A 54,309-nucleotide genomic window follows, 5' to 3' on the forward strand; every position below is an offset into this window, starting at 1 on the left:
GCCGTGGCGCTCGAGCGGATGGCCGCGCGGACCGACGCGCCGGCGGTGGCGCGGTTCGCGGACGGCGTGGCGGTGGCGCTGGAGCGCGGCACCCCGCTCGCCGACGTCCTTCGGGCCCAGGCCCAGGACGCGCGGGAGACCGCCCGGCGGGACCTGATGGAGCTGGGCGGGAAGAAGGAGCTCGGAATGATGATCCCCGTCGTCTTCCTCGTCCTCCCCGTCACGGTGCTCTTCGCGATCTTCCCCGGCCTGGCCGTGCTGCGGGTGGGCCTATGACCGAGCCGGCGTCGCCCCGGGGGCGCCCGGCCCCGCCGCGGCACCGCGCCGGGGCACCCACCCCCGCGACCGACATCCCAGGAGGAACGACCTATGTGGACCACCCTCATCACGCTCATCTCCGCCCACCTCGCCCGGCCGATGCGCGACGACGATCGCGAGCGCGGGGACGTGCCCGGCTGGGTGCTCGTCACCCTCATGACCGCCGGCCTCGTGCTCGCGATCTGGGCGCTCGCCGGGCCCGCGCTCTCGAACGTCTTCGAGACGGCCATGACCCGGGTGCTCACCTTCTGACCATGCCCGACGCGCTCACCCCGGGCGGTCCGGGACGCCGGGACCTCGCGGCACGCCCGCGCGCCGCGAGGTCATGGTCACGCCGTCCACGTCGCCTGCCGGCGCGCGACGGGACCGAGCGCTCCTGGAGCGGGCGCATGGGGGAGCGGTCCCGCGGGTCCGCGCTCGTCGACTTCGTGCTGGTCTCCGCGCTCGTCGTCGTGATCGTCGTCGGCCTGATCCAGGTGACGCTCGCGCTGCACGTGCGCAACACGCTGATCGACTCGGCGTCCGAGGGCGCCCGCCGTGCCGCCCTGGTGGGGTCGAGCACGGAGGCCGGCGTCGCGCGCACCCGCGAGCTCATCGGGCTGACCCTCTCGCCGCGCTACGCGGAGGACGTCAGCGCGCGCACGATCCCCGACGGCGCCGGCGGGACCGTCGAGATCCGGGTCAGCGCGCCGCTGCCCGTGCTCGGCCTCCTCGGCCCCGGAGGGGTGGTCACCGTCCACGGGCATGCCGTGCTCGAGCAGGAGCCCGGGGGCGCGGCCCCGTGAGCCGGGCGACCTTGGCGGCGGCCCGGTGGCGCGCCCGCACGCTGGCCCGGTGGCTGGGCGGGCCGGACCGGGGCAGCGCGATCGTGGAGTTCCTCGGCGTGAGCCTGCTCCTCCTCGTCCCGGTCCTCTACCTCGTGCTCACGCTCTCCCGGGTGCAGGCCGCGGCGTTCGCCGCCGAGGGGGCGGCCCGCGAGGCCGGGCGGATCGTCGCGCAGGCGGCCTCCCTCGCGGAGGCGACGGCGAGGGCGGAGCGGGCGGTCGAGCTCGCGTTCGCCGACCAGGGCTTCGACGTCGACGGCGCCGGCGCGCTCGTGGCGACGTGCGCCGCCGACCCTTGCCTGACCCCCGGCGCGGTGGTGCAGGTGGAGGTGGGCATCGCCGTCGCCCTTCCGCTCCTGCCCAGCTTCCTCGATGCCGCGGTCCCGGCCGAGGTGCCGGTGACCGCCACCCACCTGGCGGTCGTCGGCGAGTTCCGGGAGGCGCCGTGAGGCGTCGGGCACCGGGGACGGGCCCCGCCCGCCGAGGTGCCGGCCCGCGCGGCGGCGGCGAGCGCGGCCAGATCATGCTGCTGACCCTCGCGTTCAGCGCGCTGGCGCTGGTCCTCGTCCTCGTCGTCGCGAGCGCCTCGGCCGTCCACATCGAGCGCAAGCGCCTGCTCGCGCTCGCGGACCTCGCCGCGGCCGGTGCCGCGGAGGCCATCGACGAGGCCGCCTACTACGAGGCCGCCACGACACCGGCCCCGGACGGGGCGTCGTCGGCGACGACGGTCCCGCTCAGCGAGGCGACGGTGGACGCCGCCGTCCGCGCCTACCTCGCCCAGCCCGCGGTGGCGGGGGAGTTCGACGGCGTGCGGGTGGCGGAGCCGACGGGCACGCCGGACGGCCTGACGGCACAGGTCACCCTGACGGCCGTGGCGCGACCGCCCCTGGTGCCCTGGGCGCTGCTCCCGTGGAGCGAGGGCATCACGCTGCGCGTGACGTCGACCGCGCGCGCCGGTTGAGGGACGCGGAGCGTCCCGCGGGCCGCGACGAGCCCGGCTGCAGGGCGCGGGTGCGCAGCTGCCCGGCGCCGTTGCGGGCGAGGTGGCCGCGGTCCGGGGCGAGCGGCGAGCGGCGGGCGACCAGGCGCGTGTGGTGCGCGAGGAGGGTGCGGCACGCGGCGAGGCGGGCGCGCCGCGTGGCGGCCAGGGCCCGCTGCCGGCGCACGTGGGTGGCGAGGCGGGAGAGGATCGCGTGCCGCTTCATCGACACGACGGCGAACACGCCGATCACGATCCAGATGATGTTGACCACCGCCGAGGGCAGGGCCCCGTTGACCAGGGCGCTGAGACCCAGCGTCGCCGCCCCGGTGATGTTGAGCACCTGGTAGCGGACCGTGCTGGGGGAGATGCGCCCGCCGGTGACCATGATGTAGGTGACCAGCGAGACGAGTGCGCCGGCCCATCCCACGATGGTCACTACGGCGGTGGCGAGGTCGTTCATGACGCTCATCGTGGAGCGTTTTCGGATGAAGAGCAATCGAATCATCGCGGATGAGGCATACAGTTCTGCTTCATGGAGATAGACCCACGCAGACTTGGATTTCTCTTGGCCGTGAGCAGGTCAGGAGGAGTCCTCGCGGCCGCCGACTCGCTGCGGGTGAGCCCCTCGGCCGTGTCTCAGCAAATAGCGCGTCTGGAGGCCGAGACCGGCGTCCGGGTGCTCGACCGGCAGCCCACCGGCGCGACGCTCACGCCCGCGGGCCGGGTCCTCGCCGAGGCGGGCGAGCGCATCGAGTCCGAGGTGGGGGAGACCCGCCGGGCGCTGGCCGCGCTGGAGGGGGACGTCTCGGGCGTCGTCGTCGTCGGCGCCTTCCAGACCGCGATCCGCGCGGTGCTCGTCCCCCTGCTCGCGGAGCTCGAGCACACGCTGCCCGGCGTCGAGCTGGTCGTGCACGAGATCGCCGAGGAGCAGGGACGCCGAGCCCTGCGCCGGGGCGAGCTGGACCTCCTCGTCATCGAGCACGACATCTCGACGCCCGCCCCCGCCCCGCAGGGCACCCGGGACGTGCCGTTCCTGGACGAGCCGTGGATCGTCGTCCTCTCCGCCCAGGCCCCCGTGCCGACGACGCTGCTCGACCTCGCCGACAGCAGCTGGCTCGCGCCCGAGCGCGGAGGCGCCGCCGACCGTGCGCTCAGCAGGCTGGGCACCGAGCTCGGCTACACCCCGCGCACCGTGCACCGCTATCTCGACTTCGACGTCGCCCTCTCCATGGTGGCCGCGGGCCTGGGGGTGGCGCTGCTGCCCGAGCTGGCGCTCCGTCGCCACCTGCCGGACAACGTCCAGTGGGCGGCGCTGCCGGGCCTGGGGACGCGCAGGCTGTTCGTCCGCCACCGCGCCACCCGGACCGAACCGCGGGCCGCGACCCTGGCGGTCCTGGAGCAGATGCTCCAGGTCGCCGCGAACCTGGAGCCGGTCTGACCGGCGGGTGAGCGGCGGTCTCGCTACGTCAAGCGGCTCAGCGGCCCGCCCGCGGACGCGGCGCAGCGGCCCGCCCGCGGTGTGCGGACGGGCCGGGCCTCCGCGTGTGCCTCAGCCTCGCTGGATCTGGATCCGGCGGGTGGTCGGTTCCTCGGTGGGCGCGGGCAGCCGGACCTCGAGCACGCCGTCCCGGTAGGTCGCCCGGATGACGTCGGAGCTGGTCCCGCGTGGCAGCCGGACCTGGCGCTCGAAGTGGCCGTAGCGGAACTCGCTGCGAAAGCCGCCACCTCTCTTGGACTCCGTCTTCTCCTTGCGCTGAGCGCTGATGGTCAGCACGCCCTCGTCCACGGTGACGTCGATGTCCTTCTCCGGGTCGACGCCCGGGATTTCCGCGCGCACGACCAGCTCGTCGCCGTCCGTGTACTCCTCGACCCGGATCGGCGCGCCGCCCGCCCGACCCGCCTCGCGGAAGGGCCACGGGATGTCGCCGAAGGGCCACGCGTCCCACAGGTGCTCCGCCATCTCCCGCGGGGAGCGCCGTGCGGGTGCGCCCGTCGTGCCGCTCTCGGACAGGGACCGGCCCGTCTCCCCGCCCGACGTGCCGCTCTCCCCGCCGATGCCGCCGGCGCCGCCGGTGCTCGACGTGCCACTCGTGCCACTGCCGGCGGCTCCGGGCACGCCCGCAGTGCTCGCCTCGCCCGACCCGCCCGTGGCACCGGGGTAGCGCGGCATCGCGGGGACGTCCGAGGAACGCTCGTTGGGCTCCGTGCTCATCGTGATCCTCCTCGATCAGGCCGGACCGGACGGACCGGCGCACGTCCTTTCACGGTACGTGCGCACGTCGGGTTGCGCGAGGCCCGGCGACCGTGGAGATCGGCAGGTTCGTACCCGTTGCACTACCCCCGGTCCGCGGTTCGGGCGCATGCTGGAGCATGGACCGGACGAGGGAACCGGCCGTGACTGGAAGGTTCCGTGACCGCGTCGACGCGGGGCGGCTGCTGGGGCGCCGGCTCGCCGTGGCGGGGCTGGGAGACGTGGTGGTCGCCGGGCTCCCGCGCGGGGGAGTGCCCGTGGCGGCCGAGGTGGCGCGGGCGCTGGGCGCCCCGCTCGACGTCGTCGTCGTGCGCAAGATCGGTGTGCCGTGGCAGCCGGAGGTCGCCATGGGCGCCGTCGGAGAGGCTGGTGTGCTGGTGGTGAACCCGCACATCGCCGCCCGGGTGCCCGGGGACCGGCTCGACGAGCTCGCCGCGATCGAGTCCGCCGAGGTCGAGCGCCGCGTCGAGGCGTGGCGCGGCGGCGGCGAGGGCGAGGGCGTCGCCGGCCGGACCGTGGTCCTCGTCGACGACGGCATCGCCACCGGCGCGACCGTGCGGGCCGCCATCGCGGTCCTGCGCGCGCGGGCGGTCGCCAGGATCGTCCTCGCCGTGCCGGTCGCGCCGCGCGAGGCCGTCGAGGACCTGCGCCCGCTCGTGGACGACCTCGTCTGCCTCCTTGCCCCTGACCGCCTGTACGCCGTCGGCGCCTGGTACGAGGACTTCAGGCAGGTCGCCGACGGCGAGGTCCGGGCGCTGCTGGAAGCCGCCCACGGTGGCGAGCGGGCGGGGTCGGGCGCGGGCGGCGAGCAGGCGGGGCCGGGCGCGGGCGGCGAGCAGGCGGGGCCGGGCGCGGCCGCCGAGGAGTACCCGGCCGTTCGTCGCGACGTGCGGACCGCGGAGATGGCCGTGCCCACCTCGGCCGGTGACCTACCCGCGGTGGTCTCCGTCCCCGACGACGCGGCCGGGCTGGTCCTCTTCGCGCACGGCTCGGGCAGCAGCAGGCTCAGCCCGCGCAACGCCCGCGTCGCCCGCATGCTCAACGCCGTGGGGCTGGCGACGGTGCTCCTGGACCTCTTGTCCGAGGCGGAGGCCAACGACCGCTCCCGCGTCTTCGACATCGAGCTGCTCGCCCACCGCCTCGGGGACGCGACGCGCTTGGTGGCGACGGTCCCGGACCTGGCCATCCTGCCGCTCGGGTACTTCGGGGCCAGCACCGGCGCGGCCGCGGCGCTGTGGGCGGCGGCGGACCACCCGGACAGGCTCGGCGCCGTCGTCTCCCGCGGCGGCCGACCGGACCTGGCCGCCCCCCGGCTCGCCGACGTCACGGCGCCGACGCTCCTCGTCGTGGGCGCGCTGGACACGGACGTCCTCGCCCTGAACCGGTGGGCCCGGGAGCAGCTGACGTGCGCGAGCGAGCTGCGCGTGGTGCCTGGGGCCACGCACCTGTTCGAGGAGCCGGGCACCCTGGAGGTGGCCGGTGACCTCGCCGCGACCTGGTTCCGCACCCACCTGTTCCACGGGGCGGCCGCCGCCCACTGAGCAGGGGTCTCTCCCACCGGCGGCCGCGGGCGACGCCGGGGGACGCCGCGGTGGCGGCAGATCGCGTAACCTTGCCGTCTGTGGCCACCGACTTCTCCCAAGAGATCCAGCACCTGCGCACCACCTTCGAGTCCATCCGCGCGGTGACGGACCCGGACGCCCTGCGCGCCAAGATCGCCGAGCTGTCGGAGAAGGCCGCCGCCCCCGACCTGTGGGACAACTCGGAGGCCGGCCAGGTGGTCACCTCCCAGCTCTCCCACGCGCAGTCCGAGCTCGACCGCGTGGAGAAGATGGGGGAGCGGATCGAAGACCTCGAGGCGCTCGTCGAGCTGGGCCAGGAGGAGGACGGCGCCGACGCCGACGCCTTCATGGTCGACGCCCAGACCGAGCTGGAGGCGATCCAGAAGTCCCTCGGCGAGCTCGAGGTCCGCACCCTCCTCGCCGGCGAGTACGACGAGCGGGAGGCGGTCGTCACGATCCGCGCGGGCGCCGGCGGCGTCGACGCCGCCGACTTCGCGGAGATGCTGCTGCGGATGTACCTGCGGTGGGCCGAGCGCCACGGCTACCCCACCCAGGTCCTGGACACCTCCTACGCGGAGGAGGCCGGCCTGAAGTCGGTGACGTTCGAGGTCAAGGCCCCGTACGCGTTCGGCACCCTCTCGGTCGAGGCGGGCACCCACCGCCTGGTCCGGATCTCCCCGTTCGACAACCAGGGCCGCCGCCAGACGTCCTTCGCCGCCGTCGAGGTCATCCCCCTGATCGAGCAGACCGACAGCGTCGAGATCCCCGAGAACGAGATCAAGGTGGACGTCTTCCGTTCCTCCGGCCCGGGCGGGCAGTCGGTCAACACCACCGACTCCGCGGTGCGCATGACGCACATCCCCACCGGGATCGTGGTGTCCATGCAGAACGAGAAGTCGCAGATCCAGAACCGTGCCGCGGCGCTGCGCGTGCTCCAGTCCCGGCTGCTCCTCGTGCGCCAGCAGGAGGAGAACGCCACCAAGAAGGCCATGGCCGGCGACGTCAAGGCCTCGTGGGGCGACCAGATGCGCTCCTACGTGCTCCAGCCGTACCAGATGGTCAAGGACCTGCGCACCGAGCACGAGTCCGGGAACCCGTCCGGCGTCTTCGACGGCGAGATCGACGAGTTCATCGACGCCGGCATCCGCTGGCGCATGCGGCAGAACGTCGCGGTCTGACCGGTCGGGGCGCCGCCGGGCGGCGACGTCCCTCACAGCCCCCGACCAGGGCGTCGCGGCGTGTCCGTGACGGAGGGGAGCCGTCCGGTGCTTAGTCTCGGAGTGGTCAGAGCACAGTTTCCCCCACCGTCGAGAATGGCCCACACCCACACGTGATCAGATTCGAGAACGTCTCCAAGGTCTATGCGCGGGGCGCCCGCCCCGCGCTGGACCAGATCAGCATGGAGGTCGAGCGCGGCGAGTTCGTCTTCCTCGTCGGCTCGTCCGGCTCGGGGAAGTCGACCTTCCTGCGCCTCGTGCTGCGCGAGGAGCGCCCCACCTCGGGGCAGATCTTCGCCCTCGGCCGCGATCTCGCGCAGGTCTCCCGGTGGAAGGTGCCGCACCTGCGCCGCCAGATCGGCACCGTGTTCCAGGACTTCCGGCTGCTGCCGAACAAGAACGTGTTCGACAACGTGGCCATCGCCCTGCAGGTGATCGGCAAGCCGCGCCACCACATCCTCACCACCGTGCCGGAGACCCTCGATCTCGTGGGCCTCGACGGCAAGGAACGGCGCCTGCCCCACGAGCTCTCGGGCGGGGAGCAGCAGCGCGTGGCCATCGCCCGCGCCATGGTCAACCGCCCGCAGCTGCTCCTGGCCGACGAGCCCACCGGCAACCTCGACCCCACTACCTCGATCGGCATCATGCGCCTCCTCGACCGCATCAACCGCACCGGCACCACGATCGTCATGGCCACGCACGACGACGAGATCGTCGACCAGATGCGCAAGCGCGTCGTCGAGCTCGCCGACGGCGTGATGGTGCGCGACCAGTCGCGCGGCGTCTACGGCGCGGGCCGGTAGGGGGCGGGTCGTGCGTCTTCGTTTCGTCCTGTCCCAGGTCGGCCAGGGGCTCAGCCGCAACCTGGCCATGTCGGTCTCGGTCGCCCTGGTCACCTTCGTCTCGCTCATGTTCGTGGGGGCCGCCGCGCTCCTGCAGATGCAGATCGACAACCTCAAGAACGACTGGTACGACAAGGTCGAGGTCTCCGCGTTCATGTGCCCGGCCGGCTCCGCGGAGCCCGGCTGCGCGGCGGGCGAGGCGTCCCAGCAGCAGATCGACGACATCGGCGCGCTGCTGAAGTCCGACGCCCTCGCGCCCTACGTCGAGGACGTGTACTTCGAGACCAAGGACCAGGCCTTCGCGGCCTTCCAGGAGCAGATGGCCGACACGGTCTGGGCGCAGTCGCTCACGGTCGACCAGATGCAGGTCTCCTACCGCGTCAAGCTGGTCGACCCCGAGCAGTACCGCATCGTGGCCGACGAGCTGGAGGGGCGCCCCGGCGTCGAGATCGTGGTGGACCAGCGCGAGCAGCTCGAGCCGCTGTTCCGCATCCTCAACAGCGCGACGCTCTTCGCGGTAGGGCTAGCCGGCGTCATGATCGTCACGGCCGTCCTGCTCATCACCACCACGATCCGGCTCTCCGCGATGTCGAGACGCCGCGAGACCGGGATCATGCGCCTCGTGGGTGCGTCCAACCTGTTCATCCAGCTGCCCTTCATGCTGGAGGGCGCCATCGCGGCGCTCGCCGGTGCGCTGCTGGCCGTGGGCGGGCTGTGGGTGGGGGTCAAGTACCTCCTCGAGGACTGGCTCGCGCAGTCCACGCCCTGGATACAGTTCGTAGGGACCGCCGACGTCTGGGCGGTCGCGCCGTTCCTCGTGCTCGCGGCGATGGTGCTCGCGGGCCTCAGCTCCGTCGTGACCCTCGGCCGTTACACCAAGGTGTGAGGAGACCGTGACCACCGTGCGTCCCGCCCGCCCCACCCGGCGCCGACGGCTGCGCGCGCTCGCCCGCACCGCCTGCGCGGCGGCCCTCGTGCTCGCCGTGGCCGGGCCGGCGGGCGTCGCGCAGGCGGACAAGCGCGACGACCTGGTGCGCCAGCAGCAGGAGAACGCGGAGCAGCGGGAGCAGCTGGAGGCCTCCCTCGAGGGCGTGGACACGAACCTCGCCGGGACCTACCTCGCGCTGGAGGACGCCCGCGCCCGGCTCCCCCTCGCGCAGGCCGAGCTCGTGCTCGCCGAGGAGGCGCTCGCCGCGTCGGAGCGCAAGCAGGAGCAGGTCACCGCCCGCCTGGGCATCGCCGAGGCCGAGGCGGCCTCGCTCGCCACGCAGATCGAGGACGGCGCCGCCAAGATCGACACGACCCGGTCCGCCATGGGCGAGCTCGCCCGCAGCACCTACCGCGGCGACAACGCCGTCAGCACCATCTCCGTCGTCCTCGACGCCTCCTCCACGGAGGAGTTCCTCAAGAGCTACTCCGTCATGGAGACCGCCGTCCGCGCGCAGACCCAGGTGCTCGGCACCCTCGAGACGGACGCGGCCGTCGCCCGGAACCAGCGAGAGCGCCAGGAGGCGGTGACCGAGCGGATCGGCGAGCTCAAGGACGAGGCCGACGCCGCCGTCGCCGAGGCGGACGCCGCGCGGGCCGCCGCCGCGGAGCGCGCCGCCGAGATCCAGAAGATCGAGGCGGACATGACCACCCTGGCCGCCCAGCTCGAGACGCAGAAGCAGACCTACAGCGGGGAGCTCGCCGAGGTCGAGTCCTCCGGCGCCGCGCTCGCCGGCGAGATCGCCGCGATCGACGAGGCCAACCGCAAGGCCGAGGAGGAGCGCCAGCGCAAGGCCGCCGAGCAGCGCGCCCGGGACGAGGCGGCCGCGCGGGCGGGCAAGGCCCCGGCGGTCCCCGCCCCGCCCGCGACCGGCGGCGGCGGGGCGCTCATCCCGCCCGTGCCCAACCCGATGTACGTCACCTCCGCCTACGGGTTCCGGATCTACCCGATCTCCGGCGGGTGGTGGATGCACAACGGCACCGACGTCCGCTCCGCCTGCGGCAACCCGCAGGTCGCCTCGGCCGGCGGGACCGTCGCCGCGGTCAAGCCCGCCGCCGGCAACGGCACCCACGGCAACCAGGTGCTCATCAACCACGGCATCATCGGCGGCAGCTCCTACGTCACCGTCTACAACCACCTGTCGAGCTTCGCGGTCAGCGCGGGTGAGCGCGTCTCCCAGGGCCAGACGGTCGGCCGGACCGGCGCCACCGGGAACGTCACCGGCTGCCACGTCCACTTCGAGGTCTGGAAGAACGGCTCGACCATCGACCCCATGGACCTGCCCGGCTTCGTCCAGGTCAACTGAGTCCGGGGCGGCCGGCGGCCCAGCGGTTGCCCGAGCTGCGGGATCCGGGAACGACGAAGCCCCCGCCTGGGCGGGGGCTTCGTCGTCGCCGCGGGCCCGTCAGGTCACCGGCGCCTCCTCAGACGTGCTGCTCGTGCGTGGCGCGCTGGTCGAGCTTCTCCTTGGTGGACCACAGGCCGGCCGAGGGCGTGGAGATGTAGAAGACCTCCTCGCCGTCGGGCATGGTGTTCCACCCGTCCTTCATGACGGCGGGGTCGTAGCGCTTCTGCGCCTCGGCCAGGTCCATGTACTGGTAACCCACCGACTCGATCTCCTCCTTCGTGAGGTGACCCGGGGCGTAGGTGATGGTGAAGCGGCCCTCGGAGGAGCCGTGCACGAGGTGCGCGGTGCCGTGCGGGATGTCCTGCATGTCCGCCTGCGTCTTGTACAGCTCCAGGACCTCGGCCTTGGGGATGTAGCCGTACTTGCGGATCAGCTCGTCGACCTCGGGCTGCTCACCGAAGCGCTCCACGCCCGGGGCGATGACGAGGAGCTCGCCGCCGTCGGCGATGGCCATGCGGGTGCGGTAGACCGCCTTGTTGGCGACCCAGGTGGCGCGGAACTCGTCCTCCTGCATGACGGCGACGATCTTGCGGACCGGCTCGTCGAAGACGGTGAAGTTCTGCTCGCGGCTGGCGCGCGCGGCGGCGTAGTACGTCTCGAGGTCGTCCCCGACGTAGACGCCGGTGTGGACGAGCTTGCCCTCGTCGTCGTAGTCCATGACGACCTGGAAGTACACGTCCCTCAGGTCCCCGAGGAAGTTCTCCTCGGCGTAGTTGAAGCAGGCGCGCACCGGCGTCAGGAGGTTGCCGAGGTTGTTCTCGATGCCGTACACCGCGGAGGCCATGTGCGAGGAGCCGAGCAGGCGCTTGCCGCCGAGACCGATGAAGTAGTTCTTGTTGTGGTTGGCGAAGCCGAGGACCTCGTGGGGAACCACGTGGCCGACGTTGATGACGAGGTCCCACTGCTCCTCGATGAGCATGGTGTTGAGGTCGACCGGCATCTCCCAGTCGACGGCGCCGCCCGTCTTCTCCCTCACGAGCTCGGCCGGGACGGTGCCGACGTTGACGACACCGTTCTTCCAGTCGTGCTTGTGAATGCGCTCCTCCGGCACGGACCCGAACATCCACGTGTTGTCCTCGGGGGTGTGGGGCACGTGCTGCCCGAGCGTGGGGATGAGGTGGACGTCCGCCCCCGCCTCGGTGAGGTTGTTGTACAGGAACTCGGTGATCCAGCCCGAACCAGAGTGGGCTCGGGTGATGTCCGGCGGCAGCAGGAGCACGCGCTTCAGCTCGGTGATGCCGAGGCGCTCCTTCGCCTCCTCCACCATGCGCAGGGCCAGGGCTTCGATCTCCGGGCGGGAGATGAACGGGGCTTCATGCTGGAACCAGGTCATTGCGCCAAGATAGTCGGGGCACCCGCTCCCGCGATACCGCGGCGGGCCGGTTGCCAGGGGTTGTCGCCGGGCGGCCCCGCGGCCACCCGGACGGCTTGTCCCGGCGGGGAAACAAGTCGTGGGCGCGCACTCCGGTGACCTACGCTGGAGGATCGGCGCGCCGCACGGCGTGTCGCGCCGGGCGGCGAGCGCGACGGCGACAGGTCTGACGGAGGTAGCAGAAGTGGCTGGCACGAACGCACCCGGCAAGGCGAAGCCGACCCAGGGGCAGCGGGCCAAGGCCGAGTCGGACGCCCGCAAGGTGGTCGCCCGCAACAAGAAGGCGCGCCACGACTACCACATCGACACCACCTACGAGGCGGGCATCTCCCTGACCGGCACCGAGGTGAAGGCGCTGCGCATGGGGCGCGCCTCCCTCGTCGACGGCTGGGTCGAGATCGACGACCGCGGCGAGGCGTGGCTCCAGGGCATCCACATCCCCGAGTACGCGCAGGGTTCGTGGACCAACCACGGCCCGCGCCGCAAGCGCAAGCTCCTCCTGCACAAGGAGGAGATCGCGAAGCTCGGCGTGAAGTCCCGGGAGAAGGGGTACACGATCGTGCCGCTCGAGCTGTACTTCCTCCGCGGGCGCGCGAAGGTCGAGATCGCGCTCGCCCGCGGCAAGCAGGAGTGGGACAAGCGCCAGACGCTGCGCGAGAAGCAGGACGAGCGCGAGGCCCAGCGGGCGATGAGCCTGCGCAAGCACCTCTGACCCCGCGCGGCAGGTCGACCGGGTGCCATGGCGCTACGGGGCGCCGGTCCGGCGACCGGTGCGTCGTCGGGCGCCCGTCCGGGCACCGGCGCCGACCGGTGCGCCCGCGAGGGGGCCGGCGCTAGCCTGGAACCGTCGGCGCGTGCCGACGCCCAGGCCCGTGGTCCAGGAGGCACTCCGATGGCCCTGCCGATCAAGCTCCGTCACGTCCCCGCCCGCGCCGCCGCGGGCGCGTTCATCCTCAACTCCGGGCTGGGCAAGCGGCACCTGCCCGAGGAGGCCGCGGCGGGCCTGCAGTCCATGGCCGTCTACGCCTTCCCGCAGTTCGCGCACATGTCCCCGAAGGACTTCGGCAAGCTGGTCTCCACCGCGGAGATGGCGCTCGGCGCCGCGTTGCTGGTCCCGGTCGTGCCGACGTGGCTCGCCGCGCTCGGCCTGGCCGGGTTCTCCGGGTCGCTGCTGCGGATGTACACGAAGGTCCCCGGCCTGACCCAGAGCGATGGCATCCGGCCGACGGCGGAGGGCACCGCCGTCGCGAAGGACGTCTTCCTCGCCGGCATCGCGGGCAGCCTCCTCGTCGACGAGCTGACGTCGCGCCGGGCCTGAGGCGTCTCCGGTTGCCCGAGGTCCGGAATAGACGGCCGTCCCCGGGGTTCGCATAGGCATGGAACTGGGCATCTACACCTTCGGCGACCTCGACTCACGCACCGGGGCCGGCGCCGCCTCGCCGGGGCAACGCATCCGGGACATCCTCGAGCGCGTGCGCCTCGCTGAGGACGTGGGCCTGGCCTACGCGGGCATCGGCGAGCACCACCGGACCGACTACGCGATCTCCTCACCCGCCACCGTGATCGCCGCGGCACTGGCGCAGACGGACCGCATCCATGTCGGCTCCGCGGTGACGGTGCTCTCTACCGAGGACCCGGTCCGGGTCTTCCAGCAGTTCGCCACCATGGACCAGTTCTCCGGCGGGCGCGTCGAGCTCCTCGCGGGCCGCGGATCCTTCATCGAGTCCTTCCCCCTGTTCGGCGCGAACCTCGAGGACTACGACGAGCTGTACGAGGAGAAGCTCGACCTGCTCCTCGCCCTGGACAGGGAGAACCCCATCACCTGGTCGGGACGGTTCCGCCCGCCCCTCATCGATGCCAACATCCTGCCCCGCCCCACCGACAAGCCGGCCCTCGGCCCCCACCTGCGCATCGGCGTCGCCACCGGCGGCTCGCCGGCGTCCTCGGTGCGGGCGGGCAAGCTTGGTCTGCCGATCAACTACGCCGTCATCGGCGGCGAGCCGCGACGGTTCGCGCCGCTGGTGGACCTCTACCGCCAGGCCCACGCGCGGGCCGGGCACCCCGCCTCCAGCCGTACCGTCTCCGTCTCGGTCCACGGCTTCGTGGCCGACGACGACGCCACGGCCATGGAGTTCTTCTACCCCTACCAGCTCGACGCCGGAACGAAGATCGCCCGCGAGCGCGGCTTCGCCCTGCCCAACCGGATCTCGTACGAGATGCAGTCGTCCCGGCACGGCGCGTACTTCATCGGCTCCCCGGAGACGGTGGCCGAGAAGATCGTCCTGCTGCACCGCGACCTCGGGCACGACCGGCAGAACTTCCAGATGGACGTCTCCGGCGTGCCGCAGCGCGAGTCCCTGCGGGCCATCGAGCTGCTCGGCGCGAAGGTGCTGCCGATGGTCACCGCGGAGCTCGGCCGCTGAGGCGGCGCCACGGCACGTCGACGGGGGCGCGGGTGACGGCGCTCCGCGCAGCGGGTGGCGGCGTGCACGATGGAATAGGCGTGCGCCGTCCCCCGTTGAGGACGTAGCATGGACATGCCGGCAGGTGCTCGGCCCGTGAGGGCAGGGAACGCCGGTGATAACTGCACAGGGGGATGATCGGTTTCGACGATGGTCGTCGTTCCAGGGGAAGCGGGTCGAGGATGCAGAGTCATCTCGTCAACGATCTCTGCAAACCAATAGGTGCCAATACAACGCGCACCGACTCGTACGCCCTCGCCGCCTGAGCGAGCGCTAGAGTCCGTCAGCCCGAGATAGCTCTCGTCTCGGTTCCTGGCGTCAACTAGAGAGCCACTGCTTGTAGCCTTCGTCACCGGGGTTACAGGGACTTCTAGGTGACTGGGCCCGTCCGCGACTTGTCTGCGTGATCGCGGGGGCCGAGAAAATCATCAGCAGAATGCACCCGGAGAAGCCCTGGCTCCACGCCGTCGGACGCGGGTTCGATTCCCGCCATCTCCACAAATCCAGACAGGGAGAGCGCCTTTCGGCGCCCTCCCTGTCTGTCTGCCGATCATGTGTCCGCCACTGTCCTTCACGACAGGTCGCCGCCCCGCCCGGGGAGACTTCTGGCGTGGAGGACAGTGGCGTCTCGTCACCATCGGCCGCCGCGGCGCCGACCCTCGCGCTGCAGCCCGGCCCGGCGCGCACCGAAGCCCTCCTCGTGCGCCTCGGCCAGCCCGACGGTTTGGTCCCGGGCGACGACAGACGTCCCCACAGCGGCCACCACCTCGCCCGGAACCTGCCCCATGGCCGTCTGAGGGGGCTGGTCCCCCTTGCCCCGGGCCGACGCCCTGCGGTTCATTGGGACGGCCGGTGCGGTGACCGCTCGAGGAGGGATCATGCGCGACGTCCCCGACAAGAAGATGGCGCCGATGAGCCGGCGCACCGTCCTGCGTGCCGGGGGCGCCGGGTTCGGCCTGTACCTGCTGACCGTGACGGCCGGCCGCCCGGTCGCCGTCGGGGTCCCGCGGTCCGCGAGCCTGCCCGGAGGGACCCTCGACCCTGAGGGCATCCCGAAGTTCCGCGCCCCCCTGGTCGTCCCGCCGGCCATGCCGCGCGCCGGCACCGTCCGCACACGGGGTGGGAGGGAGATCGACCACTACGTCGTCGCCGCGCGTCCGCTCGTGCAGCAGGTCCTGCCCGACGGTCTGCCGCCGACGCCCGTGTGGGGCTACGGCCCGGTCGGTCCGCAGATCCGCGGCCTGGCGTCGCACCGCACCCCCGGTCCTACGATCGAGATGGAGGCGGGCCGGCCGGTCCAGGTCACCTGGGTTAACGGCCTCGTCGACGACGAGGGCCGGTACCTGCCGCACCTGCTGCCCGTCGACCCCACTCTGCACTGGGCCAATCCGCCCGGCGGGGTAGACGGCCGCGACGCCCGCCCGCATCTGACACAGACACCGCCCGCCTACGACGGGCCCGTCCCGATGGTCACCCACCTCCACGGCGGCCAGTCCGTCGGCGACGAGTCGGACGGCTATCCGGAGGCCTGGTACCTGCCCGCCGCCACCGACATCCCGGGCGGCTTCGCCACCGAGGGGACCTGGTACGAGCACTTCGCGGCCAAGGCCGCGGCGGCGTACGCCGCGTCGTGGGAGCCCGGGTCTGCCACCTTCCGCTACCCCAACGACCAGCGCGCCGGGACGCTGTGGTACCACGACCACTCCCTCGGCATGACCCGCGTCAACGCGTACGCCGGGCTCGCCGGGCTCGCCGTCGTCCGCGGCGGGGCCGAGGGAGACGATGCCGTCCGGGACCGGCGCACGGGCAGGCCGGCCGTCCTCCCGGGGCCGGCTCCGCGCCCGAATGATCCGGGCTGGGAGCACCGGCGCTACCTGGAGATTCCCCTGGCGATTCAGGACCGCTCCTTCAACGCCGACGGGTCCTTGTTCTACCCGGACACCCGGGCGTTCTTCGACGGCGTCGGCGCCCCGTACGTGCCGGAGAGCGACGTCTCCCCGATCTGGAACCCGGAGTTCTTCGGCAACACGATCGTGGTCAACGGCCGCACCTGGCCGTACCTCGACGTCGAGCAGCGCCGTTACCGCTTCCGTGTCCTCAACGGCTGCAACTCCCGGTTCCTCATCCTCGATTTCGCCGCGATCCCCGGGGCGCGCGCGTGGCAGATCGGCGCCGACGGCGGCTTCCTCACCGCCCCCGTCGACCTCACCGGTCGGCACCGCGGTCGGCTGCTCCTGGGGCCGGCCGAACGCGCCGACCTCGTCGTCGACCTCACCGAGGTCCCGGCCGGCCGTCACGTGCTGACCAACCTGGCCCCGGACGAGCCCTTCGGCGGTGGGGAGCCCGGCGAGGCGTTCGAGGTGGCCGACCCGGGAACCACCGGGCAGGTGCTTGAGCTGCGGGTCGTGCCGGCGCGTGGCCCGGACAGGACCACACCGGCGGAGTTCCTCACGCTGCCCGCGCCCGGCCCGCTGCCCGCCGGGACCGTCCGCAGGCTCGCGCTGGCGGAGGTCATGTCCGCCGTCGCCCCGGACGCCCCGGTCGAGGCCGTGCTCGGTACCGTCGCGGAGGACGGGCGCGTGGTGCCGCTGGGCTGGGACGAGCCGGTGACGGAGGACCCGGCGGTCGGGGTGGTGGAGACCTGGGAGCTGTACAACACCACCGAGGACGCACACCCGGTCCACATCCACGAGGTCGGGTTCGAGATCCTCGACCGTCAGGCCGTCGTCGTCGACGAGGCGGCCGGCACCGTCGCGCCCGCCCCCGGGTCGGCACCGCGGCCGCCGGAGCCGGGGGAGACGGCACGCAAGGACACCGTCGTCGCCTTCCCGGGCGAGGTGACCCGGCTGCGGATGCGCTTCGAACGCCCCGGCAGGTTCGTCTGGCACTGCCACATCCTCGAGCACGAGGACAACGAGATGATGCGCGCCTACCAGATCGGGCCCCGGCAGCCCGGGCAACCGGACTGACCCGGCCTCCCGCGCCCGGGCGGGGGCCCGAAGCGTCGTGCGATGACCGGCACGGCCCTTGACCGCCAGGGGACCGGGGGCACCCCCATCTCGTGCTCGGACGCGCTCACGGACGCTGCAGGAACCTGAGGTAGAACGCCCCGAACACCAGCACGATGCCGACGTTTGCCATCAGCCGCGGCCAGAGATGGTTCCTGAAGAACAGGACGTCCACGCCGACCACGACGACGACCACCGCCAGCGCGTAAAGCACGATGGTTGCTGACCGGCCCATGATCCCTCCCTCGGGGAGACGGGGTGGAGCAATTGTCCGCAACTGCTGGTGACGGTGCGATGCCTGGAACTCCTTTCCAGCGTGCCACCCAGGGCAGCACGCGACGTCGCGCCATGACGTCCGACGTCGCGGGCCCTTTCCGCGTCCGGACAGCGCCCGGGCTCGTGCGCGGGAGGCCGGCGGGCGCGAGTGCGGCGGAGCCGGGATGATCGTGCCGGAAGCCCCCGGTCCCCGGTGACCGGGAGGAGCCCGCGGAGGAGACCGCCATGACCGAGACGCACCCGCCCGTGCCGTTCACCGCCACGGACTACGCGGCCCGCATGACCCGCGCGACTGACGAGGCGCGCCAGGCCGGGCTGGCCGGCGTCGTCGTCGCCCCGGGGCCCGACCTGGTGTGGCTGACCGGGTACCAGCCCCCGGCGAGCACCGAGCGGCTCACCCTGCTGGTCCTCGCCCCGGACCAGGAGCCGACGCTCATCGTGCCCACCCTCGAGCTGCCCGACGCCGAGGCCGCCACCGGCGCGCCGCGCCTGCGTCTGGTCGGCTGGGTCGACGGGACGGACCCGTACGAGGCCGCCGGCGCACTCCTCCGGGCGGACGGGACGTTCGGGGTCTCCGACTCCACCTGGGCCCTGCACCTGCTCGAGCTCCAGCGGGCCCTGCCGGGCACGCGGTACCGGTCCCTGTCCCGGAGCCTGCCCATGCTGCGTGCGGTCAAGGACCGGGCCGAGCTCGACCGCCTCGACCTGGCCGGCGCGGCCGCCGACGCGACGTACGCCGAGATCCTCCGCCGGCCCTTCGCCGGCCGGCGCGAGCGGGACGTCGCGGCGGACCTCGACGCCCTGCTCCGCGAGCACGGGCACGAGCAGGTCGACTTCACCATCGTGGGCGCCGGCCCGAACGGGGCGAACCCCCACCACGAGGCGGGGGACCGGGGCATCGAGCCGGGTGACGCCGTCGTGCTGGACTTCGGCGGCCTCATGCACGGTTACGGCTCCGACACCACGCGCACCGTCTCCGTCGGCGAGCCACGCCAGGAGGTCCGGGCCGTGCACGACGTCGTCCGGCGGGCGCAGCAGGCGGCCTTCGAGGCCGTGCGTCCTGGGGTGTCCTGCCAGGAGATCGACCGGGTCGCCAGGGCTGTGATCACGGAGGCCGGGTTCGGCGAGCAGTTCGTCCACCGCACCGGCCACGGCATCGGCGTGACCACGCACGAGCCGCCCTACCTCGTCGAGGGGGAGGAACAGCCGCTGCGGCCGGGCATGTGCTTCTCCATCGAGCCCGGCATCTACCTGGCCGGCCGCTTTGGGGTGCGGATCGAGGACATCGTGACCGTCACGGCGGGCGGCGGCCGGCGCCTGAACAACTCCGACCACGGCCTGGGCGTGGTGGGTTAGCCCGGACGTCGCCGCGCACCCGCGAGAATGGCGCCATGACGACGCGCGGCTTCACCAGTGACAACGCCTCCGGAGTGCACCCCGCGGTGCTCGCCGCCCTCACGGCCGCCAACGAGGGCCACGCGCCGTCCTACGGGGCCGACCCGCTCACCGCCGCGCTCGAGGAGAGGGTCCGCGACCTCTTCGGCGCCGACGCCCAGGTCTTCCCGGTCTTCAACGGCACGGGCGCGAACGTCGTCGCCGTCCAGGCCCTGCTGCAGCGGTGGGACGCCGCGGTCGCCACCGCCGACTCCCACATGGTCAACGACGAGTCCACCGCCCCGCAGCTCGTCGGCGGCGCCCGCATCGTCACCGTGCCCTCCGTCGCGGGCAGGGCCACCCCGGAGCTCCTCGCCCCCGCGTTCGACGCCTACGACGGCACCGTCCACCACGCCCGCCCCGCCGCGATCACCCTCGCCCAGAGCACCGAGCTCGGCACCACCTACACCGCCGCCGAGCTCGCGGCCCTCACCACCTTCGCCCGCTCGCGCGGCGCGCGCGTGCACATCGACGGCGCCCGCCTCGCCAACGCCGCGGCCCGGCTCGGCGCCACGTTGCGCGAGCTGACCACCGACGTCGGCGTGGACGTCCTCTCCTTCGGCGGCACCAAGAACGGCCTGCTCCTCGGCGACGCCATCGTCGTGCTCGACCCGGCGCTCGCCGAGCCCGTCGCCCGGCTGCGCAAGGCCTCGACCCAGCTCGCCTCGAAGATGCGGTTCGTCTCCGCGCAGCTCCTCGCGCTGCTCGAGGACGGCCTGTGGCGGCGCAACGCCGCGCACGCCAACGACGCGGCCGACCTGCTCGCCGCCCGCCTGCGCCCGCTCGGCGTCGAGCCGGTGTACCCGGTCCAGGCCAACGCCGTGTTCATCCCGGTCCCGCCCGCGGCGCTGCCCGCGGTCGTCGCGGACGCGCCCGTCCTGGCCTGGGACCGCGCCGCCGGGGTGGTCCGCGCCGTCGCCTCCTTCGACACGACCGAGGAGGACGTCGACGCGCTCGTCGCGGCCCTGGGCCGCCACTTCTGAGCCGCGCCGAGCCGTACCCCCCGCCGGGTGCCGCGACACCCCCGGACCGCCGCGACACCGCCGGACCGCCCGCGATATGCGGTCAGCGTCCGACCGGTTCCGATAGCGTCGGCGCAGGTCACCGTCCCGGGCGACCGTCCCGACCACCCACGGAGCTTCGCGGATGAGCGCACCAGCGGCGGACCTGGCCATCGAGACGACCGGGCTGCGCAAGACGTACCGCACCCGCCGCGGACGCCAGGTGGCCGTGCAGGGCCTGGACCTGCGGGTGCCCGCCGGCGGCGTCCACGGGTTCCTCGGGCCGAACGGCTCGGGCAAGACCACCTCGATCAGGATGCTCCTCGGCCTGATCCGCGCCGACTCCGGCACCATGCGGATCTTCGGCCACGAGGTGCCCCATGCCCTGCCCGAGGTCATCGGGCGGGTGGGTGCGATCGTCGAGTCGCCCAAGTTCTTCCCCACCTTCACCGGCGCGAAGAACCTTGCCCTGCTCGCCGAGGCGATCGACGCCCCCCGCACCCGGGTGGACGAGGTGCTCGAGGCCACGGGTCTGCGGGAGCGCGCACGCGACCGGTACCGCACCTACTCCCTCGGCATGAAGCAACGCCTCGCGATCGCCGCGACGCTCCTGAAGAGCCCGGACCTGCTCATCTTCGACGAGCCGACCAACGGCCTGGACCCGGCCGGGATCCGCGACATCCGCGAGACCATGCGCCGCCTCGGCGCCGAGGGGCGCACCGTCCTGGTCAGCAGCCACCTCCTGGCCGAGGTCGAGCACATCGCCGACACCGTCTCCATCATCGGCCGCGGCCGCCTGCTGGCCACCGGGCCCGTCGCCGAGGTCATCGGCAACCGGGCGACGTCGGCCGTCCGCGTCGGGGTGGCCGACCCCGCGGCGGCGTGGCAGGTCCTCGCCCGGGCGGGCCTGGCCGCGACGCCGGAGGGCCCGTACCTCCGCGTCCAGGGCGAGGCCGACCCCGCCCGCATCACCTACCTCCTGGCGCAGAGCGGGCTCTACGTCAACGAGCTCGTTGCGGTCCGCGCCGACCTGGAGTCGGCCTTCCTGGACCTGACCCAGGGGGAGGCGCTGGGTGAGGAGATCCGGCGGGGCCGCGGCCGACGGGCCGTCCGTGGCGGCCCACCCGCGGCGCCGCCCGGCGGGCCGGACCGGGCGGCGGGCCTCTCCTTCCCGGCGCCCACCGGTGCGTCCGCCGACGGAGGTGCGGCGTGACCCGCCTGACGAAGGTCGAGGTGCGGCGGCTCTTCTCGCGCCGCCTCGTCGTGCTGGCGATGGTCGCGGGCCTGCTCGTCTCCGCGCTCGCCCTGGTGGGCGTGTGGCAGCAGTCCCGGCCGATGTCCGCCGCGGAGCAGCGTCAGGCGGCGGCCTACTACGAGCAGGCCGTCGCCGACTGGGAGGAGAACGGCGAGACGTGGTTCGCGGACTGCCTCGACGCCCAGGCAGCCGAGCGGGAGGCCACCGGCACGGACGTGGACTACGGGTGCCAGAACGCGCCCCCTCAGGAGGCGGACTTCTACCGCGCGCCGCCGCCGCTGGAGCAGACGATGCCCTCCCTGCTCTCCATGCACGCCAACCTGCTGATCTTCCTCGCCCTCCTGGTCGGGGCCACGGCCACGGCCGCGGAGCTGAGCACGGGCGCCCTGGGCACCTGGCTGACCTTCGAGCCGCGCCGCCTGCGCGTCTACGGCAGCAAGGTGCTGGCATCCGGCGCGGGGGTGCTCCCGTTCGCGGTCCTCGCCATCGTTGTCGTCGTGGTGGGCGCGTGGGCCATCGCGGCCGCCGTCGGCCAGGCCGGCGGCATGACCGGCGCGGCGTGGTCGGACACCCGATGGACCGCGGGCCGGGTCGCGGCGATCACCGCGGTCAGCGCCATGGTCGGCGCCGCCCTCGGGATCCTGCTGCGCCACACCGCGGCCGTGCTCGGGGCGGTCGTGGGCTACGTCGTCGTGGTCGAGGGCATCCTCGGCGGACTGTTCCGCGGCACGCAGCCGTGGCTGCTCACCACGAACATCCGGAGCTGGACCGACAACGGGACCACCTACCCCGTGGAGGACTGCACCACCGACGGCACCGGGACCATGTGCAGCTACGTCGAGCACACCCTGAGCTTCGGGCACAGCGTCGCGTACCTCCTGGCGCTCGCGGCGGTGCTCATCGCGGTGGTGGCGCTCGTCTTCCGCCGCCGGGACGTCTCGTGACAGTCTGAGCCGCGTGGGCGCGCCCCCGCGGACTCCGTGGCCCGAGCTCGACCTGGCCGGCACGGCCCTTCGCGCCGGCCAGGTCGCGGCCGGTGACGGGGACGTCCCCGTCACCGGTCCGCGCCGCCTCTGGGACGGCCCGCTGGACGTGGAGGGCTTGGCCGTGGCCACCGTCCGCGAGGCCGCCCGGGCGGCCTCGGCGCTCGCCACCCGGCGCGGCCGGCCGGTGGCACCGAGCGTGGACAGCCGCGACGTCGCCGCCGCGTTCCACTCCTTCGCCCACCTGCGCGTCGCGGGCCGGGAGGTGACCGCCTGGGCCCCGCTGTCGGGCTTCTTCCGCGCATCGGACGGCTGGGTGCGCGCGCACGCCAACTACCCGCACCACCGCCGCGGCCTGCTCGAGGCGCTGGCGCTCCCGGTCACGGCGGACGACGACGCGGCGCGGCCCCTCGTGGCCGCCGCGGTCGCGGCGCTGCCCGCCCACGCCGTCGAGACGCTCGTGCGTGCCCGCGGCGGCGTGGCGGCCGCGCTCCGCACGCCGGAGGAGTGGCGCGCCCACGAGCACGGCCGCGTCGTCGCCGCCGGGCCGCTGGTCGAGGCGGCCGGGCGCACCGCCGCCTCCCGCCCGCTGCCCGGCACCGGCGACGGCCCGATGGCGGGCCTGCGCGTCCTCGACCTCACCCGCGTGATCGCGGGCCCGACCGCCACCCGTGTGCTGGGTGCCCTGGGCGCCGACGTGCTCCGGGTGGACCCACCGGGTAGCCCCGAGCTGCTGGACCAGCACCTCGACACCGGCTTCGCCAAGCGCTCCGCGGTGGCCGACCTGGCCGACCCCGCGACCCGGCGGGACGTCGAGGACCTCCTGCGCGGCGCCGACGTCGTCGTCACCGGGTACCGCCCGGGCGCGCTGGCCCGCTTCGGGCTCGACGGCGCGGCCCTCCTCGAGCGCCACCCCACCCTCGTCGTCGCGGAGCTCTCGGCCTGGGGCCCCGCCGGGGCGTGGGCCCACGAACGCGGCTTCGACTCGATCGTCCAGGTGGCCACCGGCATCGGGCACCGCTACGGCGGCGCGCGGCCGGGGAGCGCGGCGCCGGCGGGGGAGTGGGCGCCCGGGGCGCTGCCCGTCCAGGCGCTCGACCACGCGAGCGGGTACCTGCTCGCGGCCGCCGTGATGCGGCTCCTCGCCGGCCGCGACTCCGGTGGCGCGCACGCGCGGATCAGCCTCGCCCGGGTGGCCACCCAGCTCCTCGACATGCCGGCGGTGACCGACGGGCGCGCCGAGCCCCGGCCGCCCCGCCTCCGCACGCGGCGGTCGTCCTACGGCCCCCTCGAGTACGTGCCGCCCCCGCTCACGTGCGACGGGGTGCCGCTGGACTTCCCGAGCGCCCCGGCGCCCTACGGGCAGGCACCGCTGACGTGGCGGTGAGGCTGAGCCGCCTGGGCCGGCCTCACCAGCGCGCGTGCACCTGGGGCCGGATGCGGTCGTCGTAGAGCCGCTCGACGGCGGCCAGGAGCTCGTCGGAGAGCGGCGGCAGGTCCGCGGCCGCCGCGTTGGCCCGGGCCTGCTCCGCGTTCCGCGCCCCCGGGATGACCGTCGTCGCGCCCATCTGGACCACCCACCGGAGCGCCACCTGGGCCGGGGTCGCGCCCTCGGGGCCGTACGCGGCGACCAGGTCGGTGAAGGCGGCCGCGGCGTCGACCCCGGCGGCGAAGTCCACGCCCGAGAACGTCTCGCCCACGTCGAAGCTCTCGCCGGCACGGTTGAAGGTGCGGTGGTCGGTCGCGGCGAAGACCGTCTCGCCGGAGTATCGGCCGGCGAGCAGCCCGGAGGCGAGCGGGACCCGGGCGATGACGCCGACGCCCTTCTCCGCGGCGGTCGGCAGCACCTCCTCGAGCGGCTTGCGGCGGAACGCGTTGAGGATGATCTGCACGCTGGCCAGGTTCGGGTGCGTCATCGCGTCCAGCGCCTGTGCGCACGTCTCCACGCTCACGCCGTACGCGGCGATCCGCTCCTCGTCCACGAGCGTCTCCAGGGCCTCGAACACCTGCCCGCTGGCGTGCACCGACGACGGCGGGCAGTGGAGCTGGACCAGGTCGAGGCAGTCCGTGCCGAGGTTGAGCCGTGACCGGTCCGTCCACGCCCGGAAGGCGTCGAGGTGGTACGCCTCCGGGACCTGCGGCACGCGCCGTCCCATCTTGGTGGCCACGGTCAGCCGGATGCCGGGGTTGTTCCGCAGGAACCTGCCGATGAGCTGCTCGCTGCGCCCGTCGCCGTAGACGTCGGCCGTGTCGAAGAAGGTGACGCCGGCGTCCACGGCCGCCGCGAGGACACCGGTGGCCGCGGCCTCGTCCACCTCGCCCCAGTCGGCGCCCAGCTGCCACGTGCCCAGGCCCACCACCGAGACCTTCCGGCTGGTGCGACCCAAGGTGCGTTCTTCCATGGTGCCCGTCTCTCTGCTCGGTGACGTCCTGTCGGGCACATCCTGCCGTGCCCGCCCCCCGGGCGCCGACGGGCGTCCGGTCCCGGCCCGTCGCGGCGCCGGCTCCCGGGACGCCCGCGACGAGGGACCGAGATGTGACGGAGGCGACTCCCCCCCGGGCCTCCCAGGACCGTCCGGAGGGCCCTCAGGCGCGCAGACACGCGGAAAATCGGCGCGTAGATGCGACATTCGCGCCGACGTGTGCGTAGTGTCGGCGCAGCGGCACCGCGATCTAGGTGCCCAAACCGAACGATGAGAGGGTTTTCATGTCCGTCAACCGCACCGAGCTCGTCGCCGCAGTCGCCGAGCGCTCCTCGCTCACCAAGACGCAGGCAGACGCTGCTCTCTCGGCGCTCCAGGATGTCCTGGTGGACTCCCTCGGCAAGGGCGAGGCCGTCAAGGTCACCGGCCTGCTGAGCGTTGAGCGCGTCGAGCGCGCGGCCCGCACCGGCCGCAACCCCCGCACCGGCGAGGAGATCCAGATCCCCGCCGGCTTCGGCGTCAAGATCTCCGCCGGCTCGGCCCTGAAGAAGGCCGTCGCGGCCAAGTGACGTCGCGCTGAGGCGCGAACGACGGGCAGGGCCTCGCGGCTCTGCCCGTCTTTGCATGTCGGCCGCGCGTCGCGGCGCGCGGGCCGCCCGCCAGGTCGGCCCGGTGTCACTACGCTGCCCCTGACAGGCACCACCGCCGCGACCGAGGAGGGTCATGTGGAGGTCGTCATCGAGTCCGGGGCGCAGGCGATCGCCGTGCTGGTCGCCGACGCCGTCGAGCGGCTGCTGGCCGCCAAGCCGGAGGCCGTGCTGGGCCTGGCGACCGGCTCGAGCCCGCTGGCGATCTACGACGAGGTGACCCGCCGGTACGCGGACGGACGCGTGTCCTTCGCCCGCGCGCGGGCCTTCATGCTGGACGAGTACGTCGGGCTCCCCGGCGACCACCCGGAGCGCTACCGCAACGTCATCGAGCGGGACGTCGCCTCCCGCGTCGACTTCGCGCCCGGGGCCGTGCAGGGCCCCGACGGCAACGCCGAGGACATCCCCGCGGCGTGCGAGGCCTACGAGGCCGCCATCGCCCGCGCGGGAGGGGTGGACCTGCAGCTGCTCGGGATCGGCACCGACGGGCACATCGGCTTCAACGAGCCCGGTTCCTCCCTCGCCTCGCGCACCCGCATCAAGACCCTGACCGCGCAGACCCGGGCGGACAACGCCCGGTTCTTCGACGGCGACATCGACGCCGTCCCGCGGCACTGCCTCACGCAGGGCCTGGCGACGATCATGTCCGCCCGCCACCTCGTCCTCGTGGCCACCGGCACGGGAAAGGCCGAGGCCGTTCACCAGCTGGTCGAGGGCGCCGTGAGCGCCATGTGGCCCGCCACGGTCATGCAGCACCACCCCCACGTCACGGTGCTCGTGGACGAGGCCGCCGCCTCGCGCCTGACGCTGCGCGCCTACTACCGCGAGATCTACGCGAACAAGCCCCCCTGGCAGCGCATCTGAGCGGTCCGCGGCGCGCGGCGGCGCCGCGGACCGGTGTGCGGCCGGGCCCGCCCGCGGCGCCGCGGGCCACGGGCGGTGTGCGCGACGCCCCACGACGGCGCGGGCGGCGCGTGGGCGGCGGTGCTTAGACTGGCCGCATGAGCTCCACGACCCCCGACCAGCCGACCGGCCCGCAGCCGGCACCCTCGCCGTCCACGGCCGGGGGCACGAGCGTGCTCGAGCGCGAGGAGCTGCGCGAGCAGACCTCGCCGGGTGACGACGAGCGCTACGCGCACTACGTCCGCAAGGACAAGATCACCGCCTCGGCGATCACGGGCCAGCCCGTGATCGCGCTGTGCGGGAAGGTGTGGACGCCGGGGCGCGACCCGAAGAAGTACCCGGTGTGCCCTACGTGCAAGGCCATCTACGAGGGGATGAATCCCGGCGGCGACGAGGGCGGCACGGGCCGCGGCGGCTGGCCGTTCGGGCGCGGCAAGGGCAAGGGCGGCGCCTCGGGAAGCGGGGAGTGACCGCCCCGCTCCAGCGCAGGTCCTCGCCGATCCATCCCGCCGGGCCCGTCGCCGTCTCCACGACGGCCGCCGAGCAGCTCTCGCCCGCCTATCCGGCGCGCGCGGCCTGGGGGACGGCGTCGCGCCTGCGCGCCTGGCAGGCGGAGGCGCTGCAGCAGTACCTCGAGACCCAGCCGCGGGACTTCCTCGCGGTCGCCACGCCCGGCGCCGGCAAGACGACGTTCGCGCTGCGCATCGCCACCGAGCTCCTCGCCCGCGGGGTGGTCCGCCGCATCACCGTGGTGTGCCCCACCGAGCACCTCAAGTCGCAGTGGGCCGACGCCGCCGCGCGGGTCGGCGTCCGGCTGGACCCGAGCTTCAAGAACGCCCAGGGCCGCCACGGCGCCGGCTTCGACGGCGTCGCCGTGACGTACGCGCAGGTCGCCGCGAACGCCGCGCTGCACCACAACCGCACGACGGCGGAGCCCACGCTCGTCATCCTCGACGAGGTCCACCACGGCGGGGACGCGCTCAGCTGGGGCGACGCCGTCCGTGAGGCGTTCGAGCCGGCCCGGCGGCGCCTGTCGCTGACCGGGACGCCGTTCCGTTCCGACACCGCGGCCATCCCGTTCGTGGAGTACGAACGTGACGGCGCCGGCATCCGGCGCTCGCGCGCCGACTACTCCTACAACTACGGCGACGCCCTGCGCGACGGCGTCGTGCGCCCGGTGATCTTCCTGAGCTACTCCGGGCAGATGCGCTGGCGCACCAAGGCCGGCGACGAGGTCGCCGCGACGCTCGGCGACCCGCTGACCAAGGACATGACCGCCCAGGCCTGGCGCACCGCGCTCGACCCGAAGGGCGAGTGGATCCCGGCCGTGCTGGCCGCGGCGGACCAGCGCCTGACCGAGGTGCGCCGGGCCGTGCCCGACGCCGGCGGGCTGGTCATCGCCACCGACCAGACCGTGGCGCGGGCCTACGCCAAGATCCTCGGCGAGATCACGGGGGAGAAGGCCGTGACCGTCCTCTCCGACGACGACGGCGCGTCCGGGCGCATCGAGGAGTTCGCCGCGGGGGAGCAGCGGTGGATGGTCGCGGTGCGCATGGTCTCCGAGGGCGTCGACGTGCCCCGGCTCGCGGTCGGCGTCTACGCCACCGCGACCGCGACGCCGCTGTTCTTCGCCCAGGCCGTGGGCCGCTTCGTCCGTGCCCGGCGCCGCGGGGAGACCGCCTCGGTCTTCCTGCCCTCGGTGCCTCACCTGCTCGGCCTGGCCGGCGAGCTCGAGGTGGAGCGCAACCACGCCCTCGACCGGGTGCTCACCTCCGAGGAGAAGGGCGACTTCTTCAACCCGGAGGACGCCCTCGTCGCGCAGGCCAACCGCGCCGAGAAGGCCAGCGACGACCTCATGCTGCCCGGGTTCGAGGCCCTCGAGGCGCAGGCCACCTTCGACAAGGTCCTCTTCGACGGTGGCGAGTTCGGCACCGGTGCGGCGGTGGGCTCCGTCGAGGAGCAGGAGTACCTGGGCATCCCCGGCCTGCTCGAGCCCGAGCAGGTGACCACGCTGCTGCGTGCCCGCCAGGCGGAGCAGGTCAAGGCCCAGAAGCGCAGCTCCGAGGCCACGGCCGTGCGGGAGCAGAACGCCGGCGTCGAGGACCACCGCCGCCGCGCCGCCGCCCGGAAGGAGCTCTCCTCCCTCGTCTCCGCCTGGTCGCGGCGCTCGGGCAAGCCCCACGGCGTCGTCCACACGGAGTTGCGCAGCAGGTGCGGCGGCCCCGAGGTGGCCCTCGCGCGCACCGAGGAGATCGAGGCGCGCATCGCCCAGCTGCGGAAGTGGTTCGTGGGCCGCAGCTGACCTGCCGCGGCGCTCTCCGGATGCGGGAAGGGGCAAGCGGTGCCAGGCTCAGCACGCGCGATTCTCGGGACGGCACGAACAGAGCCGTCCGGCGCTCGAACAGGAGGATCACATGTCTCTCTGGCTCACCCTTATCGTCGTCGGCGTCATCCTCCTCATCCTGGGAGTGGCGACGAACATCGGCTCATTCCTGGTGTGGTTGGGAGTCATCGTCCTCGTGGTCTCCCTCATCATGACGTTCGTCTCGCGCGGCCGGACACGCGTCTAGGCCGAGCCTGGGCGGGGCTGCACCGCCCCGCCGGACGTCATCACGCATCGAGCGCCGCAGGCCAGCCTGCGGCGCTCGACGCGTGTGTGGGCCCGCGCCTGCTGGCGGCGCTCAGATGACGAAGGTCGCGTCGTCCGTCATGTCGATGTCCATGTGCCGCGTGGGGATGCCCGGCTCGCCCTCGCTCAGCCGCCACGCGGCGTAGGGCAGCTCCGCGCGCGAGGCGAAGTGGCGCCGGGTCGCCGCGGCGAGCGCACCCGGGCCGCGGTGCTCCTCGACGATCTCGCCGTCGCGGACCAGCGGGACCTGCAGCGGCCGGGCCCCCGCCCGCTCCAGCTCGGCCAAGCCGGCCTGTGCGCTGCCGGCCGCGACGACGAGCTCCTCGGCGGCGCGCCCCTCCGCGTCGAGCACGCGGCCCGCGACCTTCAGGCCACCCAGCGACGCCTTCGACGCCGACGCCTTCGCGACCTCCTCCATCCGCCCGGTCGGGTCCTCGCGGGAGACCAGCTTGTAGACCAGCTCGGCGGTGGGGTGGCCCGAGCCGGTGACCAGGCGGGTGCCCACCCCGTAGGAGTCGACCGGGGCGGCGTTCAGCGCGGCGATGGCGTACTCGTCCAGGTCCGAGGTGACGGTGATCCTGGTGCTCGTCGCCCCGAGGGCGTCGAGCTGCTCGCGGACCGTGAACGCCTGCGCCACGAGGTCGCCGGAGTCGAGGCGCACGGCGCCGAGCTCGCCGCCGGCCGCGCGGGCGGCGGCCACGGCCCGCGCGACCCCGCGGGTGACGTCGTACGTGTCCACCAGCAACGTCGTGGCCGGCCCGAGGGTGGCCACCTGCGCCTCGAACGCGGACTCCTCGTCGTCGTGCAGGAGCGTGAAGGAGTGCGCGGCGGTGCCGATGGTGCGGATGCCGTAGGAGCGTCCCGCCTCCAGGACCGACGTGCCGGCGAAGCCACCGACGACGGCGGCGCGTGCGGCGGCGACGGCCGCCTCCTCCTGCGTGCGCCGCGCCCCCATCTCCAGGCACGGGCGCCCGTGGGCGGCCATGGTCATGCGGGACGCGGCGGCGGCGACCGCGCTGTCGTGGTTGAGGATCGAGAGGATCACCGTCTCCAGGAGGACGGCGTCCGCGAACGTGCCCTCGACGGTGAGGATCGGGGAGCCGGGGAAGAAGCACTCGCCCTCCCCGTAGCCGGTGATGGAGCCGCGGAACCGGTACTCGCGCAGGAAGTCGAGGGTGTCGCCGTGCACGACGCCGGCGGAGGCGAGGAAGTCGATCTCCTCCGGCCCGAAGCGGAACGCCTCGAGGGCGTCGAGCACCCGGGCGGTGCCGGCGACCACGCCGTAGCGCCGGCCCAGGGGCAGGCGCCTGCCGAAGACCTCGAAGACGCTGCGGCGCTGCGCCGTGCCCGAGCGCATCGCGCTCTCGACCATCGTCAGCTCGTACATGTCCGTCAGCAGCGCCGTGCTACCCGTTCTTCCCATGGCCCAACCGTAACGGGACGGTCACACCATCGACCGATATCGCCCCTACAGTGGTGCGCGTGAGTCCCGCACCTTCCACGACCCTGCCGCGCCCGCGCGTCGGCAGCGCGCCCGCCGAGCGGGAGGCGACCCGCGACGCCGAGCAGGCGGTACCCGATCATGCGTGGCGCACGATCGTGTGGGACGACCCGGTCAACCTCATGACCTACGTGACCTACGTGTTCCAGAGCTACTTCGGCTACGACGAGGCCGTGGCCACCCGGCTGATGATGCAGGTCCACACCGAGGGACGGGCGGTGGTCTCCTCCGGGCCCCGCGAGCAGATGGAGGTCGATGTGCAGGCCATGCACTCCTACGGCCTCTGGGCCACCCTCGAGCAGGAGGGCCGGTAGATGCACGCCTTCGTCCCGGTCCCGGGGGGCCACGCCTCGCGCCTGGAGGCCGCCGAGCGCGCCGTCATCGCCCGGCTCGTCGCCGACACCGCGGAGCTCCTCGGCGCGGACCTCACGGCGACGGCCGGCCAGCCGGGGGCCACGGAGATGCCGGGCCGCCCGAGCCACGCCCGCCGCCTGACCGGGGACGACGCCGTGCTCGCCGCCCTGGACTTCGACCCGTCCGAGGACGACGCCCCCGACGCCCCGGCCGATCCCGCGCTCGCCCGGCTGCTGCCCCCGATGAGCCACGACGACCCGCGCCTGTCCGCGGAGCTGCGGGCCCTGACCGAGCACTCGCTGCGCGGCGGCAAGGTCTCGCGCCTGACGCTCGTCTGGCGCGAGCTCCAGCACCCCGCCGGTCCCAAGGACGCCGTCGTCGTGCGCGCCGGGGACGAGGGGGCCTGGCTCGCGGCGCTCACGGACGTGCGGCTCGTCCTGGCCTCCCGGCTCGGCATCGAGGGCGAGGCCGACGCCGAGGCCGTCTACGCCCGCGCCGAGCGGCCGGACCGGCTGCGCTCCGGGGACGCCGACGCCGACCTCGAGGAGGAGGTCACGGACGCCCTCGCGACGATGTACGCGGCGCTGACATGGTGGCAGGAGTCACTCCTGGAGGCGATGCGGCGGCGTCGGCGCTCGCACTAGGCTCCGAAGTCGTGAACGATTCACCGATCGGCATATTCGACTCCGGCGTGGGCGGCCTCACCGTGGCCCGTGCCGTGATCGACCAGCTCCCCGGCGAGTCCGTCCTCTACATCGGCGACACGCTCAACTCGCCCTATGGACCCAAGCCGATCGCCCAGGTCCGGGCCCTGGCGCTCGACGTCATGGACCGGCTCGTGACCTCCGGCGTCAAGATCCTCGTCATTGCCTGCAACTCCGCCTCGGCCGCGGTGCTCCGCGACGCCCGCGAGCGGTACACGATCGACGCGGGGGTGCCCGTGGTCGAGGTCATCCAGCCGGCCGTGCGCCGCGCCGTCGCCGCCACCCGCACGGGCAAGGTCGGCGTCATCGGCACCCGCGCGACGATCGAGTCCGGCGCCTACCGGGACGCCTTCGCCGCCGCGCCGCAGCTCCAGCTCACCATGGCGGCCGCGCCCCGGTTCGTCGAGCTCGTCGAGCGCGGCGTGACGTCGGGCCCGGAGGTGCTGCGGGTCGCCGAGGAGTACCTCGAGCCCGTGCGCTCGGCGGGCGTGGACACCCTCGTGCTCGGCTGCACGCACTACCCGCTGCTGACCGGCGTCATCTCCTACGTCATGGGCGACGAGGTCACGCTCGTGTCCTCCGCCGAGGAGACGGCCAAGGACGTCTACCGCACGCTCGTGGCCCACGACCTCTCCCGCGCACCGGCCGCCGGCCCACCCGAGCACCGCTTCCTCGCCACGGGCGAGACCGAGTCCTTCGGGCGCCTGGCCCGGCGCTTCATGGGCCCGGAGGTCGCGGACGTGTACCCGGCCGACGAGCTGGTGGCCACGCGGTGAGGCTCACCGTGGTGGGCTGCTCGGGATCCATGTCCGGGCCCGCGTCGGTCGCCTCGTGCTATCTCGTCCAGGCGGAGGGGCCGGGCGTCGACGGCCGCCCGCGCACCTGGTCCGTCGTCCTCGACCTGGGCCCCGGCGCCATGGGCGCGCTGATGAACCACGTGGACCCGGCCGCCCTCGACCTGCTGGCGCTGTCCCACCTGCACGCCGACCACATGGTCGACCTCATCGGGATGCAGGTGTACCGGCGCTGGCGGCCGGGCGCCGCGCTCGGCCCGCTGCCCGTCCTCGCCCCCGCCGGGGCGCTCGCGCGCGTGCGCGGCGTGGGCGGGGACGACGAGGACGAGGACTACGCCGGCGAGTTCGCCTTCGCGGAGCACGACCCGGCCGCCGCCGTCGCCGTGGGACCGCTGCGGATCGACGTCTTCCCGATGCGTCACCCGGTGCCGGCGTACGGCATCCGGGTCACCGGCCCGAGCGAGCACGGCGACCGTGAGGTTTCCCTCGCCTACACCGGCGACACCGACTCCTGCGACGGCGTCGTCGACCTGGCCCGCGACGTCGACCTGCTGCTCAGCGAGGCCGCCTTCCAGGAGGGCCGGGACACCGTGCGCGGCATCCACCTCACCGGCCGCCGCGCCGGTGAAGTGGCCGCCGCGGGCCGCGCGCGGCGGCTCGTGCTCACGCATTTGCAGCCGTGGACCGACCCCGAGGTCGTGCGTGCCGAGGCCCTGGGCGCCTTCGCCGGCCCCGTCGACGTGGCGGCCCCGGGCGCCACCTGGGCGCTGTAGCCGCGCGGCTTCCCGTCCGTTCAGCACGTGGTCGCGCGGGGCTCGCCCCGGCCCGCGTGGGTAACCTTCAGGTCATGAGCGAGGCAGCACGGCCCACGGCCGCGACCACGGGCCAGAACAGCCGCGGCGCGGCCCGCCACGAGATCCCGGACGCCATGCGCCACGACGTGCGGTACCTGGGCGGGCTGCTGGGGGAGGTGCTCACCGAGTACGGCCGCCCCGGCCTGTTCGAGGACGTCGAGCAGCTGCGGGAGCTGGCGATCGCCGCCGTCGAGGACGGCGGCGGCGACCACCTCGCCCGCGCCGCCGCGCTGGTGGAGTCCTTCTCCAGCGAGCGGGCCGAGGAGGTGGCGCGCGCCTTCACGTGCTACTTCCACCTGACGAACCTGGCTGAGGAGCAGCACCGCGTGCGCACGCTGCGCGCCCGTGAGGGGGAGGTGCCCCTGGCCGAGCAGCGCCCGTCGGACTCCATCGCGGCCGCCCTCGCCCACCTCGCCGGCGAGGTGGGCCAGGATGAGGCCGAGCGCAGGCTCGCCGGGCTCCGGTTCCACCCGGTGCTGACGGCGCACCCGACCGAGGCGCGGCGGAACGCGATCGCCAACAGCATCCGGCGTATCAGCGAGCTCCTCGACGACCGCGACGACCCGCGGATGGGACCGGGCGCGCTGGAGGAGAACCGCCGCCGCATGCTGGCCGAGATCGACAACCTGTGGCGCACCGCGCAGCTGCGCCCCGCGAACCCGTCCCCGCTGGACGAGGTGCGCACCTCCCTAGCGGTGTTCGACTCCTCGCTCTTCAACGTCTTCCCCGCCGTCTACCGCCGCCTCGACGACTGGATCCAGGGCGAGGACCGCGGGCTGCGGGCGCCGAAGGCTCCCGCGTTCGTGCGCCTGGGCTCCTGGATCGGTGGGGACCGGGACGGCAACCCGAACGTCACCGCCCCGATCACCCGCCAGGCCGCCGCGCAGTCCTCCGAGCGCGTGCTGACCGCCCTGGAGCGGGTGGCCCGCCAGGTGGGCCTGGGCCTGACCCTGGACGACCGCTTCACCCCGCCGAGCCCCGAGCTGTCCGCCCTGTGGCTGCGTCAGCGTCAGTACTCGCCCGAGGCGGCGGAGCAGGCGGCCGAGCACTCGCCCGGCGAGACGCACCGCCGCGTGCTGCTCGTCATCGCCGCGCGAATCGCGGCGACCCGGCGCCGCGACGCCGACCTCGCCTACGGCGGCGCCGACGAGCTCCGGGCCGACCTCGCCGTCATCCAGGACTCGCTGGTGGCCGCCGGCGCCGGGCGCGCCGCGTACGGGCCGCTGCAGGACTTCATCTGGCAGGTGGAGACGTTCGGTTTCCACCTCTCGGAGATGGAGGTGCGCCAGCACTCCAAGGTCCACGCGCAGACCCTCGCGTGGCTCGACGACCCGGGCTCCGTCACGTCGCCGGCCGTGCCGCCGGAGGAGGTGCTCGAGACGTTCCGCTCCATCGCCTCCGTCCAGCGCCGCCACGGCGTGGACGCCTGCCGGCGCTACATCATCTCGTTCACCAAGTCGGCGCAGAACATCGCCGACGTCTACGCCCTCGCCGAGCGGGCCCTCGGCTCCGCCGAGGCGGCGCCCGTCCTCGACGTCATCCCGCTGTTCGAGACCTTCGACGACCTGAGGGCCGCCCCGGAGATCCTCGACGGGATGCTGCGGCTGCCCGCCGTCCAGCGCCGCCTCGCGCAGTCCGACCGCCGCATGGAGGTCATGCTCGGCTACTCCGACTCCGCCAAGGACGTCGGCCCGGTCTCCGCGACGCTGGCGCTGTACGAGGCGCAGCAGCGCATCGCGGAGTGGGCCCGGGAGAACGCCATCGTCCTCACGCAGTTCCACGGCCGCGGCGGCGCGCTCGGCCGCGGGGGCGGCCCGGCGAACCGGGCCATCCTCGCCCAGCCGCCGCACTCGGTGGAGCTGCGGTTCAAGGTGACCGAGCAGGGCGAGGTCATCAACGCCCGCTACGGCAACCCGGACATCGCCGTGCGCCACATCGAGCAGGTCGCCGCCGCCACCCTCATGGCGTCCGCGCCGTCGGTCCAGTCCCGTAACGCCGGGGCGGCCGAGCGCTACGCCGAGCTCGCCGCCCGCCTGGACGCCGTCTCGCGGGAACGCTTCTTCGAGCTCATCCACGCGGAGGGCTTCGCGCCCTGGTTCGCCGAGGTCACCCCGCAGGAGGAGATCGGCCTGCTCGCCATCGGCTCGCGGCCCTCCCGGCGGGGGCTGAGCGTGGAGTCGCTCGACGACCTGCGCGCGATTCCCTGGAACTTCGCCTGGACCCAGGCCCGGATCAACCTCACCGGGTGGTTCGGGCTCGGCTCGGCGCTCGACGCCGTCGGCGACCTCGACGTGCTGCGCCGGGCGTACGCGGAGTGGCCGCTGCTGGCCACGATGATCGACAACGTCGAGATGTCGCTGGCCAAGACCGACCCGCGGATCGCGCGGCGCTATCTCGAGCTCGGCGACCGGGACGACCTCGCCCAGATGGTCATGGCCGAGCTGGACCTGACGACCACGTGGGTCCTGGCGATCACCGGCCACGCGCACCTCCTCGAGGGGCACCGTGTCCTCGGGCGCGCGGTCCAGCTCCGCAACCCCTACGTCGACGCGCTCTCCCTGCTCCAGCTGCGCGCCCTGCGGGTGCTGCGCGACTCCTCCCGCGAGCTGAGCGAGCAGGAGGTCGCCGACCAGCATCGCCTGCTCCTCCTGACGCTCAAGGGCGTGGCCGCGGGCCTGCAGAACACCGGCTGACCCCTCGCGGCGAGCGGTCATCTCCTCGCCGACCCCTCCCGGCGAGCGGTCATCTCCTCGCCGACCCGACGGCGCCCCTTTCCCGGGGGCCCCGTTCGGGCGTCCGCGGCGCCGTCGGCTCAGCGGCGCGGGCGCGCGGGCGCCGAGGCGGCGGCCGCCCCGGCTCCGGCCCCAGCCGGGTCGTGGCCACGCCGTGCCTCGTGCTCATTCGTCGGCGTTCCCGGTCACGGGCGCGCCGGTGGTTCTGGTGCCGGTGGCCCCGGCGCTGCGGGCCGTGAGGTTCTCGGCGAGCGAGGCGCTGAACCGGTCCAGGGTCTCGATCGCGACGGCGACCGCGCGGCGGTCCTGGTCGGGCAGCCGCCGCAGCTCGGCGGCGACGACCTCGCTCCGACGGCGGTTCTCCCGCCGCCGGTGCTCCTCACCCGCCGGGGTCAGGCGGACGAGCACGGCGCGCGCGTCGGTCGGGTCGGGGGAGCGCCGGACCAGCCCGGCGCGCTCGAGCCGGATGATCTGTTCCGTGGCGCTGGGCACCCTGATGCCCAGGCGGCGGGCGATCACGTTCACCCGCAGCGGCCCGGCTGCGACCATGTTGAGCGTGCTGAGCTGGGCGGACGTCACGCCGCTCTCGACGTCGAGGGTGCGCATGACGAACACCGCGTCCCGGACGACGGTGCGGAACTGGTCGGCGAGGGCGAACAGCTCCTCGTCGTAGGGGGCTTCCGGCATATCGAGAAACCCTAATAGGCAGGGCGCCTAACTGGGGCTCGCCGGCGGCCGGGACCGGCGTGCCGGCGGCCGGGACCGGCGTGCCGGCGGGCGCCGCAGGCCGGGCGACCTCGGTGTCACCCGGTCCGGGTAGCCTCGACGGCATGAGCTCATCGACCCCTTCAACCACCGACCTCACGCTGCGCGCCGACGGCCGCCGCCCCGACGAGCTCCGCGAGGTGCGCATCACCCGCGGCTGGCTCGACGAGGCCGAGGGCAGCGTGCTGGTGGAGTTCGGCCGCACCCGCGTGCTGTGTGCCGCCTCCTTCACCGATGGCGTGCCCCGCTGGCGGCAGGGCTCCGGGCAGGGCTGGGTCACCGCCGAGTACGCGATGCTGCCGCGGGCCACCTCCACCCGCAGCCAGCGCGAGTCCATCAAGGGCCGCGTCGGCGGCCGCACGCACGAGATCTCCCGGCTCATCGGCCGCTCGCTGCGCGCCATCATCGACGTCTCCGCGCTGGGGGAGAACACCATCGTCCTGGACTGCGACGTCCTCCAGGCCGACGGCGGCACCCGCACCGCCGCCATCACCGGCGCCTACGTGGCCCTCGCCGACGCCGTCGCCTGGGGCACGGCCAAGGGCCACATCCGGTCCTCGAGCGCCAAGCCGGTGCTCACGGACTCCGTCTCGGCGATCTCGGTGGGGATCATCGACGGTCGGCCCGTGCTCGACCTGCCCTACGTCGAGGACGTGCGGGCGGAGACGGACATGAACGTCGTAGTCACCGGCTCGGGCGAGTTCGTCGAGGTGCAGGGCACCGCCGAGGGCGCGCCGTTCAACCGCAAGGAGCTCGACGCGCTGCTGGACCTGGCGGTCGCCGGGAACGCCGAGCTGCGCGAGCTCCAGGCCCAGGCCCTCGCCGAACCCCTCGGGCGTCGCCCGTGAGGCCCGCGCCCGAGGGGGCCCGGCTGCTGCTCGCCACCCACAACGCCCACAAGGTCGGCGAGCTCCGCGCCATCCTCGCCCCGCTGCTGCCCGGGCTGGACGCCGGCGCCGTCCTGGGGGCGAAGGACGTCGGCGCGCCGGAGCCCGTCGAGGACGGCGTGACCTTCGCCGAGAACGCCCTGATCAAGGCCCGGGCGCTGGTGGCCGCCACCGGGCTGCCCGCCGTCGCGGACGACTCCGGGCTGTGCGTCGACGTCCTCGGCGGGGCGCCGGGGGTGTTCTCCGCGCGGTGGTGCGGCCGCCACGGGGACGACCGCGCCAACCTGGAGCTGCTGCTCGCCCAGGTGGCGGACGTGCCGGCGCGGCACCGCGGGGCGCACTTCGCGTGCGCGGCCGCGCTCGTCACGCCGTCGGGGCTCGAGGTCGTGGAGGAGGGCACCATGCCCGGGACGCTGCTGACCGCGCCGCGCGGGGACGGCGGCTTCGGCTACGACCCGATCCTGCGGCCGGTCGGTGAGACCCGGTCGGCCGCCGAGCTGAGCCCGGCCGAGAAGAACGCGATCAGCCACCGCGGCAAGGCCTTCGCCGCGCTTGCGCCGCACGTCGTCGCCGCGCTCACCGCGTGAGGACCGGTCCCGGCGCGGCATCCGGGACGGGGGCGCGCGCCTGAGAGGACGATGGTCCCTGCGTCCCGGGCCCCCTTCTTGGTGGACTGGATGAGTACCGACCGTGCTCATCCAGTGGCGGCCCCGGCAGGAGGGCCGCCGTCAGAGAGGTGGATCCCATGACCAGCACCAGCAAGGAGCAGCGCCCGGGTGCCCCGGCCGGCGGCAGCATGCGTGCCGCCGTCGTGCACGAGCTGGGTGCGCCCCTCGCCGTCGACACCGTCGCCGTCCCCGAGCCAGGTCCCTTCCAGGCCCTGGTCCGGGTCGAGTACACCGGGGTGTGCCACACGGACCTGCACGCCGTCCACGGTGACTGGCCCGTCAGGCCCACGCCGGCCTTCATCCCCGGCCACGAGGGCGCCGGCACCGTCGTGGCCGTCGGCGAGTCCGTCACCCGCGTGCGGGTGGGGGACAGGGTCGGGAACGCGTGGCTCGCCAGCGCCTGCGGGGAGTGCGAGTACTGCGAGACCGGCTGGGAGACGCTCTGCGCGAGCCAGCAGAACAGCGGCTACTCGGTGGACGGCTCCTTCGGCCAGTACATGCTCGTCGACTCGCGCTACTGCCCGCGCATCCCGGACGGCGTGGACCTCGCCGCCGCCGCGCCGATCCTGTGCGCCGGCGTGACCGTCTACAAGGGTCTGAAGGTGACCGATGCCAGGCCGGGCGAGTGGGTGCTGATCTCCGGGATCGGCGGCCTCGGGCACATCGCCGTGCAGTACGCCGTCGCGATGGGGCTGCGGGTGGCCGCCGTCGACGTCGAGGACGCCAAGCTGGACCTCGCGCGCACGCACGGCGCCGAGGTGACCGTCAACGCGGCGACCACCGACGACCCCGCCGCCGAGATCACGGCCCGCACGGGCGGCGTGCACGGCGCGCTCGTCACGGCGGTCAACGCGCATGCGTTCCCCCAGGCCGTGGGGGCGCTGCGCCGCGGGGGCACGGTAGTCCTCGTCGGCCTGCCGCCGGAGAGCTTCCCGCTGGACATCTTCACCACGGTGCTCTTCGGCCTGACCGTCCGCGGCTCCATCGTGGGCACCCGCAAGGACATGGAGGAGGCGCTCGACTTCTTCGCCCGCGGCAAGGTCGCCCCGACGTTCACCACCCGGCCGCTGGCCGACGTCAACGAGATCTTCGCGGAGATGGCGGCCGGGCGGATCGACGGGCGCGTCGTCATGGCGATGGACCTCTAGAGCCGGGCTCGCGCTGCGCCGCGGTCCGGAAGGTGCGCGCGGGTGCCGGCGGACCTGGTTCGCCGGCACCGCACGCGCGGGCGCAGCGGGCCGCTGCGTCGCGCGCGCCTGGCGTCAGGCCGTGCCGGCCCGCTCGCGTCGCCGCTCGATGACCTCCGGGACCACGCGCCAGCCGATGAGCAGCACGGCGAGCACGAGCGCCGTCACCAGCGGGAACGCGCCGGAGACCCCGCCGCCGGTGAGGGCGCGCAGCGCCAGGCCGACGATCACCGTGCCCGCCCAGATCACGACCCCGGAGGGCCAGAGGATCAGGGGCACGGACCGCACCGGCGTCATCCAGGCCACGGCCAGTCCGACGAGGAACGGCCACGCCGTGTCGAGGAGCTCGCTGAGCGGCGAGCCGTGCATCGTCAAGCCGACGATCGCGAAGACGAGCACGCACACCAGGTCGATGCCGAACCACCAGAACGGGTGGATGGGGCCGGAGGCGATGGGTTCGGGGTCAGTCTCCATCAGCGCAGCCTCCCCAGGTTGGCCAGCGCCTGGCGGAGCAGGCTGGCGTGGCCCTCGCTCATGTCACCGAGGACCTCGGGGGTGAGCGCCTCGGCGGGGGTGAGCCACGTCATCTCCAGGGTGTCGTGGCTGGGCCGGCAGTCGCCGACGACGGGGACGATGTAGGCGAGGGAGACGGCGTGCTGGCGGGCGTCGTAGAACGCGCTGCCCGGGGTAGGGAAGTACTCGCCGACGGCGTAGGGCTGCGGCGCCAGGGGCAGGCGCGGCAGCGCCATCGGCCCGAGGTCCTTCTCGAGGTGGCGCTCCAGCGCCTGCCGGATGGTCTCGTGGAAGAGCACCCGCCCGGAGACCAGCGCGCGGGAGATCGTGCCGGCGTCGGTGGCGCGCAGCAGCAGGCCCACCGCCTCCAGCTCCCCGTGCGCGTCCACGCGGACGGGCAGGGCGTCGATGTACAGGATGGGGACCTTGCGGCGGACCAGGTCGAGGTCCTCGGGGGAGAGCCAGGGACCGAGGTCGCCGCTCGCGATGTCATTCACCCCTTGTTTCTATCGTGCCGGGGCGCTCGATGCGAGGTCGGCCCGCGGGCACGCGCGCGCCTGGCCCGGTCTCGGCCGGGAAAGGGCGTGAAACGATGGTGCGCGAGAGGGGACTCGAACCCCTACGCCCGAAGGCACCAGGACCTAAACCTGGCGCGGCTGCCAATTACGCCACTCGCGCTCGCGATCGAGCCTACGCGGCCTGGAGTGTCGTGCCCGACGTCGGCGCGCGGGCGGGCGGCAGCCGGCCGGGACCACGACAGCAGGTGACCGGTCACGAGACTGTCAGTAGATGACCGGTCACGCCCCTGTGCGCGTAGATGACCGGTCATGCCTGGTGTTCGGCGGCTCACACCGTGCGCTAGTACTTGACCTGTCGGCGCCTCTAGTCCACGGCCAGCAGCTTGCGCAGCCGCGCGACGTGGCCGGTGGCCTTGACGTTGTACTGCGCCAGCGTCACGGCGCCGTCCGGGGCCACCACGACCGTCGAGCGCACGACGCCGACGTAGGTGCGCCCGTAGTTCTTCTTCTCGCCCCAGGCGCCGTACTCCTCGAGGACCTCGTGGTCGGCGTCGGACGCGAGCGGGAAGGTCAGCGACTCCTTCTCGGCGAAGCGCGCGAGCTTGTCGGGGCCGTCGGGCGACACGCCCACCACGGCGTAGCCGGCGGCCTGCAGCGAGGCCAGGTTGTCGCGGAAGTCGCACGCCTCCTTCGTGCACCCGGGCGTGGCCGCGGCGGGGTAGAAGTACACGATCACGCCCTTGTCCGTCGCCTGCCGGAGCTCGGCGAGACGGATCCGGCCGCCGTCGGCCGTGGGAAGGGTGAAGTCGGGGGCGGGGTCGCCGGGGGCGAGACGAGGCACGTACTTCTCCAGGAACGAAGGGGCGGGGTTCAGTCGATGCCGAGCTCGGCGCGCAGCGCGCGGACGTGCCCGGTGGGGTCGACGTCGTAACGGGCGACGACGAGCGAGCCGTCGGGGTCGACGACGAAGGTGGAGCGGTGCACGGTGTCGAAGGTGCGCCCGCCGAAGGTGACGGGTCCCCAGGTGCCGTAGGCGTCGGCGACGGCGTGGTCGGCGTCGGACGCGAGGGGGAAGGTGAGGTGCTCCTCGCTCGCGAAGGTCCGGAGTGCCTCGACGGGATCGGCGGAGACGCCGACGACGGCGTACCCGGCGCCCTGGAGGGACGCGAGGTTGTCGCGGAAGTCGCAGGCCTGGGTGGTGCATCCGGCAGTGCCGGCCTTCGGGTAGAAGTACACGATGACGCCCTTGTCGCTGCGGGCACGCAGGTCGGCGAGGGAGACCTCGCCGCCGTCCGCGGTGGGCAGCGTGAAGTCGGGGGCGGTCTGGGTGGTCCGGAGTGCGGTCACGGGAGCTCCTGGAGACGGGGAACGCGGTCGGGCGTGCTGTCACCCATCCTCGCACCTCGGGCCCGGATCGCTCATGAGGTGGTCCGGAAAACCGCCCCACCGAGGCCGCGCGCCGGGCCCGGGCCGGGGCGTTGACAGGCGCGTGCGCGGGCTGGAACGGTTCTCAGGGTTCCGTCTGCCTGGCTCGCGTGAAGAAGGTCCGCTCATGGCTGCGCACGATGACGTCACCGGGATCCCCCAGCCGACGAAGGGCATCTTCCGGCGCAAGCCGATCCATGACGAGAGCGGCGGCCACCCGTTCGAGCGGACGATCGGGCTGTGGCAGCTGACCGCCATCGGGCTCGGTGCCATCATCGGCGCCGGGATCTTCGCCCTCGCCGGGCCCGTGGCCAAGCACGACGCCGGGCCCGCCGTCTCGCTCTCCTTCATCATCGCCGGGATCGCCAGCGCGTGCGCGGCGCTGTCCTACGCCGAGTTCGGCGGGCTCATCCCCAGGGCCGGCTCCGCGTACACCTACGGCTACGCCGTGCTGGGCGAGTCGGTCGGCTGGTTCATCGGCTGGGACCTGCTCCTGGAGTACACCGCCATCGTCGCGGTCGTGGCGATCGGCGTCTCCCAGTACGTCGACTTCTTCGTGGAGAGCTTCGGGGTGAACCTGCCCACCTGGATGCTCGGCGCCCCCGGCACCGGCGGCGGCCACCGGGTCGACCTGTTCGCGGTGATCCTCTGCCTGGGGGTGGCCTGGCTGCTCAACCGTGGGATCAAGACGAGCGCCCGGGTCGAGACGTACCTCGTGTTCGTCAAGATCGCGATCGTCGTCGCCGTGATCGTCGTGGGGGCGTTCTTCATCAAGGGCGAGAACCTCAACCCGTACATGCCCTACGGCTTCGGCGGGGTCGCCACCGGCGCCGCGACGGTGTTCTTCGCGGTCTTCGGGTACGACGCGATGAGCACGGCGGCGGAGGAGACCAAGGACGCCGAACGCAACCTGCCCAAGGCGATCCTGCTCTCCCTGAGCATCGCGATGGTGCTCTACGTGCTCACCGCAACCGTCCTGACCGGCATGCAGCACTACACGCAGCTGTCCGACACGGCCGCGTTCGCGTACGTCTTCCAGGCGGTGAACCTGCCGGTCTTCGCCCAGATCGTCGCGGTCGGCGCCATCGTCGGCATCATCACGGTACTGTTCTCGTTCTCGCTCGGAGCCTCGCGCGTGTGGTTCGCGATCAGCCGCGACGGCCTGCTCCCCGGGTGGTTCGCCAAGACCAACGCGCGGCACTCGCCCCACCGGCCTGTGTGGATCGTCGGCATCGTCTCCGCCGCCATCGCCGGCTTCGTCCCCATCGGGGACGCCGCCAAGCTGACCAACATCGGGATTCTGCTCGCGTTCATCGTGGTCTCGGCGGCCGTGATCATCCTGCGCTACCGGTCCCCGCACCTGCCGCGGACCTTCCGGACCCCGTGGATGCCCGTCACCCCGCTGCTCGGCATCGCCTTCTCGATCTGGCTGGTCACCGAGCTCGACATCCTCACCTGGCTGCGGTTCCTCAGCTGGTTCGTCCTCGGCGTGCTCGTGTACGCGCTCTACGGCTACCGCCACGCCAAGCTCGGGCACGGCGAGGTGGTGCACACCGACGACGCCTGAGCGCACCGGCGGCGGGCCCCGTCACGGGGGTGGTCTATCGTGGCGGCGTCCGGCGGCGCCGCCCGCCGGCCCCAGCCGCGGCTCGTCCCGCCGACGGTCCCGCGACAGGAGGCCGACATGCCCGAGCGAGCCGGCCGCGGCGTCCGGGTGGTCCGTGCGCAGCGCCGCGGGCGCCGGGAGCGCGTCCGGGACATCCCCCTGGTCATCGCCGCGGGCGGCGCCCTCGGCGCCGTCGCCCGCTACGGGCTCTCCGTGGCGCTGCCGCGCGGACCCGGGTCCTTCCCCTGGTCGACCTTCCTGACCAACGTCCTCGGCTGCCTGCTCATCGGTGCGCTCATGGTCGTCCTGACGGAGGTGGCGGGGCGCCCGCACCGCCTCGTGCGTCCCTTCGTCGGCGTGGGGGTCCTGGGCGGCTTCACCACGTTCTCGACCTACGCCGTCGACACCTTGCGGATGGTCGACGCCGGGGCGCCGGCGACGGCGTTCGCCTACCTGCTCGGCACGCTGCTCGGGGCCCTCCTGGCCGTGGAGGCCGGGATGGTCATGACCAGGGCCCTGACCCGGGCCCACCGGCAGAGGGGGATCTGACGTGATGACACCCGGCGCGCGGGCGCTCCGCCTGACGGTCTTCGTCGGCGAGTCCGACGTCTGGCACCACCGGCCCGTCTACTCCGAGATCGTGCACCGCGCGCACGCGGCCGGCCTGGCCGGGGCCTCGGTGTTCCGCGGGCTCGAGGGGTACGGGACGGTCAACCGCATCCACACGAGCCGCATCCTCAGCCTGAGCGAGGACCTGCCGTTGAGCGTGGTCATCGTCGACGAGGCCGAGCGCATCCGCGCGTTCCTGCCCCAGCTGGACGGGCTCGTGACGGCGGGCCTGGCGATCGTCGACGAGGTCGAGGTCGTGCGGTACTTCGGGCGCCCCACCGGCGGGCGCCCGTCGTGACCGTGCTGCTCGTGGTGCTCGGCGCGGCAGTCGGCGCCCCGCTGCGGTACTACACCGACCGTGCCGTCCAGGCCCGCCACGACTCCGTCTTCCCCTGGGGCACGCTCGTGGTCAACGTGGTCGGCTCGTTCGTGCTGGGCGTCCTCGTCGGCGGCGCGAGCGCGGGCGGGGTCTCGCCCGCCGTGCTGACCGCCGCGGGCGTGGGGTTCTGCGGGGCGCTGACCACGTACAGCACCTTCGGGTACGAGACGGTGCGGCTCACCGAGGACGGTGCCAACCTCTACGCCCTGCTCAACGCCGCCCTGTCCGTCGCGGCCGGGCTGGGCGCCGCCGCGGGCGGCCTCACGCTCGCGCGGGCGATCTGGGGCTGACGCAGGCGCAGAGTGAGCCGGTACAACAAGAATCCCCGCCCTGCGGTGCAGGACGGGGATCTCGGTGGTGCGTCGCCCGGGACTTGAACCCGGAACCCACTGATTAAGAGTCAGTTGCTCTGCCAATTGAGCTAGCGACGCTCGCAACAGAGAGAAACATTAGCAGCCGGGGAAGGGCGGTCTCCAATCGAGACGCTGTGGGACGCGTCACCCCGCCGGGCGGGGGAGGGCGCAGGCGTCCGCCGCCGTGGCCACGACCTGCGGTCTCGTCGGCACGGCGGGGCGTGCCCCGCCCTCCCAGTCCGCGCCGGTGAGGAACCCGTGCGCGGCCAGCGACGCGGCCTCGGGTGCGGCGAACACCCGGGACCGGGTCAGGAACCGCACGCCCTCCGGTCCCTCCAGGCTGAAGCCGGCCCCGCGCCCCGGCACGACGTCGAGGATGAGCTGGGTGTGCTTCCAGAGCTCGAACTGGGGGCCGGAGATCCACACCGGCACCCCGTCCGCGTCGCCCGGCGCCTCGGTGCCGACCTGCCCCACGGCGAGCCGGACGTCGAGCAGGCCCAGGAGCACGTCCCGGTCGCCCACGATGAAGTCGCCCTGCGGGTAGCACATGGGCGAGGAGCCGTCGCAGCACCCGCCGGACTGGTGCATCATCAGCGGCCCGTGCTGCGCGCGCAGCCGGTGCAGCAGCGCGACCGCCGCGGGCAGCGCCACCACGCGCGGCTCGATCTGCGTCGTCGTCCCGGACATCGTCGTCCTCCGTCGGTCGTCCCGGGGAGCATCCAGCAGGCCATGCCTGCCGGATGCTCCCCGGATCATGGGGATGGCAGCGGCGCGGGGCGACCCGGCCGCCGCGGGGTGCGGCCGGACTAGAAGTAGCCCTGCGCACCCTCGGCGTACGAGACCAGCAGGTTCTTGGTCTGCTGGTAGTGGTCGAGCATCATCCGGTGGTTCTCGCGCCCGATGCCCGAGGCCTTGTACCCGCCGAACGCGGCGTGCGCGGGGTACTGGTGGTAGGTGTTCGTCCACACACGCCCGGCCTGGATGTCCCGCCCCGCCCGGTAGGCGGTGGCCCCGTCCCGGGACCACACACCGGCCCCCAGCCCGTAGAGGGTGTCGTTGGCGATGCGGATGGCGTCGTCGTAGTCCTTGAACGTCGTCACCGCCAGCACCGGCCCGAAGATCTCCTCCTGGAAGATGCGCATGGAGTTCTCGCCCCGGAACACGGTGGGCTCGATGTAGAACCCGCCGTCCAGGCCGTCGACCGAAGCGACGTCGCCGCCGGTGAGGACCTCGGCGCCCTCCTCCTTGCCGATCGCGAGATAGCTGCGGATCTTCTCGTACTGGTCCGAGGAGGCCTGCGCGCCGACCATCGTGGCCGTGTCCAGCGGGTTGCCGCGCCGGACGGCCCGGGTGCGCGCGATGGCGAGGTCGATGAAGTCGTCGTAGATCGACTCCTGGATCAGGGCCCGGGAGGGGCATGTGCATACCTCGCCCTGGTTGAAGGCGAACATGGTGAAGCCCTCGAGGGCCTTGTCGCGGTAGCTGTCGTCGGCGCGCATGACGTCCTCGAAGAACACGTTGGGGGACTTCCCGCCGAGCTCCAGCGTGACCGGGATGAGGTTCTGGGAGGCGTACTGCATGATGAGCCGGCCGGTGGTGGTCTCCCCGGTGAACGCGATCTTGCGGATGCGGGGGCTGGAGGCGAGCGGCTTGCCTGCCTCGGTGCCGAAGCCGTTGACCACGTTGAGCACGCCGTCGGGCAGGAGGTCCCCGATGAGGCTCATCAGGTACAGGATCGATGCCGGCGTCTGCTCGGCGGGCTTGAGGACGACGGCGTTGCCGGCCGCCAGCGCGGGCGCGAGCTTCCAGGTGGCCATGAGGATGGGGAAGTTCCACGGGATGATCTGCCCGACCACGCCCAGTGGCTCGTGGAAGTGGTAGGCGACGGTGTTGTCGTCGAGCTGGGACAGGCCGCCCTCCTGGGCGCGGATGGCCCCGGCGAAGTACCGGAAGTGGTCGATGGCCAGCGGGATGTCCGCGGCGAGGGTCTCGCGCACGGGTTTGCCGTTGTCCCAGGTCTCGGCCACCGCGATCTTCTCGAGGTTCTCCTCGATGCGGTCGGCGATGAGGTTCAGGATGCGCGCCCGCTCGGCGACCGACGTCTTGCCCCAGGCGGGGGCCGCGGCATGGGCGGCGTCCAGCGCGAGCTCGATGTCCTCGGCCGTGCCGCGGGCCACCTCGCAGAAGTCCTCGCCGGTCACGGGGGAGGGGTTGGCGAAGTACTGCCCCTTGACGGGCGGGACCCACTTCCCGCCGATGTAGTTGTCGTAGCGCTTCTCGTACTTCATCACGGCACCGTCGGTGCCGGGTGCGGCGTAGGTCGTGCCGGATGTCTCGGCGGCGTCCGTCGCGGTCGTGCTGGGCTCGGCGTACATGGTCATGCCGGATACTCCCTCTCGACTCCGGCTCCTCGTTGAGCCGGTTCGTCGACCCTAGGTGAGAATCCGGCGTCCGGATAGGGCAACCTTTGGGGTCAGGGGGTCAGCGGGTCAGCACCTTGCGGGCCAGGGAGTTGCCGACGAACTGCACGGCCTGGACCAGCACCACGATGACCAGCACGGTGATCCACGTGACCGCCCAGTCGAACCGCTGGTACCCCTGGGTCAGGGCGAAGTCACCCAGCCCGCCGCCGCCGACGAGGCCGGCCAGGGCGGACATGTCCACGACCGCCACGAAGATGAACGTGTACCCGAGGATCAGGGGCGCGAGCGCCTCGGGGATGACGACCGTGCGGATGATGCGCATCGGCGAGGCGCCCATCGACCGGGCCGCCTCGATCATCCCGGGGTCGAGCGCCACGAGGTTCTGCTCCACGATCCGGGAGGTCGCGAAGGACGCCATGATCGCGGCGGGCACGATGAAGGCGTCGGTGCCGATGCGCGAGCCGGTGAGGAGGATGGTCACCGGCCCGACGGCGGTGAGGAAGATGACGAAGGGGATCGGGCGGATGAAGTTCACCAGCAGGTTGAGCACGGTGAACACGGCGTTGTTCGCGAACAGGCCGCCCCGCCGCGTGGTGTACAGCGCCAGGCCCAGCACGAGGCCGATGACGCCGCCCACACCCATCGCGATGGCGACGATGTAGACGGTCGTCCCGAACGCCTCGAGGAACTGCGGCCAGCCCTCCGCCCAGTCGAACTTCATCGCAGCTCCTCCAGCTCGGGGTACTCCTGCACGTCGGTGAACGACCGAAGCTCGGCCAGCGCCTGGTGGATCGCGGCGCGCTCCCCGGTCAGGGCCAGGGTGAGGGAACCGAACGGGCGCTCGCCGATCTCGGTGATCCCGCCGTAGACGATGGCGCCGTCGACGCGGTGCTCGCCGAGCGTGCGCATGAGGCGGGCGCTCGAGCCGGTGTCCTCCTGGATGCCGACCGTCACGAGGTGGCCGGCGTGGCTCGCCGCCAGCCGGCTCAGTACCTCAGGGCTGGGCCGGTCCCGCAGGGACGTACCGACGAACCGGCGGGTGGCCTCCTGCTGCGGGCGGGAGAAGACGTCGTAGACGGCGCCGAGCTCGACGACCCGCCCCCGCTCCATGACCGCGACGCGCTCGCACAGGTACTTCACGACGTCCATCTCGTGGGTGATGACGACGATGGTGAGCCCCAGCTCGGCGTTGACGCGGCGGAGCAGGCCGAGGACGTCGCGCGTGGTCTCGGGGTCGAGCGCCGAGGTGGACTCGTCGGCCAGCAGGATCTTGGGCTCCCGGGCGAGCGCGCGGGCGATGCCGACGCGCTGCTTCTGGCCGCCGGAGAGCTTGTTGGGCCGCACCTGCGCCTTGTCGCGCAGGCCCACGAAGTCGAGGAGCTCCGCGACCCGCGCGTCGCGGCGGGCCTTGTCCCAGCCCGCCACCCGCAGGGGGTAGGCCACGTTCTCCGCGACCGTCTTGGAGGGGAAGAGGTTGAACTGCTGGAAGATCATCCCGATGTCCGCGCGCACGGAGCGCAGCCGCTTCTCGCCCAGCGCGGAGACCTCGGCGCCGTCGACGACGAGGGTGCCGGAGGTGACCGGCTCGAGCCCGTTGATGAGCCGGACGAGGGTGGACTTCCCGGCGCCGGAGTAGCCGATCACGCCGAAGATCTCGCCCTCGCCGATCGTGAGCGTCACGTCGTCGACGGCGTGGACCGCCCTCGGCCCGTCGCCGAAGGTCTTGTGCACGCCGTCGAATCGGATGATCTCGCTCATGAAGTCATTGTCCCTGGGTCGGGGCGACGCACGAAGGCCGGCGGCGGGCACCCCGCCGCCGGCCCGCGCGGTGGTCACTCGGGCAGGCTGGCCTGGACCTCCTTGAGGATGTCCTGCAGCTCGCTGGCCGGCTGGTCCGCGATGGACGCGGTGCCGCCGGAGGCCTCCTGGACGGCGTCGAGCACGCTCTTGTCGTGGAAGATCTCGACGAGCTTGGTGTACGTCGGGTTGTCGGCGTCCTCGGCGCGCGCCACCCAGACGTTGATGTACGGGCGGGCGCCCTCGCTCTCGGCGCTGTCGGCGAACAGGGCGTCGCTCGCCTTGAGGTTGGCGTCCTTGAGGAAGTCGTTGTTGACGATCGAGCCGTCCACCGAGTCCAGCGCGACGACGGTCTGGTTGGCGTCGACCGGGGTCACGGTGACCTTCGAGGCGGCCTCGTCGATGTCGCTGGGCTGCGCGACCACGCCCACGCCCTCCTTGAGCTTGATCAGCCCGGCGTCCTGGAGCACGAAGAGCGCCCGCGCCTGGTTCGTGACGTCGTTCGGGATGGCGATCTCGCCGCCGTCGGGGATCTCGTCCACCGTCTTGTGCTTCTGCGAGTACAGGCCCAGCGGGTAGACGGCGGTGGCGCCGATCGGGGTGAGGTCCTGGTTGTCGGCCTTGTTGTACTGCGCGAGGTAGAGGATGTGCTGGAACTGGTTGAGGTCCAGGTCACCGTCCGCCAGGGCGGGGTTCGGCTGGTTGTAGTCCGAGAAGTTCTGGATGTCGACGTGGATGCCGTCCTCCTCGGCCAGCTTCTCGAAGATGGGCCACTGCGGGTCGGACGAACCCACGACACCGATGCGGACCGGGTTCTCCTCGGTGCCCTTCTCGTCGGCTCCGGAGCCGGAGTCCGAGCCGCCGCAGGCGGCGAGGGTGAGAGCGAGGGCGGCGGAGGCCGCGAGGGCGGCGCCGCGACGCAGGCGGTTCGACATGAGGGTCCTTCGTTCGTGAGCCGGATGGTGGCGGCGCAGGGCCGCCGGGTCCGGGGGGAGACGCGACGCGGGGGAGCGCCGACAGGACAAGCGTCCAGCGAGACCGCGCCCGACGCGATCCCGCTCCGGCATTTTCTCACCATTTGAGAGGGCGTTCTCATCCCGTTGCCGCGGGTCGCCGGTGAGCGGGGCGCGTCCCCGGACGGCGGGCCCTACGTTGGGAGCATGGCCCTGCCCGCGCGCCCCGAGCTGAGCTTCCTCACCTTCGTGCCCTACGAGGCCCCGGGGCGGGCGGCGGAGTCGCTCCGGGACGCCCTCGACCTCTTCGCGTTCGCCGAGGACCTCGGCTACGACATCGGCTGGGTGCGCGTGCGCCACCTCGAGCGGTTCCTCTCCTCGCCGCTGACCCTCTTCGGCGCGCTCACCGAGCGCACCGAACGCATCCGGATGGGGACGGCGGTCCTGCCCATGCGCTACCTGGACCCCGTCACGACGGCCGAGGCCGCACGGTCGACCTGCTCTCCGGCGGACGCCTCGAGCTCGGCGTCGCCGGGGGCATCGCGCCCCTGGCCCCCGTGCTCGACACGGTCTTCGGGACCGCCGCCCGGGACTTCTCGGCGGAGGCGCAGCACCGGATCGCCCGGCTGCGCGCGGCGCTGCGCGGCGAGGCCGTCGCCGTGACCGGCGGCGACGGGCCGCTCGGCGCTGCCGGCACCGAGCTGACGGTCACGCCGCACGCCCCGGGGCTGGCGGACCGCGTCTGGTACGGGCCGGGCTCGCGGGCCACCGCCGAGCGCACGGGCCGCAACGGGATGGACCTCCTCGTCTCCACGCTCAACACCGAGGACACCGGCCAGAGCTTCGAGGAGGGGCAGCGGGACCAGATCCGCGCCTACCGGGCCGCCTTCGACGTGCCCGGGCGCAACCCCCGCGTCAACGCCGGGCGCATCATCCTGCCCAGCGTCACGACGTCCGACGACGCCCTCTTCCGCGACTACATCGACTGGTACGACAACCGTTTCGACGCGCGGGGACGCCCGAAGGACGGCAGCCTCGGCGTCTTCAGCCTCACCCACCACGGCCGCCCGGACGACGTCGTGGCGGGCCTGGCCGCCGACGTCGCGCTGGCCGAGGCCACCGGTCTCGACGTCGTGCTGCCCGCCGACGCCACCCCCGAGATGAGCCGCCGCATCCTGGAGAACGTCGCCACGACGGTGGCCCCGGCGCTGGGGTGGACGCCCGCGCGCTGACGGGCGCACCGGCGGTGCGGGTGGGTGCGCGGACGGACGACTCGTGCCCATGGGCGGCAGGTCCCGGCGGCGTCACGGTAGGTTGAGGGCGTGTCGAAGCCGATTGTGACCCTTGCGACCTCTGCCGCGCTGCCCAACCTCAGCGAGGATGACGCGCCGCTGCCCGATGCCCTCGCCGAGCGCGGCATCGAGCCGCGCGTCGCCGTCTGGGACGACCCCGACGTGGACTGGGGCCAAGCCGGGCTGGTGGTGCTGCGCTCGGTGCACGACTACGCGAACCGCCGTGACGAGTTCGTCGAGTGGGCGGCCACGGTGCCCAAGCTCGCCAACCACGCCGACGTGGTGCGCTGGAACACCGACAAGCACTACATGGTCGAGCTCGAGAAGCGCGGCATGCCGACCATCCCGACGACCTGGCTCGAGCCGGAGCAGAAGCTCAACAAGCACCAGCTGCACACGCGCTTCCCCGCGGGCGGGGACTTCGTGGTCAAGCCCGCCGTCTCGTCCGGCGCGCACGGCACGGGCCGGTACACGGCGGTCGACGGGTACTCGCGGATGGCGGCGATCGAGCACGCGATGGAGCTGCTCAACGAGGGGCGCTCGGTGATGGTGCAGCGCTACCTGGAGTCGGTGGACAACCGGGGCGAGACCGCGCTGATCTACATGAACGGGCTCGTCTCGCACGCCGTCGAGAAGGAGGCCATGCTCGGGGGCGCCTTCCGGCCCGACGTCGAGGCCCCACCGGAGGTCGCGCACGCCAGGGAGGCGACGGCCGCCGAGTGGCAGCTCGGGGAGCAGGCCCGCAACGCGATCCACTCCTACATCAAGAGCCGGATGGGCCGGGACGAGCAGCTGACGTTCTGCCGCATCGACGTCGTCGAGGGGACCCAGGGGCAGATGCACGTGCTCGAGGTCTCGCTCGTGGACGCGTCCCTCTACCTGTCCACCACCCCCGGCGCGGTGGACAACTTCGCCGACGCGATCGCGGTGCGCGCGTTCTGGTGACCGGCTGCGGAAGATGACGAAGGGCGGCCCCGCACCGGCGGGGCCGCCCTTCGACCATGGGGTGAGTGACGGGACTTGAACCCGCGACATCCGCGACCACAACGCGGCGCTCTACCAGCTGAGCTACACCCACCATGCGCACCGGGAACATCCCCGGCAACAGTGGACCAGCATAGCGGATCGCCGCACGCCCCCTAAATCCGACGGCCGTGGTCTAGGTCACGTCCCCGCGCGGTCAGGGCCGTTCGGCCGTCTCCTGCGCCGCCGACGCCTCCCTGGTCTGCGGCCCGCCTGCCCCGGCCGCCGCCTCCTTCGCCAGCTGCGCCACGACGAGCGCCGACGACGTGGCGGAGACCTCGGCGGCGGCCTTCTTCGCGGCCTTGGAGTCGGGGCCGTCTCCCGAGGGGAAGAGCACCGTGCGGTAGTACCGGAGCTCGTCGATGGACTCCAGGATGTCGGCGAGCGCCCGGTGCCCGCCGTTCTTGGCCGGGGACTGGAAGTACGCGCGCGGGTACCAGCGGCGGGCGAGCTCCTTGATCGAGGAGACGTCGATGATGCGGTAGTGCAGGTGCTCGACGAGGTCGGGCATGTCCCGGGCGAGGAACGAGCGGTCCGTGCCCACCGAGTTCCCCGCGAGCGGGGCCCTGCGCGGCTCGGGCACCCACTGCTTGACGTACTCGAGGACCCTCTCATGCGCCTCGGCCATGGTCAGCCCGTCGTCGAGCTCGGTGAGCAGGCCGGAGCTCGTGTGCATGGTCCGCACGACGTCGTCCATCTGCTCGACCGTCCCGGGGGTGGGGGCGATGACCAGGTCGATGCCCGCGTCGAGCGGCCTCAGCTCCGAGTCGGTGACGACGACGGCGACCTCGATGAGGGCGTCCTTGGCAAGGTTCAGCCCAGTCATCTCGCAGTCGATCCAGACGATGGCGTCCTGGGGTGCAGTGTTTCGGCTCACCGGGCAAGGGTAGCCGCGGCCGCCCCGTGCGCCCCCATTCCCTGGGGCGCTCCGCATTCCTGCCCGGTTCGGCGTCCCACCCGGTTCCCCATCCCGCCCGGCGCGGCGGCGGCCGCGGTGCTGCAATGGGCGGATGAGCGTGACGGTCCTCGTGGCACTGCTGGCGAACCTGCTCGTGGCCGTCGCCAAGTCGGGGGCCGCCGCCGTGACCGGCTCCGCCTCGATGGTGGCCGAGGCCGCGCACTCCTGGGCGGACACCGGCAACGAGGTCCTCCTCGTGGTCGCGGACCGGCGGTCGCGCCACGGGCCGGACGCCTCCCACCCGCTCGGCTACGGGCGCGAGGCCTACGTGTGGTCGATGTTCGCGGCCATCGGCCTCTTCGCCGCCGGGGCCGGCGTCTCCATCACGCACGGGGTCCAGGAGCTGGTGCACCCGTCGCCCGCGTCCGACTTCGGTGTGGCGTACATCGTCCTCGCCATCGCGTTCGTGCTGGAGGGCATCTCGTTCCTCCAGGCGTTCCGACAGGTCAGGCGCGAGGCAAAGGCGGTCAGACGGGAGCTGCTGCAGCATGCCCTGGAGACCTCGGACCCCACGCTGCGCGCCGTCTTCGCCGAGGACGCCGCCGCCCTGGTCGGCCTGCTGATCGCGTTCGCGGGCGTGCTGGCCCACCAGATCACCGGCTCGCCGACGCCCGACGCGATCGGGTCGATCGCCGTCGGGCTGCTGCTGGGCGTCGTCGCCGGCGTCCTGCTCGACCGGAACCGGCGGTTCCTCGTGGGGGTGGAGGCGTCCCCGCACCTGACCGCCGTCACCCTCAGGCACCTCATCGCCCTGCCCGACGTCGCGCGGGTGACGTACCTGCACATGGAGTTCGTCGGGCCGCGGCAGGTGTACCTCGTCGCGTCCGTGGACCTGCAGGGGGACGAGGCCGAGTCCCGCGTGGCGACGCGGCTGCGCTCGCTGGAGCGGCAGCTGGAGGAGCTCCCGCTCGTGCTCGAGGCCGTGCTCACCGTCTCGCGCCCCGACGCTCCCAGCCTCGTCCCGGGGGTGCCCTCACCCCCCAGGGCGTGAGAGGTCATCTACTGACCGGGTCCGAACATCCCACTCACGCCGGGACGGGTCGCCACACCATGGGCCCGCCGGCGATGAAGGCGTTCACGGTCGCCGGGACGTCCAGGTCCTCCTCGACGAGGACGGACTCGAGGAGACCGTAGGCGCCGAAACCGAGCACCCGGGCGGCGGTCTTGACGTCGACGTCGACGGTGGCGCCCTCGGGCGCGGCGAGCTGGCGGGCCGCCCGGGCCGCGGT

General features: G+C 73.3%; 59 protein-coding genes, 3 tRNA genes and 1 other RNA gene (2 of these 63 cut by a window edge). 42 read left to right on the forward strand and 21 right to left on the reverse strand.

Features of this window, described 5'->3' with window-relative positions; all coding sequences use genetic code 11:
* From EJK16_RS14345 to EJK16_RS19665, 5 genes are all read left to right on the forward strand, one after another.
* A protein-coding gene (locus tag EJK16_RS14345; protein ID WP_127130491.1) for a type II secretion system F family protein crosses the window boundary here: on the forward strand, positions 1–276 show its 3' portion. It extends 657 nt beyond the left edge of the window; 276 of the gene's 933 nt are visible here — the last part of the coding sequence; its start codon lies off the left edge, out of view; its stop codon occupies positions 274–276.
* Positions 277–369: 93 nt separating this feature from the next.
* Positions 370–570, forward strand: coding sequence for a hypothetical protein (locus EJK16_RS14350; protein WP_127130493.1), 201 nt, complete (start codon positions 370–372; stop codon positions 568–570).
* 137 nt (positions 571–707) lie between these two features.
* A complete protein-coding gene (locus EJK16_RS14355; protein ID WP_127130495.1) occupies positions 708–1,103 on the forward strand; it encodes a TadE/TadG family type IV pilus assembly protein in 396 nt (131 codons plus the stop codon).
* Positions 1,100–1,591, forward strand: a complete 492-nt coding sequence (locus EJK16_RS19660) for a pilus assembly protein (RefSeq protein ID WP_164737358.1) — start codon at positions 1,100–1,102, stop codon at positions 1,589–1,591. Before EJK16_RS14355 ends, EJK16_RS19660 begins: the two co-directional genes overlap by 4 nt.
* Positions 1,588–2,103, forward strand: coding sequence for a hypothetical protein (locus EJK16_RS19665; protein WP_164737359.1), 516 nt, complete (start codon positions 1,588–1,590; stop codon positions 2,101–2,103). The genes EJK16_RS19660 and EJK16_RS19665 overlap by 4 nt, the downstream gene beginning before the upstream one ends.
* Here the strand turns inward: EJK16_RS19665 and EJK16_RS14360 are convergent.
* Positions 2,066–2,584, reverse strand: coding sequence for a hypothetical protein (locus EJK16_RS14360; RefSeq protein WP_127130497.1), 519 nt, complete (start codon positions 2,582–2,584; stop codon positions 2,066–2,068). The genes EJK16_RS19665 and EJK16_RS14360 overlap by 38 nt on opposite strands.
* A gap of 72 nt (positions 2,585–2,656) precedes the next feature.
* Here EJK16_RS14360 and EJK16_RS14365 point away from each other — a divergent pair, with 72 nt between their 5' ends.
* A complete protein-coding gene (locus EJK16_RS14365) occupies positions 2,657–3,562 on the forward strand; it encodes a LysR family transcriptional regulator (RefSeq protein ID WP_127130499.1) in 906 nt (301 codons plus the stop codon).
* A 111-nt stretch (positions 3,563–3,673) separates the two neighbouring features.
* Here EJK16_RS14365 and EJK16_RS20310 read toward each other — a convergent pair whose 3' ends face one another.
* On the reverse strand, positions 3,674–4,336 hold the full coding sequence (locus EJK16_RS20310; RefSeq protein ID WP_240646080.1) for an Hsp20/alpha crystallin family protein: 663 nt from the start codon (positions 4,334–4,336) through the stop codon (positions 3,674–3,676).
* Positions 4,337–4,518: 182 nt separating this feature from the next.
* Between EJK16_RS20310 and EJK16_RS14375 the strand changes: the two genes are divergently transcribed.
* The 5 genes from EJK16_RS14375 to EJK16_RS14395 all read left to right on the forward strand — a co-directional run bounded on the left by EJK16_RS14375 (position 4,519) and on the right by EJK16_RS14395 (position 10,290).
* Positions 4,519–5,916 (forward strand): phosphoribosyltransferase family protein, encoded by a 1,398-nt coding sequence (locus EJK16_RS14375; protein WP_240646081.1) that lies wholly within the window; start codon positions 4,519–4,521, stop codon positions 5,914–5,916.
* An 80-nt stretch (positions 5,917–5,996) separates the two neighbouring features.
* A complete protein-coding gene (prfB, locus tag EJK16_RS14380) occupies positions 5,997–7,115 on the forward strand; it encodes a peptide chain release factor 2 (RefSeq protein ID WP_127130503.1) in 1,119 nt (372 codons plus the stop codon).
* 152 nt (positions 7,116–7,267) lie between these two features.
* Positions 7,268–7,957: a cell division ATP-binding protein FtsE gene (gene ftsE / locus EJK16_RS14385; protein WP_127130505.1), complete on the forward strand. Its 690-nt coding sequence runs from the start codon at positions 7,268–7,270 to the stop codon at positions 7,955–7,957.
* Between the two features lie 10 nt (positions 7,958–7,967).
* Positions 7,968–8,882, forward strand: a complete 915-nt coding sequence (gene ftsX / locus EJK16_RS14390; protein WP_127130506.1) for a permease-like cell division protein FtsX — start codon at positions 7,968–7,970, stop codon at positions 8,880–8,882.
* Positions 8,883–8,889: 7 nt separating this feature from the next.
* Positions 8,890–10,290, forward strand: a complete 1,401-nt coding sequence (locus tag EJK16_RS14395; protein ID WP_205739783.1) for a M23 family metallopeptidase — start codon at positions 8,890–8,892, stop codon at positions 10,288–10,290.
* A 118-nt stretch (positions 10,291–10,408) separates the two neighbouring features.
* Here EJK16_RS14395 and EJK16_RS14400 read toward each other — a convergent pair whose 3' ends face one another.
* Positions 10,409–11,725, reverse strand: coding sequence for a lactate racemase domain-containing protein (locus EJK16_RS14400; RefSeq protein ID WP_127130508.1), 1,317 nt, complete (start codon positions 11,723–11,725; stop codon positions 10,409–10,411).
* Positions 11,726–11,948: 223 nt separating this feature from the next.
* On the opposite strand from EJK16_RS14400, the gene smpB reads away from it, so the two are divergent.
* The 5 genes from smpB (at position 11,949) to EJK16_RS14425 (ending at position 17,195) form a co-directional block, all read left to right on the forward strand.
* Positions 11,949–12,476 (forward strand): SsrA-binding protein SmpB, encoded by a 528-nt coding sequence (gene smpB / locus EJK16_RS14405; RefSeq protein ID WP_127130510.1) that lies wholly within the window; start codon positions 11,949–11,951, stop codon positions 12,474–12,476.
* Positions 12,477–12,656: 180 nt separating this feature from the next.
* Positions 12,657–13,082, forward strand: a complete 426-nt coding sequence (locus EJK16_RS14410; RefSeq protein WP_127130512.1) for a hypothetical protein — start codon at positions 12,657–12,659, stop codon at positions 13,080–13,082.
* Positions 13,083–13,140: 58 nt separating this feature from the next.
* Positions 13,141–14,187 (forward strand): LLM class flavin-dependent oxidoreductase, encoded by a 1,047-nt coding sequence (locus EJK16_RS14415; protein ID WP_127130514.1) that lies wholly within the window; start codon positions 13,141–13,143, stop codon positions 14,185–14,187.
* Positions 14,188–14,356: 169 nt separating this feature from the next.
* Positions 14,357–14,727: a transfer-messenger RNA gene (gene ssrA, locus EJK16_RS14420) on the forward strand.
* Positions 14,728–15,104: 377 nt separating this feature from the next.
* Positions 15,105–17,195: a multicopper oxidase family protein gene (locus EJK16_RS14425; RefSeq protein ID WP_240646082.1), complete on the forward strand. Its 2,091-nt coding sequence runs from the start codon at positions 15,105–15,107 to the stop codon at positions 17,193–17,195.
* A 106-nt stretch (positions 17,196–17,301) separates the two neighbouring features.
* On the opposite strand, the gene EJK16_RS19670 is transcribed toward EJK16_RS14425, so the two are convergent.
* Positions 17,302–17,469 carry a hypothetical protein gene (locus EJK16_RS19670; RefSeq protein WP_164737360.1) on the reverse strand — a complete coding sequence of 56 codons (168 nt, stop codon included), beginning with the start codon at positions 17,467–17,469 and terminating at the stop codon, positions 17,302–17,304.
* Between the two features lie 266 nt (positions 17,470–17,735).
* On the opposite strand from EJK16_RS19670, the gene EJK16_RS14430 reads away from it, so the two are divergent.
* The 5 genes from EJK16_RS14430 to EJK16_RS14450 all read left to right on the forward strand — a co-directional run bounded on the left by EJK16_RS14430 (position 17,736) and on the right by EJK16_RS14450 (position 23,570).
* Positions 17,736–18,866 carry an aminopeptidase P family protein gene (locus EJK16_RS14430; protein ID WP_127130516.1) on the forward strand — a complete coding sequence of 377 codons (1,131 nt, stop codon included), beginning with the start codon at positions 17,736–17,738 and terminating at the stop codon, positions 18,864–18,866.
* 35 nt (positions 18,867–18,901) lie between these two features.
* A complete protein-coding gene (locus EJK16_RS14435; RefSeq protein WP_127130518.1) occupies positions 18,902–19,927 on the forward strand; it encodes a low specificity L-threonine aldolase in 1,026 nt (341 codons plus the stop codon).
* Between the two features lie 163 nt (positions 19,928–20,090).
* Positions 20,091–21,158: an ABC transporter ATP-binding protein gene (locus tag EJK16_RS14440; protein ID WP_127130520.1), complete on the forward strand. Its 1,068-nt coding sequence runs from the start codon at positions 20,091–20,093 to the stop codon at positions 21,156–21,158.
* Complete coding sequence (locus tag EJK16_RS14445; protein WP_127130522.1) at positions 21,155–22,144, forward strand: ABC transporter permease subunit; 990 nt, start codon at positions 21,155–21,157, stop codon at positions 22,142–22,144. Before EJK16_RS14440 ends, EJK16_RS14445 begins: the two co-directional genes overlap by 4 nt.
* Before the next feature lie 13 nt (positions 22,145–22,157).
* Positions 22,158–23,570, forward strand: a complete 1,413-nt coding sequence (locus tag EJK16_RS14450; protein ID WP_240646083.1) for a CoA transferase — start codon at positions 22,158–22,160, stop codon at positions 23,568–23,570.
* A 22-nt stretch (positions 23,571–23,592) separates the two neighbouring features.
* Here EJK16_RS14450 and EJK16_RS14455 read toward each other — a convergent pair whose 3' ends face one another.
* A complete protein-coding gene (locus EJK16_RS14455) occupies positions 23,593–24,585 on the reverse strand; it encodes an aldo/keto reductase (RefSeq protein ID WP_127130524.1) in 993 nt (330 codons plus the stop codon).
* Between the two features lie 305 nt (positions 24,586–24,890).
* Between EJK16_RS14455 and EJK16_RS14460 the strand changes: the two genes are divergently transcribed.
* From EJK16_RS14460 to EJK16_RS19675, 5 genes are all read left to right on the forward strand, one after another.
* Entirely contained in the window at positions 24,891–25,175 is a 285-nt protein-coding gene (locus tag EJK16_RS14460; protein ID WP_127130526.1) for an HU family DNA-binding protein, read from the forward strand.
* Positions 25,176–25,331: 156 nt separating this feature from the next.
* Positions 25,332–26,117 (forward strand): glucosamine-6-phosphate deaminase, encoded by a 786-nt coding sequence (gene nagB, locus EJK16_RS14465; RefSeq protein ID WP_127130528.1) that lies wholly within the window; start codon positions 25,332–25,334, stop codon positions 26,115–26,117.
* 137 nt (positions 26,118–26,254) lie between these two features.
* A complete protein-coding gene (locus tag EJK16_RS14470) occupies positions 26,255–26,626 on the forward strand; it encodes a DUF3039 domain-containing protein (RefSeq protein ID WP_127130530.1) in 372 nt (123 codons plus the stop codon).
* Positions 26,623–28,458, forward strand: a complete 1,836-nt coding sequence (locus tag EJK16_RS14475; protein WP_240646084.1) for a DEAD/DEAH box helicase — start codon at positions 26,623–26,625, stop codon at positions 28,456–28,458. Before EJK16_RS14470 ends, EJK16_RS14475 begins: the two co-directional genes overlap by 4 nt.
* 112 nt (positions 28,459–28,570) lie before the next feature.
* Entirely contained in the window at positions 28,571–28,726 is a 156-nt protein-coding gene (locus EJK16_RS19675) for a hypothetical protein (protein ID WP_164737361.1), read from the forward strand.
* Positions 28,727–28,837: 111 nt separating this feature from the next.
* On the opposite strand, the gene EJK16_RS14480 is transcribed toward EJK16_RS19675, so the two are convergent.
* Positions 28,838–30,208 carry a nicotinate phosphoribosyltransferase gene (locus EJK16_RS14480; protein WP_127130532.1) on the reverse strand — a complete coding sequence of 457 codons (1,371 nt, stop codon included), beginning with the start codon at positions 30,206–30,208 and terminating at the stop codon, positions 28,838–28,840.
* 59 nt (positions 30,209–30,267) lie between these two features.
* Here EJK16_RS14480 and clpS point away from each other — a divergent pair, with 59 nt between their 5' ends.
* From clpS to EJK16_RS14505, 5 genes are all read left to right on the forward strand, one after another.
* On the forward strand, positions 30,268–30,600 hold the full coding sequence (gene clpS, locus EJK16_RS14485; protein ID WP_240646085.1) for an ATP-dependent Clp protease adapter ClpS: 333 nt from the start codon (positions 30,268–30,270) through the stop codon (positions 30,598–30,600).
* Complete coding sequence (locus EJK16_RS14490) at positions 30,601–31,284, forward strand: DUF2017 family protein (protein WP_127130536.1); 684 nt, start codon at positions 30,601–30,603, stop codon at positions 31,282–31,284.
* An 11-nt stretch (positions 31,285–31,295) separates the two neighbouring features.
* A complete protein-coding gene (gene murI / locus EJK16_RS14495) occupies positions 31,296–32,120 on the forward strand; it encodes a glutamate racemase (protein WP_127130538.1) in 825 nt (274 codons plus the stop codon).
* The gene (locus EJK16_RS14500; RefSeq protein WP_127130540.1) at positions 32,117–32,911 is read left to right on the forward strand and encodes an MBL fold metallo-hydrolase; all 795 of its coding nucleotides are present in this window, start codon (positions 32,117–32,119) and stop codon (positions 32,909–32,911) included. The genes murI and EJK16_RS14500 overlap by 4 nt, the downstream gene beginning before the upstream one ends.
* A 74-nt stretch (positions 32,912–32,985) precedes the next feature.
* Entirely contained in the window at positions 32,986–35,685 is a 2,700-nt protein-coding gene (locus EJK16_RS14505; protein ID WP_127130542.1) for a phosphoenolpyruvate carboxylase, read from the forward strand.
* Between the two features lie 204 nt (positions 35,686–35,889).
* On the opposite strand, the gene EJK16_RS14510 is transcribed toward EJK16_RS14505, so the two are convergent.
* A complete protein-coding gene (locus EJK16_RS14510; protein WP_127130544.1) occupies positions 35,890–36,411 on the reverse strand; it encodes a MarR family winged helix-turn-helix transcriptional regulator in 522 nt (173 codons plus the stop codon).
* 143 nt (positions 36,412–36,554) lie between these two features.
* Between EJK16_RS14510 and rph the strand changes: the two genes are divergently transcribed.
* The 3 genes from rph (at position 36,555) to adhP (ending at position 39,192) form a co-directional block, all read left to right on the forward strand.
* A complete protein-coding gene (gene rph, locus EJK16_RS14515) occupies positions 36,555–37,337 on the forward strand; it encodes a ribonuclease PH (RefSeq protein WP_127130546.1) in 783 nt (260 codons plus the stop codon).
* Entirely contained in the window at positions 37,334–37,963 is a 630-nt protein-coding gene (gene rdgB, locus EJK16_RS14520; RefSeq protein ID WP_127130548.1) for an RdgB/HAM1 family non-canonical purine NTP pyrophosphatase, read from the forward strand. Before rph ends, rdgB begins: the two co-directional genes overlap by 4 nt.
* A 209-nt stretch (positions 37,964–38,172) precedes the next feature.
* Positions 38,173–39,192: an alcohol dehydrogenase AdhP gene (adhP, locus tag EJK16_RS14525; protein ID WP_127130894.1), complete on the forward strand. Its 1,020-nt coding sequence runs from the start codon at positions 38,173–38,175 to the stop codon at positions 39,190–39,192.
* 114 nt (positions 39,193–39,306) lie between these two features.
* On the opposite strand, the gene EJK16_RS14530 is transcribed toward adhP, so the two are convergent.
* From EJK16_RS14530 to bcp (EJK16_RS14550), 5 genes are all read right to left on the reverse strand, one after another.
* Positions 39,307–39,705: a DUF3054 domain-containing protein gene (locus EJK16_RS14530; protein WP_127130550.1), complete on the reverse strand. Its 399-nt coding sequence runs from the start codon at positions 39,703–39,705 to the stop codon at positions 39,307–39,309.
* Positions 39,705–40,241 (reverse strand): DUF4916 domain-containing protein, encoded by a 537-nt coding sequence (locus EJK16_RS14535; RefSeq protein ID WP_127130552.1) that lies wholly within the window; start codon positions 40,239–40,241, stop codon positions 39,705–39,707. The genes EJK16_RS14530 and EJK16_RS14535 overlap by 1 nt, the downstream gene beginning before the upstream one ends.
* A 96-nt stretch (positions 40,242–40,337) precedes the next feature.
* Positions 40,338–40,422, reverse strand: a tRNA-Leu gene (locus EJK16_RS14540).
* A gap of 204 nt (positions 40,423–40,626) precedes the next feature.
* Positions 40,627–41,103 carry a thioredoxin-dependent thiol peroxidase gene (gene bcp / locus EJK16_RS14545; RefSeq protein ID WP_127130554.1) on the reverse strand — a complete coding sequence of 159 codons (477 nt, stop codon included), beginning with the start codon at positions 41,101–41,103 and terminating at the stop codon, positions 40,627–40,629.
* A gap of 29 nt (positions 41,104–41,132) precedes the next feature.
* Positions 41,133–41,609 carry a thioredoxin-dependent thiol peroxidase gene (bcp, locus tag EJK16_RS14550; RefSeq protein WP_127130556.1) on the reverse strand — a complete coding sequence of 159 codons (477 nt, stop codon included), beginning with the start codon at positions 41,607–41,609 and terminating at the stop codon, positions 41,133–41,135.
* A 205-nt stretch (positions 41,610–41,814) separates the two neighbouring features.
* Between bcp (EJK16_RS14550) and EJK16_RS14555 the strand changes: the two genes are divergently transcribed.
* The 4 genes from EJK16_RS14555 to crcB (EJK16_RS14570) all read left to right on the forward strand — a co-directional run bounded on the left by EJK16_RS14555 (position 41,815) and on the right by crcB (EJK16_RS14570) (position 44,571).
* Positions 41,815–43,254: an amino acid permease gene (locus EJK16_RS14555; RefSeq protein ID WP_127130558.1), complete on the forward strand. Its 1,440-nt coding sequence runs from the start codon at positions 41,815–41,817 to the stop codon at positions 43,252–43,254.
* 117 nt (positions 43,255–43,371) lie between these two features.
* Positions 43,372–43,842 carry a fluoride efflux transporter CrcB gene (gene crcB / locus EJK16_RS14560; protein WP_127130560.1) on the forward strand — a complete coding sequence of 157 codons (471 nt, stop codon included), beginning with the start codon at positions 43,372–43,374 and terminating at the stop codon, positions 43,840–43,842.
* A 4-nt stretch (positions 43,843–43,846) separates the two neighbouring features.
* A complete protein-coding gene (locus EJK16_RS14565; RefSeq protein WP_127130896.1) occupies positions 43,847–44,200 on the forward strand; it encodes a DUF190 domain-containing protein in 354 nt (117 codons plus the stop codon).
* Positions 44,197–44,571: a fluoride efflux transporter CrcB gene (gene crcB / locus EJK16_RS14570; protein ID WP_127130562.1), complete on the forward strand. Its 375-nt coding sequence runs from the start codon at positions 44,197–44,199 to the stop codon at positions 44,569–44,571. Before EJK16_RS14565 ends, crcB (EJK16_RS14570) begins: the two co-directional genes overlap by 4 nt.
* A gap of 65 nt (positions 44,572–44,636) precedes the next feature.
* Here crcB (EJK16_RS14570) and EJK16_RS14575 read toward each other — a convergent pair.
* The 6 genes from EJK16_RS14575 to EJK16_RS14600 form a co-directional block, all read right to left on the reverse strand.
* Positions 44,637–44,712 (reverse strand) — tRNA-Lys (locus EJK16_RS14575).
* A 66-nt stretch (positions 44,713–44,778) separates the two neighbouring features.
* On the reverse strand, positions 44,779–45,321 hold the full coding sequence (locus tag EJK16_RS14580; RefSeq protein WP_127130564.1) for a DUF779 domain-containing protein: 543 nt from the start codon (positions 45,319–45,321) through the stop codon (positions 44,779–44,781).
* 119 nt (positions 45,322–45,440) lie between these two features.
* A complete protein-coding gene (locus EJK16_RS14585; protein WP_205739786.1) occupies positions 45,441–47,015 on the reverse strand; it encodes an aldehyde dehydrogenase family protein in 1,575 nt (524 codons plus the stop codon).
* A gap of 100 nt (positions 47,016–47,115) precedes the next feature.
* Positions 47,116–47,778, reverse strand: a complete 663-nt coding sequence (locus EJK16_RS14590; protein WP_127130566.1) for a methionine ABC transporter permease — start codon at positions 47,776–47,778, stop codon at positions 47,116–47,118.
* Positions 47,775–48,815 carry a methionine ABC transporter ATP-binding protein gene (locus EJK16_RS14595; protein ID WP_127130568.1) on the reverse strand — a complete coding sequence of 347 codons (1,041 nt, stop codon included), beginning with the start codon at positions 48,813–48,815 and terminating at the stop codon, positions 47,775–47,777. The genes EJK16_RS14590 and EJK16_RS14595 overlap by 4 nt, the downstream gene beginning before the upstream one ends.
* A 74-nt stretch (positions 48,816–48,889) precedes the next feature.
* Positions 48,890–49,789, reverse strand: a complete 900-nt coding sequence (locus EJK16_RS14600; protein WP_127130570.1) for a MetQ/NlpA family ABC transporter substrate-binding protein — start codon at positions 49,787–49,789, stop codon at positions 48,890–48,892.
* A gap of 225 nt (positions 49,790–50,014) precedes the next feature.
* Between EJK16_RS14600 and EJK16_RS14605 the strand changes: the two genes are divergently transcribed.
* From EJK16_RS14605 to EJK16_RS14615, 3 genes are all read left to right on the forward strand, one after another.
* Positions 50,015–50,470 (forward strand): LLM class flavin-dependent oxidoreductase, encoded by a 456-nt coding sequence (locus tag EJK16_RS14605; RefSeq protein ID WP_127130572.1) that lies wholly within the window; start codon positions 50,015–50,017, stop codon positions 50,468–50,470.
* On the forward strand, positions 50,365–51,039 hold the full coding sequence (locus EJK16_RS14610) for a hypothetical protein (RefSeq protein WP_127130574.1): 675 nt from the start codon (positions 50,365–50,367) through the stop codon (positions 51,037–51,039). The genes EJK16_RS14605 and EJK16_RS14610 overlap by 106 nt, the downstream gene beginning before the upstream one ends.
* A 90-nt stretch (positions 51,040–51,129) precedes the next feature.
* Positions 51,130–52,044 (forward strand): RimK family alpha-L-glutamate ligase, encoded by a 915-nt coding sequence (locus EJK16_RS14615; RefSeq protein ID WP_127130576.1) that lies wholly within the window; start codon positions 51,130–51,132, stop codon positions 52,042–52,044.
* 57 nt (positions 52,045–52,101) lie between these two features.
* Here the strand turns inward: EJK16_RS14615 and EJK16_RS14620 are convergent.
* Positions 52,102–52,177: transfer RNA gene (locus tag EJK16_RS14620), tRNA-His, on the reverse strand.
* Positions 52,178–52,279: 102 nt separating this feature from the next.
* Positions 52,280–52,948, reverse strand: coding sequence for an oligoribonuclease (gene orn, locus EJK16_RS14625; protein WP_240646103.1), 669 nt, complete (start codon positions 52,946–52,948; stop codon positions 52,280–52,282).
* Positions 52,949–53,132: 184 nt separating this feature from the next.
* Between orn and EJK16_RS14630 the strand changes: the two genes are divergently transcribed.
* Positions 53,133–54,071, forward strand: coding sequence for a cation diffusion facilitator family transporter (locus EJK16_RS14630; protein ID WP_127130580.1), 939 nt, complete (start codon positions 53,133–53,135; stop codon positions 54,069–54,071).
* A gap of 34 nt (positions 54,072–54,105) precedes the next feature.
* Here the strand turns inward: EJK16_RS14630 and EJK16_RS14635 are convergent, their stop codons facing one another.
* Positions 54,106–54,309, reverse strand: partial view of a TetR/AcrR family transcriptional regulator gene (locus EJK16_RS14635; protein ID WP_127130582.1) — the final stretch only. It continues 390 nt past the right edge of the window; 204 of the gene's 594 nt are visible here — the last part of the coding sequence; its start codon lies beyond the right edge, outside the window; it ends in the stop codon at positions 54,106–54,108.

This window comes from Georgenia sp. SYP-B2076 (assembly GCF_003991205.1).
In the GTDB taxonomy this organism is placed as follows: Bacteria; Actinomycetota; Actinomycetes; order Actinomycetales; family Actinomycetaceae; genus Georgenia.

Excerpts from the sequence above, each read along its gene's own strand:
- EJK16_RS14350 (WP_127130493.1), top strand. The coding sequence starts at position 370 with ATGTGGACCACCCTCATCACGCTCATCTCCGCCCACCTCGCCCGGCCG.
- EJK16_RS14355 (WP_127130495.1), top strand. The coding sequence starts at position 708 with ATGGGGGAGCGGTCCCGCGGGTCCGCGCTCGTCGACTTCGTGCTGGTC.
- EJK16_RS14360 (WP_127130497.1), bottom strand. The coding sequence starts at position 2,584 with ATGAACGACCTCGCCACCGCCGTAGTGACCATCGTGGGATGGGCCGGC.
- EJK16_RS14365 (WP_127130499.1), top strand. The coding sequence starts at position 2,657 with ATGGAGATAGACCCACGCAGACTTGGATTTCTCTTGGCCGTGAGCAGG.
- EJK16_RS20310 (WP_240646080.1), bottom strand. The coding sequence starts at position 4,336 with ATGAGCACGGAGCCCAACGAGCGTTCCTCGGACGTCCCCGCGATGCCG.
- EJK16_RS14400 (WP_127130508.1), bottom strand. The coding sequence starts at position 11,725 with ATGACCTGGTTCCAGCATGAAGCCCCGTTCATCTCCCGCCCGGAGATC.
- EJK16_RS14410 (WP_127130512.1), top strand. The coding sequence starts at position 12,657 with ATGGCCCTGCCGATCAAGCTCCGTCACGTCCCCGCCCGCGCCGCCGCG.
- EJK16_RS14415 (WP_127130514.1), top strand. The coding sequence starts at position 13,141 with ATGGAACTGGGCATCTACACCTTCGGCGACCTCGACTCACGCACCGGG.
- EJK16_RS14425 (WP_240646082.1), top strand. The coding sequence starts at position 15,105 with ATGCGCGACGTCCCCGACAAGAAGATGGCGCCGATGAGCCGGCGCACC.
- EJK16_RS19670 (WP_164737360.1), bottom strand. The coding sequence starts at position 17,469 with ATGGGCCGGTCAGCAACCATCGTGCTTTACGCGCTGGCGGTGGTCGTC.
- EJK16_RS14430 (WP_127130516.1), top strand. The coding sequence starts at position 17,736 with ATGACCGAGACGCACCCGCCCGTGCCGTTCACCGCCACGGACTACGCG.
- EJK16_RS14435 (WP_127130518.1), top strand. The coding sequence starts at position 18,902 with ATGACGACGCGCGGCTTCACCAGTGACAACGCCTCCGGAGTGCACCCC.
- EJK16_RS14440 (WP_127130520.1), top strand. The coding sequence starts at position 20,091 with ATGAGCGCACCAGCGGCGGACCTGGCCATCGAGACGACCGGGCTGCGC.
- EJK16_RS14455 (WP_127130524.1), bottom strand. The coding sequence starts at position 24,585 with ATGGAAGAACGCACCTTGGGTCGCACCAGCCGGAAGGTCTCGGTGGTG.
- EJK16_RS14460 (WP_127130526.1), top strand. The coding sequence starts at position 24,891 with ATGTCCGTCAACCGCACCGAGCTCGTCGCCGCAGTCGCCGAGCGCTCC.
- EJK16_RS14470 (WP_127130530.1), top strand. The coding sequence starts at position 26,255 with ATGAGCTCCACGACCCCCGACCAGCCGACCGGCCCGCAGCCGGCACCC.
- EJK16_RS19675 (WP_164737361.1), top strand. The coding sequence starts at position 28,571 with ATGTCTCTCTGGCTCACCCTTATCGTCGTCGGCGTCATCCTCCTCATC.
- EJK16_RS14480 (WP_127130532.1), bottom strand. The coding sequence starts at position 30,208 with ATGGGAAGAACGGGTAGCACGGCGCTGCTGACGGACATGTACGAGCTG.
- EJK16_RS14490 (WP_127130536.1), top strand. The coding sequence starts at position 30,601 with ATGCACGCCTTCGTCCCGGTCCCGGGGGGCCACGCCTCGCGCCTGGAG.
- EJK16_RS14505 (WP_127130542.1), top strand. The coding sequence starts at position 32,986 with ATGAGCGAGGCAGCACGGCCCACGGCCGCGACCACGGGCCAGAACAGC.
- EJK16_RS14510 (WP_127130544.1), bottom strand. The coding sequence starts at position 36,411 with ATGCCGGAAGCCCCCTACGACGAGGAGCTGTTCGCCCTCGCCGACCAG.
- rph (WP_127130546.1), top strand. The coding sequence starts at position 36,555 with ATGAGCTCATCGACCCCTTCAACCACCGACCTCACGCTGCGCGCCGAC.
- adhP (WP_127130894.1), top strand. The coding sequence starts at position 38,173 with ATGCGTGCCGCCGTCGTGCACGAGCTGGGTGCGCCCCTCGCCGTCGAC.
- EJK16_RS14530 (WP_127130550.1), bottom strand. The coding sequence starts at position 39,705 with ATGGAGACTGACCCCGAACCCATCGCCTCCGGCCCCATCCACCCGTTC.
- EJK16_RS14555 (WP_127130558.1), top strand. The coding sequence starts at position 41,815 with ATGGCTGCGCACGATGACGTCACCGGGATCCCCCAGCCGACGAAGGGC.
- crcB (WP_127130560.1), top strand. The coding sequence starts at position 43,372 with ATGCCCGAGCGAGCCGGCCGCGGCGTCCGGGTGGTCCGTGCGCAGCGC.
- EJK16_RS14565 (WP_127130896.1), top strand. The coding sequence starts at position 43,847 with ATGACACCCGGCGCGCGGGCGCTCCGCCTGACGGTCTTCGTCGGCGAG.
- EJK16_RS14580 (WP_127130564.1), bottom strand. The coding sequence starts at position 45,321 with ATGTCCGGGACGACGACGCAGATCGAGCCGCGCGTGGTGGCGCTGCCC.
- EJK16_RS14585 (WP_205739786.1), bottom strand. The coding sequence starts at position 47,015 with ATGACCATGTACGCCGAGCCCAGCACGACCGCGACGGACGCCGCCGAG.
- EJK16_RS14590 (WP_127130566.1), bottom strand. The coding sequence starts at position 47,778 with ATGAAGTTCGACTGGGCGGAGGGCTGGCCGCAGTTCCTCGAGGCGTTC.
- EJK16_RS14595 (WP_127130568.1), bottom strand. The coding sequence starts at position 48,815 with ATGAGCGAGATCATCCGATTCGACGGCGTGCACAAGACCTTCGGCGAC.
- EJK16_RS14600 (WP_127130570.1), bottom strand. The coding sequence starts at position 49,789 with ATGTCGAACCGCCTGCGTCGCGGCGCCGCCCTCGCGGCCTCCGCCGCC.
- EJK16_RS14605 (WP_127130572.1), top strand. The coding sequence starts at position 50,015 with ATGGCCCTGCCCGCGCGCCCCGAGCTGAGCTTCCTCACCTTCGTGCCC.
- orn (WP_240646103.1), bottom strand. The coding sequence starts at position 52,948 with ATGACTGGGCTGAACCTTGCCAAGGACGCCCTCATCGAGGTCGCCGTC.
- EJK16_RS14630 (WP_127130580.1), top strand. The coding sequence starts at position 53,133 with ATGAGCGTGACGGTCCTCGTGGCACTGCTGGCGAACCTGCTCGTGGCC.